The organism is Caulobacter sp. CCG-8 (assembly GCF_037402475.1).
Taxonomy (GTDB): Bacteria; Pseudomonadota; Alphaproteobacteria; order Caulobacterales; family Caulobacteraceae; genus Caulobacter.
Genome location: NZ_JBBEUD010000005.1, coordinates 170,732 through 228,402 on the forward strand (window position 1 = coordinate 170,732; position 57,671 = coordinate 228,402).

At 70.7% G+C, this 57,671-nt stretch carries 43 protein-coding genes and 2 tRNA genes (2 of these 45 running past the window's edge); 24 read left to right on the plus strand and 21 right to left on the minus strand.

The annotated features are described in order from the left end of the window. The 4 genes from WAE60_RS06445 to WAE60_RS06460 all read right to left on the minus strand — a co-directional run. A protein-coding gene (locus WAE60_RS06445; RefSeq protein ID WP_337685469.1) for a hypothetical protein crosses the window boundary here: on the minus strand, positions 1 to 1,825 show its 5' portion. It extends 425 nt beyond the left edge of the window; only the first 1,825 of its 2,250 coding nucleotides appear in the window; it begins with the start codon at positions 1,823 to 1,825; its stop codon lies beyond the left edge, outside the window. Next, positions 1,822 to 3,468 carry a glycoside hydrolase 43 family protein gene (locus WAE60_RS06450; protein WP_337685470.1) on the minus strand — a complete coding sequence of 549 codons (1,647 nt, stop codon included), beginning with the start codon at positions 3,466 to 3,468 and terminating at the stop codon, positions 1,822 to 1,824. The genes WAE60_RS06445 and WAE60_RS06450 overlap by 4 nt, the downstream gene beginning before the upstream one ends. Positions 3,469 to 3,631: 163 nt before the next feature. Next, positions 3,632 to 6,706 (minus strand): TonB-dependent receptor, encoded by a 3,075-nt coding sequence (locus tag WAE60_RS06455; protein WP_337685471.1) that lies wholly within the window; start codon positions 6,704 to 6,706, stop codon positions 3,632 to 3,634. A 53-nt stretch (positions 6,707 to 6,759) separates the two neighbouring features. After that, on the minus strand, positions 6,760 to 8,325 hold the full coding sequence (locus WAE60_RS06460) for a glycoside hydrolase family 28 protein (protein ID WP_337685472.1): 1,566 nt from the start codon (positions 8,323 to 8,325) through the stop codon (positions 6,760 to 6,762). Between the two features lie 217 nt (positions 8,326 to 8,542). On the opposite strand from WAE60_RS06460, the gene WAE60_RS06465 reads away from it, so the two are divergent. Then, positions 8,543 to 9,577, plus strand: a complete 1,035-nt coding sequence (locus tag WAE60_RS06465) for a LacI family DNA-binding transcriptional regulator (protein WP_337685473.1) — start codon at positions 8,543 to 8,545, stop codon at positions 9,575 to 9,577. A gap of 1 nt (position 9,578) precedes the next feature. Here WAE60_RS06465 and WAE60_RS06470 read toward each other — a convergent pair whose 3' ends face one another. From WAE60_RS06470 to WAE60_RS06480, 3 genes are read right to left on the minus strand one after another with little or no spacing between them, the layout of a single operon-like run. After that, complete coding sequence (locus WAE60_RS06470; protein ID WP_337685474.1) at positions 9,579 to 12,698, minus strand: TonB-dependent receptor; 3,120 nt, start codon at positions 12,696 to 12,698, stop codon at positions 9,579 to 9,581. Continuing rightward, the gene (locus WAE60_RS06475) at positions 12,688 to 13,674 is read right to left on the minus strand and encodes a FecR domain-containing protein (protein ID WP_337685475.1); all 987 of its coding nucleotides are present in this window, start codon (positions 13,672 to 13,674) and stop codon (positions 12,688 to 12,690) included. The genes WAE60_RS06470 and WAE60_RS06475 overlap by 11 nt, the downstream gene beginning before the upstream one ends. Beyond that, the gene (locus tag WAE60_RS06480) at positions 13,652 to 14,296 is read right to left on the minus strand and encodes a sigma-70 family RNA polymerase sigma factor (RefSeq protein ID WP_029915318.1); all 645 of its coding nucleotides are present in this window, start codon (positions 14,294 to 14,296) and stop codon (positions 13,652 to 13,654) included. Before WAE60_RS06480 ends, WAE60_RS06475 begins: the two co-directional genes overlap by 23 nt. 309 nt (positions 14,297 to 14,605) lie before the next feature. Between WAE60_RS06480 and WAE60_RS06485 the strand changes: the two genes are divergently transcribed. The 6 genes from WAE60_RS06485 to WAE60_RS06510 all read left to right on the plus strand — a co-directional run bounded on the left by WAE60_RS06485 (position 14,606) and on the right by WAE60_RS06510 (position 26,819). Further along, the gene (locus WAE60_RS06485) at positions 14,606 to 18,082 is read left to right on the plus strand and encodes a TonB-dependent receptor (protein ID WP_337685476.1); all 3,477 of its coding nucleotides are present in this window, start codon (positions 14,606 to 14,608) and stop codon (positions 18,080 to 18,082) included. A 142-nt stretch (positions 18,083 to 18,224) separates the two neighbouring features. Next, positions 18,225 to 19,109: a rhamnogalacturonan acetylesterase gene (locus WAE60_RS06490; RefSeq protein ID WP_337685477.1), complete on the plus strand. Its 885-nt coding sequence runs from the start codon at positions 18,225 to 18,227 to the stop codon at positions 19,107 to 19,109. Between the two features lie 24 nt (positions 19,110 to 19,133). Continuing rightward, on the plus strand, positions 19,134 to 21,482 hold the full coding sequence (locus WAE60_RS06495; RefSeq protein WP_337685478.1) for a glycoside hydrolase family 95 protein: 2,349 nt from the start codon (positions 19,134 to 19,136) through the stop codon (positions 21,480 to 21,482). 2 nt (positions 21,483 to 21,484) lie between these two features. Next, positions 21,485 to 22,456, plus strand: a complete 972-nt coding sequence (locus tag WAE60_RS06500; RefSeq protein WP_337685479.1) for a pectinesterase family protein — start codon at positions 21,485 to 21,487, stop codon at positions 22,454 to 22,456. Next, a complete protein-coding gene (locus WAE60_RS06505; RefSeq protein ID WP_337685480.1) occupies positions 22,453 to 25,569 on the plus strand; it encodes a sugar-binding domain-containing protein in 3,117 nt (1,038 codons plus the stop codon). Before WAE60_RS06500 ends, WAE60_RS06505 begins: the two co-directional genes overlap by 4 nt. Positions 25,570 to 25,580: 11 nt before the next feature. Beyond that, complete coding sequence (locus WAE60_RS06510; RefSeq protein WP_337685481.1) at positions 25,581 to 26,819, plus strand: pectate lyase; 1,239 nt, start codon at positions 25,581 to 25,583, stop codon at positions 26,817 to 26,819. Here the strand turns inward: WAE60_RS06510 and WAE60_RS06515 are convergent. Continuing rightward, positions 26,816 to 28,747: a PAS domain S-box protein gene (locus WAE60_RS06515; protein WP_337685482.1), complete on the minus strand. Its 1,932-nt coding sequence runs from the start codon at positions 28,745 to 28,747 to the stop codon at positions 26,816 to 26,818. The genes WAE60_RS06510 and WAE60_RS06515 overlap by 4 nt on opposite strands. 304 nt (positions 28,748 to 29,051) lie before the next feature. Between WAE60_RS06515 and WAE60_RS06520 the strand changes: the two genes are divergently transcribed. Beyond that, on the plus strand, positions 29,052 to 29,864 hold the full coding sequence (locus tag WAE60_RS06520) for an OmpA family protein (protein WP_081916923.1): 813 nt from the start codon (positions 29,052 to 29,054) through the stop codon (positions 29,862 to 29,864). A 16-nt stretch (positions 29,865 to 29,880) separates the two neighbouring features. Here the strand turns inward: WAE60_RS06520 and galA are convergent, their stop codons facing one another. Together galA and WAE60_RS06530 are read right to left on the minus strand one after the other, a co-directional pair. Further along, positions 29,881 to 32,322, minus strand: coding sequence for a beta-galactosidase GalA (gene galA, locus WAE60_RS06525; protein ID WP_337685483.1), 2,442 nt, complete (start codon positions 32,320 to 32,322; stop codon positions 29,881 to 29,883). Between the two features lie 73 nt (positions 32,323 to 32,395). Then, on the minus strand, positions 32,396 to 32,983 hold the full coding sequence (locus WAE60_RS06530) for a helix-turn-helix domain-containing protein (protein ID WP_337685484.1): 588 nt from the start codon (positions 32,981 to 32,983) through the stop codon (positions 32,396 to 32,398). Positions 32,984 to 33,112: 129 nt separating this feature from the next. Here WAE60_RS06530 and WAE60_RS06535 point away from each other — a divergent pair, with 129 nt between their 5' ends. Beyond that, complete coding sequence (locus WAE60_RS06535; protein WP_337685485.1) at positions 33,113 to 34,132, plus strand: saccharopine dehydrogenase NADP-binding domain-containing protein; 1,020 nt, start codon at positions 33,113 to 33,115, stop codon at positions 34,130 to 34,132. Between the two features lie 3 nt (positions 34,133 to 34,135). Here the strand turns inward: WAE60_RS06535 and WAE60_RS06540 are convergent, their stop codons facing one another. Further along, a complete protein-coding gene (locus tag WAE60_RS06540) occupies positions 34,136 to 34,753 on the minus strand; it encodes a hypothetical protein (RefSeq protein WP_029915342.1) in 618 nt (205 codons plus the stop codon). A gap of 218 nt (positions 34,754 to 34,971) precedes the next feature. Here WAE60_RS06540 and WAE60_RS06545 point away from each other — a divergent pair, with 218 nt between their 5' ends. Beyond that, on the plus strand, positions 34,972 to 35,301 hold the full coding sequence (locus tag WAE60_RS06545) for a hypothetical protein (protein ID WP_337685486.1): 330 nt from the start codon (positions 34,972 to 34,974) through the stop codon (positions 35,299 to 35,301). A gap of 64 nt (positions 35,302 to 35,365) precedes the next feature. Here WAE60_RS06545 and WAE60_RS06550 read toward each other — a convergent pair. Both WAE60_RS06550 and gph read right to left on the minus strand, forming a co-directional pair. Further along, positions 35,366 to 35,440 (minus strand) — tRNA-Val (locus WAE60_RS06550). Between the two features lie 46 nt (positions 35,441 to 35,486). Further along, the gene (gene gph, locus WAE60_RS06555) at positions 35,487 to 36,218 is read right to left on the minus strand and encodes a phosphoglycolate phosphatase (protein ID WP_337685487.1); all 732 of its coding nucleotides are present in this window, start codon (positions 36,216 to 36,218) and stop codon (positions 35,487 to 35,489) included. A gap of 69 nt (positions 36,219 to 36,287) precedes the next feature. Here gph and glmU point away from each other — a divergent pair, with 69 nt between their 5' ends. The 9 genes from glmU to WAE60_RS06600 all read left to right on the plus strand — a co-directional run bounded on the left by glmU (position 36,288) and on the right by WAE60_RS06600 (position 46,689). Then, positions 36,288 to 37,682, plus strand: coding sequence for a bifunctional UDP-N-acetylglucosamine diphosphorylase/glucosamine-1-phosphate N-acetyltransferase GlmU (glmU, locus tag WAE60_RS06560; RefSeq protein WP_337685488.1), 1,395 nt, complete (start codon positions 36,288 to 36,290; stop codon positions 37,680 to 37,682). Next, a complete protein-coding gene (rpiA, locus tag WAE60_RS06565) occupies positions 37,679 to 38,359 on the plus strand; it encodes a ribose-5-phosphate isomerase RpiA (protein WP_029915349.1) in 681 nt (226 codons plus the stop codon). The genes glmU and rpiA overlap by 4 nt, the downstream gene beginning before the upstream one ends. Positions 38,360 to 38,428: 69 nt before the next feature. Beyond that, a complete protein-coding gene (gene gor, locus WAE60_RS06570; protein ID WP_337685489.1) occupies positions 38,429 to 39,823 on the plus strand; it encodes a glutathione-disulfide reductase in 1,395 nt (464 codons plus the stop codon). Then, entirely contained in the window at positions 39,820 to 41,103 is a 1,284-nt protein-coding gene (locus tag WAE60_RS06575) for an O-antigen ligase family protein (protein ID WP_337685490.1), read from the plus strand. The genes gor and WAE60_RS06575 overlap by 4 nt, the downstream gene beginning before the upstream one ends. Before the next feature lie 84 nt (positions 41,104 to 41,187). Continuing rightward, the gene (locus WAE60_RS06580) at positions 41,188 to 42,567 is read left to right on the plus strand and encodes a 3-deoxy-7-phosphoheptulonate synthase class II (RefSeq protein WP_029915355.1); all 1,380 of its coding nucleotides are present in this window, start codon (positions 41,188 to 41,190) and stop codon (positions 42,565 to 42,567) included. Between the two features lie 73 nt (positions 42,568 to 42,640). Next, positions 42,641 to 43,546, plus strand: coding sequence for an aspartyl protease family protein (locus WAE60_RS06585; RefSeq protein WP_029915357.1), 906 nt, complete (start codon positions 42,641 to 42,643; stop codon positions 43,544 to 43,546). An 85-nt stretch (positions 43,547 to 43,631) separates the two neighbouring features. Further along, on the plus strand, positions 43,632 to 45,422 hold the full coding sequence (locus tag WAE60_RS06590) for a long-chain-acyl-CoA synthetase (RefSeq protein ID WP_337685491.1): 1,791 nt from the start codon (positions 43,632 to 43,634) through the stop codon (positions 45,420 to 45,422). A 20-nt stretch (positions 45,423 to 45,442) separates the two neighbouring features. Beyond that, a complete protein-coding gene (locus WAE60_RS06595) occupies positions 45,443 to 46,309 on the plus strand; it encodes an alpha/beta hydrolase (RefSeq protein ID WP_337685493.1) in 867 nt (288 codons plus the stop codon). Then, the gene (locus WAE60_RS06600; protein ID WP_337685494.1) at positions 46,306 to 46,689 is read left to right on the plus strand and encodes a VOC family protein; all 384 of its coding nucleotides are present in this window, start codon (positions 46,306 to 46,308) and stop codon (positions 46,687 to 46,689) included. The genes WAE60_RS06595 and WAE60_RS06600 overlap by 4 nt, the downstream gene beginning before the upstream one ends. On the opposite strand, the gene WAE60_RS06605 is transcribed toward WAE60_RS06600, so the two are convergent. Together WAE60_RS06605 and WAE60_RS06610 are read right to left on the minus strand one after the other, a co-directional pair. Further along, positions 46,686 to 47,603: a M23 family metallopeptidase gene (locus WAE60_RS06605; RefSeq protein ID WP_337685496.1), complete on the minus strand. Its 918-nt coding sequence runs from the start codon at positions 47,601 to 47,603 to the stop codon at positions 46,686 to 46,688. The genes WAE60_RS06600 and WAE60_RS06605 overlap by 4 nt on opposite strands. Positions 47,604 to 47,608: 5 nt before the next feature. Then, positions 47,609 to 48,274 carry a hypothetical protein gene (locus WAE60_RS06610; RefSeq protein ID WP_337685497.1) on the minus strand — a complete coding sequence of 222 codons (666 nt, stop codon included), beginning with the start codon at positions 48,272 to 48,274 and terminating at the stop codon, positions 47,609 to 47,611. A gap of 212 nt (positions 48,275 to 48,486) precedes the next feature. On the opposite strand from WAE60_RS06610, the gene panD reads away from it, so the two are divergent. Together panD and WAE60_RS06620 are read left to right on the plus strand one after the other, a co-directional pair. Further along, the gene (panD, locus tag WAE60_RS06615) at positions 48,487 to 48,843 is read left to right on the plus strand and encodes an aspartate 1-decarboxylase (protein ID WP_337685498.1); all 357 of its coding nucleotides are present in this window, start codon (positions 48,487 to 48,489) and stop codon (positions 48,841 to 48,843) included. A gap of 2 nt (positions 48,844 to 48,845) precedes the next feature. After that, positions 48,846 to 49,316: a hypothetical protein gene (locus WAE60_RS06620; protein WP_337685499.1), complete on the plus strand. Its 471-nt coding sequence runs from the start codon at positions 48,846 to 48,848 to the stop codon at positions 49,314 to 49,316. Between the two features lie 150 nt (positions 49,317 to 49,466). Here WAE60_RS06620 and WAE60_RS06625 read toward each other — a convergent pair whose 3' ends face one another. Continuing rightward, entirely contained in the window at positions 49,467 to 50,222 is a 756-nt protein-coding gene (locus tag WAE60_RS06625) for an SIMPL domain-containing protein (protein WP_029915371.1), read from the minus strand. A gap of 194 nt (positions 50,223 to 50,416) precedes the next feature. On the opposite strand from WAE60_RS06625, the gene WAE60_RS06630 reads away from it, so the two are divergent. Next, positions 50,417 to 50,492 (plus strand) — tRNA-Ile (locus tag WAE60_RS06630). 673 nt (positions 50,493 to 51,165) lie between these two features. Here the strand turns inward: WAE60_RS06630 and WAE60_RS06635 are convergent. Genes WAE60_RS06635 through WAE60_RS06650 form a run of 4 tightly spaced genes read right to left on the minus strand, consistent with a single transcriptional unit; the run spans position 51,166 to position 54,873 of the window. Beyond that, a complete protein-coding gene (locus tag WAE60_RS06635; RefSeq protein ID WP_337685500.1) occupies positions 51,166 to 52,143 on the minus strand; it encodes a methyltransferase domain-containing protein in 978 nt (325 codons plus the stop codon). A gap of 2 nt (positions 52,144 to 52,145) precedes the next feature. Next, positions 52,146 to 52,358 (minus strand): DUF5989 family protein, encoded by a 213-nt coding sequence (locus WAE60_RS06640; protein ID WP_029915373.1) that lies wholly within the window; start codon positions 52,356 to 52,358, stop codon positions 52,146 to 52,148. Beyond that, a complete protein-coding gene (locus WAE60_RS06645) occupies positions 52,355 to 54,142 on the minus strand; it encodes a carbamoyltransferase N-terminal domain-containing protein (RefSeq protein ID WP_337685501.1) in 1,788 nt (595 codons plus the stop codon). The genes WAE60_RS06640 and WAE60_RS06645 overlap by 4 nt, the downstream gene beginning before the upstream one ends. After that, entirely contained in the window at positions 54,142 to 54,873 is a 732-nt protein-coding gene (locus tag WAE60_RS06650; RefSeq protein ID WP_337685502.1) for a ferritin-like domain-containing protein, read from the minus strand. Before WAE60_RS06650 ends, WAE60_RS06645 begins: the two co-directional genes overlap by 1 nt. Before the next feature lie 56 nt (positions 54,874 to 54,929). On the opposite strand from WAE60_RS06650, the gene WAE60_RS06655 reads away from it, so the two are divergent. Together WAE60_RS06655 and WAE60_RS06660 are read left to right on the plus strand one after the other, a co-directional pair. Continuing rightward, positions 54,930 to 56,150 carry a hypothetical protein gene (locus WAE60_RS06655; RefSeq protein WP_337685503.1) on the plus strand — a complete coding sequence of 407 codons (1,221 nt, stop codon included), beginning with the start codon at positions 54,930 to 54,932 and terminating at the stop codon, positions 56,148 to 56,150. 78 nt (positions 56,151 to 56,228) lie between these two features. Beyond that, entirely contained in the window at positions 56,229 to 56,876 is a 648-nt protein-coding gene (locus WAE60_RS06660) for a DUF202 domain-containing protein (RefSeq protein ID WP_197026733.1), read from the plus strand. Between the two features lie 35 nt (positions 56,877 to 56,911). On the opposite strand, the gene WAE60_RS06665 is transcribed toward WAE60_RS06660, so the two are convergent. Beyond that, positions 56,912 to 57,671 carry the 3' portion of a DUF1080 domain-containing protein gene (locus tag WAE60_RS06665; protein ID WP_337685505.1) on the minus strand. 104 nt of this gene lie beyond the right edge of the window, so the window shows 760 of its 864 coding nt (coding positions 105-864); the start codon falls outside the window, past its right edge; its stop codon occupies positions 56,912 to 56,914.

Below are 57,671 nucleotides of genomic sequence, written 5' to 3' on the forward strand. Positions count from 1 at the left end.
GGTCGCCGCCGATCAGGCCGTAGGCCATCAGGAACGAGGGGTGGTCGCGGTTCTCGCACGCGCCCGTCGCGTGGCCGTCGCAGGCGGGCGAGGCGGCCCGGGTCCAGAGGTCGGGCGAGCTTTCGGTCGCCAGGTAGAGGCCGTCGCGCTGGGGGGCTTTCGACATCCTGTCGATCACGTCGTCCCAACGCGGCTCGCGCGGCAGGCCCCGGCGCACCCGCCAGGTCTGGGCGATCTGCAGGCCGCGCCGGAAGTATTCGACCTCGAAGGTCGGGTTCACGGTGGTCAGGGGATCGTAGTTCTCCTGCACCGGGATGATCGGCGGGCCCAGCACGTAGCGCCCCGCGGCGGCGTCCCAGCGCGGCCAGGCGGCCAGCAGGCGGGCGGTCTGGTCGACCAGTTCGCCGTAGCGCGCCAGGGTCGCCGGGTCGGGATGGGCCCGGAAGGCCAGCTCGGCCATCAGGATCGGGTGCGGCTGCTGCCACATGATGAAGGGCGAGATCGAGCTGGGGCTGTTGCGGCCCTCGGGCCCGGCCATCTTCGGCCACCAGGCGCCCTCGATCCCGTGCCGCCGCGCCTCGGCCCGCGCCTTGGGCAGGTCGGCCAGGTACCAGGCCAGGCCGCGCTCCAGTTCAGCGGGCCGGCCCCAGGGGGCGAACCAAGCCGAATGCCAGGGATGCATTTCCAGGTGGAACTTGCCGTTCCAGCTGTTGGAGAACAGGCCCTCCTCCTGGGGCGGGGTGTCGCCCGCGCCGTTCAGGGCCGACAGGTATTGCGACAGCACCACCCGGCGTTCCAGCTCGGCGGCGCGGGGATCGGTGCTGCCGGTGAAGTCGACGACCCCGCCCTGGGTCCAGTAGCCGCGCCAGCGGGCGGTGACGGCGTCGCGGGCCTGGGCGTAGGCGAGGGGCGGCGGGGTCTTGGCCGTACGGCTGAAGCCGACCATCACCACCAGCCGGTCGCCGGCCCCCGGGCAGACCGTGAAGGCATGCGGGCCGCTGGCCGCGATCGTCGCGCCCGGCGCGTCGATGCTGGAGCCATAGACCGTGCCGTCCAGGCGGCGCGACAGGACCAGGCGGCCCGGCGCGCGGCCGGTGACGGTGGTCGTGTGGCGCTCGGGATGGGTCCAGTCCGACGGGTCGGGATTGAGGTTCGACGACACGCCGGGATAGCGCACCGAAACGCCCAGCCGGCCGGCCGCCACCAGGGGCGAGACGATCTCGACCAGGACCACGTCGCGGTCGGGCTGGACCCTCGTCTCCACGCGCACCGGCTGGCCGTCATAGACGAAGGTGCTGGTCAGGACGCCGCTCCACAGGTCCAGGGTCTGGCGGGTCTGGGACAGGTCGGCGAAGGCGGCGGGGCGGCCCTGGGCGTCGCGCAGGTCCAGGGCGACGCGGCCCAGCGAGAAGTGGTGCGGGTTCTCGCGCAGCCAGGCGTCGGCCGGATCGGGTTTCTCCAGCCCGCCTTTCATCCAGGCGTAGGGCTGCTTGCCGCGCCCCGGGACGTCCACCGGGGTCAGGCCGTCGGCCTCGGTGTAGCCCTTGGGGTTGGGGAAGCTGTGCCACGACCACTGGGCCATGGTCAGCAGCGGGGCCAGGGGCGAGTACTGCTCGGGGAAGGTCTGCAGGCCGGTGATGTCGGCGGTGAAACCCAGCCGGCCGTTGCCGACCATCATCGGCGCGTGCGGATCGACGGCGGTCAGGCTGGGGTCGTGGCGCGAGACCAGGGCGTGGCGGTCGATCGGCTGGGCGAGGGCGGGACCCGCGACGGCCAGGGCGAGGCCAATGGCGAGCGGGGCGGCCAGCGAAGCAAGGCGGATCACGGCGTCACCGCCTTGACCGTCACCCAATCGAAGTCGGCGACGCCCGGCTTCGCCTGGCCCGGGTCGCTGTAGGTGAACAGGGCCGGCCGCGCGCCTTTCCACCAGCTGAAGCGCAGCGGGGCGGGGCCGCCCAAGGCGACGAAGGTCTTGCCGCCGTCCAGGCTGTAGCTGTAGCGCGCGGTCTGGTCGGCGACCTCGACCCGCAGGTCCAGGACCTTGGCGGCCAGGGCGGGACCGGAGCCTTCGACGCCCGCCGACGAGAAGGCCACGCGCGCGGCGCCGTCCTTCCGGACCACGCCGATCCAGCTGATCCCCTGGCCGAACATCGCCAGGCCCGCGCGCTGGCCGTCGACCAGGCCGCCGGCGTCGAGGCGCGCGGTGATCACCGAATGCTCGGCCTGCAGCACCTGGGTCAGGGTGTTGCGGGCCGAGACCAGGTTCGGCGCCGGGGCCGAGGTCAGGCGCAGGAAGCCGGAGCGCTTCGTCAGGCTCCAGCGGCGGTCGTCGGGATTGTGGTTCCACTCCCACTGCGGCCCCAACCGGGACGCGGCGAAGGTGTCGGAGGTCTGGGGCTGGACCGGCGGGAAGCGCCCCCCGACATCGGGCATGGCGTGCTCGGCCACCGGCTGGCCGGCGGTCTCGTCGGGCCCGGCCCCCGGGATCGGCTCGCCCATGACCGGCCAGTCGTCCTTCCAGGACACCGGCTGCAGGTGGACGATGCGGCCATAGGCGCCGGCGCTGTTGAAGTGGACGAACCAGCCCTGGCCGGACGGGGTCTCGACCCAGCCGCCCTGGTGCGGGCCCTTCCAGGCGGTCCGGCCCGGCGCCAGCACCGCGCGGTGCTCGTAGGGACCCCAGATGTTCCGCGAGCGGAGCACCGCCTGCGGGCCGGTCTCGACCCCGCCGATCGGCGCGAAGATGTAGTACCAGCCGTTGCGCTTGTAGAGCTTGGGTCCCTCCAGCACGGGCAGGGTCTTGGGGTCCTCGACGATGACCTTGCCGGCGTCGAGCACCGACTTGCCGTCAGGCGCCATGCGATGCAGCACCAGCGGCCCGGCCCCGACCTTGCCGTGGATCAGATAGGCCTGGCCGTCGTCGTCCCAGAAGGGGCAGGGATCTTCCAGGCCCGCCTGGGCGATCACCGCGACCGGCGCGCTCCACGGCCCCTCGGGCCGCTTGGCGGTGGAGACGAAGATCCCCTCGTTGGGCGTGGGGAAGTAGACGTAGAACAGCCCGTCGTGATGGCGGATCGACGGGGCCCAGACGCCGCCGGCGTAGCGCTGGCCCACCGTCCGCTGGTCGCGCGGCATCCGCGCGCCCGTGTCGTCGGTGGGGACGGGGCCGGGCAGGTCGTATTCCGGCGCGAAGGTCAGCTTCGGCAGCACGTGGCCCAGGATCGTCCAGTGGACCAGGTCCCGGGACTCCAGCACCGGCAGGCCCGGCGAGAAATGGAAGGTCGAGGCGACCATGTAGTAGCGGTCGCCGACCCGGATCACGTCCGGGTCCGAATAGTCGGCGTGCAGGATCGGGTTGCGGTAGGTCGCCGCCGGCTGCGCGGCCAAGACGGGCGCGGCGGCCATCGCCAGCGCTCCACCGAACGCCAGGGCCGAAAGTCCCGCCAGTCCAAGCTGCTTCACGCGCATCGCACAGGTCCCATCACGACGATCAGAGGGCGGTCGGGCGCGCGCAGGGCGGGGAAGGACCGCCGAACGGACGCGCGCCCGGGTCAGGAGGAAGCGTCGAGCGGTCCGGGGTGATCAGGCCCGGTCCCGCTCGAACAGAAACACACGTCTCCTCCGGACGTCTCTAGAACTTCAGCTTGCCGCCCAGGAAGAAGGTGGTTCCCAGGACGTCGTAGGTGGCCGCGTAGGTGTTGGCCGACGGCGACGAGCTGCCCAGGACCGGCGGGTCCCGGTCGGCGATGTTGTTGACGCCGCCGTACACCTGGACGTTCTCGACGATGTCGTAGGTGAACGAGGCGTCGAAGTAGTTCTGGGCCGGCAGCTTGGGGTTGGTCAGGGTGTCCAGGCTCGGAACGGTCCCGCCCGCGCGCTTGGGCAGGATGTACTTGTCGGTCATGACCTCGCCGACATAGCGGTGGCGCAGGTTCAGGGTCAGCGGGCCGGTGCGCCAGATCACCTGCGTGCCGCCCTTCCATTCGGGGATCGGCTGGCCGCAGGTCGGGCCGTAGGCGCCCACGCAGTAGTTCTTGATGTTCGGGAAGGCCTGGACGGGGGTCGAGGTGAACTCGTCCAGCCAGGTCCACTGGGTGGAGATCTCGAACCGGCTGTCCTGGCTGAGGCCCGGGATGCCGAAGTCGGCGCTGAACCGGTAGTTGGCCACGAAGTCGACGCCGGCGGTCTTCAGGCCCCCGGTGTTGGCGTTGGTGATCGTCGCGTAATAGGGCGGGGCGATCTCGCCGGTGACCGGGTTGCGCTTGATCGCCTGGCAGAACTCGCTCGAGGCGTTCTGGACGATGTTGTAGCAGAGGTTGAGGGTGTTGTTCAGGCCGCCGCCCAGGGCCGAGATCGCGCCGTCCAGGTTGATGTTGAAGTAGTCGATGCTGACGGCCAGGCCGGGCAGGGCGCGCGGGGTGATGACGGCGCCGAACGTGTAGGTGTCGGACTTCTCGATGCCGACGTTCGGATTGCCGCCCTGCAGGTTGCCGATGATCGTGTTGGACTGCACGCCGGGCGTGAAGACCGCCGCGGCGGGGACGCCGGTGGCCACGCAGACGGCGCGGACGGCGGCGGTCTGCTGGGCGACGGGGGCGCGGCTCGAGCACGGGTCGGTGGCCGCGTCGAAGCTCTGGGCCAGGCCGCCGTACAGCTCGCCGACGTTCGGGGCGCGGATGGCGTGCTGGAACTGGCCGCGGAAGTTGACGTCGGACGTCACCTGCCAGGCGCCGCCGACCGAGTAGGTCCAGACCCCGCCGACGCCCTTCAGGTTATAGTCGGAGTAGCGGAAGGCGCCGTTGGCGCTGAGGTTCTTGACGAACGGCAGGTCGGCCAGGATCGGCACGCGGGCCTCGCCGTAGACTTCCTTGACGATCGTGCTGCCGCCGGTCGGCAGGCCGGGGTTGAAGCCGACCACGTCGCCCGAGCGCAGGAACTCGTCGGGGGTGTAGCGGGCCGAGTTGTAGCGCCACTCGAAGCCGGTGGAGAAGTCGACCGGGCCGGCCGGCAGGCTGAAGGCCTCGCCCGACAGGTTGGCCGCCGCGACCTGCTGCTCGGCCTCGGTGATGTTGGTGGCCGCGATCGAGATCGCCTGGACCCCGGCCGTCGAGATGTTGGCCCCGAAGATGTTCAGCACCGGCGGGGCGCCGCCCACCGACAGCAGGTTGGCCTGGAAGCGGCTGCGCGAGGCGTTGCCCTCCTGGTGGTCGGTCTCGGAGGTGCGGGCGTAGGTGTAGTAGGCGTCGTAGCTGAGGTTGCGCAGGAAGCTGTCCGAGACGCTGCCCAGGTCGCCGCGCAGGCCGGTCGCGAAGCGCCAGACGTTGCGCTCGGCGTTGTTGCGGCGCAGGCCGATCTCGCGCAGGCGACGGCCCACATTGATCACCGCCAGGCCGTCGCCGGCCACGGTGGTGCGGGTGGCGGTGCCGGTGGTCACCGTCGTGGTCCCCACCTCCTTCAGGTCCATCTGCCGGAGCACCTCCTGCATCTGGGGCGAGAGGTAGGGGTTGTTGGTGTTGAACAGGAACGGGCCGTTGATGTTCGTCGGCGCCAGCTGCATGTCGACGACGTTGTTGCTGAAGTGGCCCTCCACGTAGCCCGTCATCCGGCTGTTGAAGTCGTAGTGGCTGAAGGCGTTCAGCATCCAGCGCTTCTGCGGGATGATCAGGTAGTTGTCGGGACCCAGGTTGAAGTCGTCCTGCGGGGTCAGGGCGGGGCGGGCCGTCGTGCCGGCGGTGTCGAAGGTGAAGCCGCGCGAGCCCATGCCGCTCAGGCCGGCGGCGATCAGGGCCGCGTCCAGGCCCGGGGTCGAGCCCGCGCCGCCGACGGTCGGCACGCCGGTGAAGCGGCCGTTGGGGATGTCGCCGCTGCCGCCGGCGATCAGGCCCATGCGGCCGCCGGCCTGGGCGCAGGTCTGGCCGGCCGGGATGGCCAGCGGCACGCCGGCCTTGCTCTTGCTGAACGAGCCGGCGGTGACGCAGCCGTCCGACAGGGAGTCATAGGTCCAGTGCCCGCGCATGCCGCGCGAGATGGCGCCGCGATCCAGGTAGTTGACCGAGACGACGGCGTTGCCGCGGCCCTCGGCGAAGTTGCCGCCCACCGTCAGGTCGAGGTTGTAGGTCGGGGTGGTGGTGTGGCTGTCCCAGCTGGTCTGGCCGTTGATCTCCACGCCCTCGAAGTCGTCGCGCATGATGAAGTTGACGACGCCGGTGATGGCGTCCGAGCCGTAGACCGCCGACGAGCCGCCGGTCACCACCTCGGTCTGCTTGATCAGCGAGACGGGGATCGTGTTGATGTCGGTGGTCTGGTCGGCGCCGGCGATGGCGAAGCGCCGGCCGTTGACCAGCACCAGGTTCCGCTGCGCCCCGAAGCCGCGCAGGTTCAGCGTGGCGGTGCCGCCGGGCACGGTGTTGGCGGTCTGGCCGTTGTTCTGCGAGCCCACGAACTGCGGGTTGGTGCCCAGCAGCTGTTCGGCGTTCACGGTGCCGGACAGCTTGAACTCCTCGGCCCCCACGACCGACACCGGCGTCGGCGCGCTGAAGCCCCGCGAGGCCAGGCGCGAGCCGGTGACCACCACGGTCTCGACCGTCGACGCGTCGTCGTTGGCGGTCGCCGGCGGCGTGGCCTGGGCTTGTGCCAGCGCTGGCACAAGCAGCAGAGCCGCGGCCAGGACGGCGGGCGAAGCCGCGCCGAAGTAGTGCTTGTTCATTGTCGTTCCCTCCTGAGGCGGCTCTTGGGGCCGCTCGTTGCGCATAAGGTCGGTTAGAAGGTCTGGCTGACGGTCCCGTCGAAACGGTGATCCTCGAGCCAGCGGCCGCCGAAGCTCCGGAAGCCCGTGACCTGGTCCAGCGCGAAGTTGGCCGGAGCCTTGGGCAGGCGGAGTCGGAAGAGGTCGATGTCCTGGACGTCCCGCATCCAGAAGGCGGGGCGGGCGTCGGGCGCCTCGACCGCGATCTCGACGTTGCTCATCTCGATGTTGCGGGCGTGGCGGATGAAGAAGCCGGTGGCGGGCAGGTCGCCGAACATGTCCGGGTCCGGATAGGCCTTGTCGGCCTCGGGCGGCTGGCGGCGGGCCAGCTCGGCCGAGCCGCCGCCCTGTGAATGGAAGTAGACGTCGCTGATCTTGACGTCCTCGACCGGATGGCCGGCCACGCCGGCGATGATCGAGGGCTGGAACGTGGCCCCGTGGCTGACGATGTTCTGGATCGTGATCCGCCGCAGCTTACCCACCTCGACGCCGGCCGGGCCGCGCATGCGGCTGCCCAGGCGCAGGAACAGGGGCGGGAAGCCCAGGCCGCGCATAGTGATGTTGCTGATGGCGATGTCTTCGGTCAGCGCCCCGTCCATCGTCTCCAGGGCGATGCCGTAGCAGTGGTCGAACACGCAGTTGGTGATCGTCACGTTCTTGAAGCCGCCGTTCGACTCCGTGCCCAGCTTGATCCGGCCGTAGCCGTGGAAGCCGGGCGGCATGGTCTTCCAGGTGCCGTCGATCACCGAGCCCATCTCGTAATTGCCGGTCAGCAGGCAGTCGGAGATCGTCAGGTTCTCGGTGGGGCGGGCGTAGCCCAGGGCGAACGAGCTCTTGGGGCAGATGCCGTCGTCCCACGGCGAGTTGATCGTGCAGTTGGTGACCCGCACGTTGCGGCAGCAGTCGATGTCCAGGCCGTCGCGGTTGGTGTCGACGATCAGATTGTCGATCGTCATGTTGTCGACGCCCGTGGCCAGCAGGGCGAACCAGCCGCCTTGCAGGATCTTGAAGTCGCGCAGCAGCACGTTGCGGCAGTTCTTCAGGGCGATCGCCTTGTCGCCGACGCCGGGGCCGGAAACGTCCGGCGGATCGTCGGGGAAGCGGTGGCCGCGGGTCAGGCCCTTGCCCCAGATCAGGCCGGTCCCGACGATGGCGACGTCGTGCAGGCCCTCGCCGAAGATCAGGCTGTTGGTCCAGTGGCTGTGACCGTAGTCCTGATAGGCGTTGCCGGCGCCGGGGCCGGGATCGTCATAGCCGTTGGGCGCGACGCCGGTCGGGGCGGCGGCCAGCAGCACGGCGCCTTCGCCCAGGTGCAGGGTGACCTTGCTCTTCAGGCGCAGGGTGTAGCAGGCATAAGTCCCGGGCGGGAAATGCACGACCCCGCCGCCCTGGGCCGCGGCGGCGTCGATGGCCTTGTTGACGGCGGGGGAGTCGACGGCCGCGCCGTCGCCCACGGCGCCGAAGTCGCGGATGTTGAACCAGTGGGCGGCCGGGTCGGTGCGCTTGGCCCGAAGGTCTTGGGGTTGGGCGGAAGCAGGGGCGGCGGAGAGCGCCGAAGCGCCGGCCAGGCCCGCGAGCACGAGCCCTCTTCGATCCAGTCTCATCCTGCGCGTCCCCTCGTTGAAAACCTGTCTTCCGCAGGCTCGTTGCAGGCAGGAAACAGTCGGATACCACCGGTGTCAAATGATTTTGGTACCGGTAGCATTGAAAATGCCAGCGCTGGCACATGAGCTGCTAGCGCTGGCAACGCTGTCAAAGGCGCGCTATGCCATATGGTGGGAAAACGGGAGGGCTTCGGTGGCTCAAGGCGAATTCGGCGCGACACTGTCGGTGACGATCGACGACGTGGCCGAGGCGGCGGGCGTCTCGATTCGCACGGTCTCGCGGGTGCTCAACAAGGCGCCCAATGTCGGCGACGAGACCCGCAAGACGGTCCTGGAGACCATCGCGCGGCTCGGCTACAGCCCCAGCATCCGCGCCCGGGCCCTGGCCTCGGGGCGCTCGTTCCTGATCGCGGTGGTGCAGGACGACCCCAACGCCCACGTGATCAGCGCCCTGCAGCGGGGCATCGTCGAGACCTGCTCGCGGCACGGCTACGAGCTGGTCGTCCACCCGGTGCGGTTCGGCGATCCCGAGGTGGCCGCCGACGTCGAGAGTTTCGTGCGCCGCTCGCGGGTGGACGGGCTGATCGTCCTGCCGCCCACCTCCGAGATCGCCGCGATCCCGGCGCGCCTGACCCAGCTGGGCGTGCCTTCGGTGGGCATCGCCTCGGTGTCGCTGCCGGAATATCCCTGCATGCTGGTCAGCGACGAGCGGGGGGCGACGTTCGAGCTGGGCCGGCGACTGGTCGAGCTGGGCCATCGCCGGATCGCCATGATCGAAGGCCCGCCGCACTTCCGCTCTGCCCAGCAGCGCAAGGCCGGCTTCCTGGCGGCGCTGCCCGGGCCGATGCCGGACGCCTATCTCCAGAAGGGCGACTACGGCTTCGACAGCGGCCTGGCCGCGGCCGATGCGCTGCTCTCGCTCGACCAGCCGCCCACGGCCATCTTCGCCTGCAACGACATCATGGCGGCGGCGGTGATCAAGGCCGCCCGCGAGCGCGGCGTCGACGTCCCCGGCCAGCTGTCGGTGGCCGGGTTCGACGGCAGCGACCTGGCCGCGATGATCACGCCGGCCCTGACCACGATCCGCCGCCCCCTGACCGAGATGGCCCGGCTGGCGACGGAGAGCCTGCTGGCCATGATCGAGGACCCGAAGAGCGCATCGTCGCACGAGCCGATCGCTCTCAGCCTGATCCAGCGCCAGTCGATGGCCGCCCCGGGGGAGGTCTAGGCTAGAACCGCGCTTCCAGCCCCAGGCGGACCTCGCGTCCGGTGTGGTGCTGGTAGTTGGCCAGGTCGCTGCTGTCGGTGAACTGGCGCTGGGCCCGGTCCAGCAGGTTGCCGCCCGCGGCGGTCAGCCACCAGCCGCGCGCGATCCGGTAGCGGGCCGATAGGTCCAGGCTGGTGTAGGCGTTGACCCCGTCCATGTCGCCGCCGGTCGGGGCGGGGACGGCGGTCAGGTAGCGGCCGCGATGCGACAGGGTCGCGCGCAGGTCCAGGCCGTTGCGGCGATAGGCGGTGGTGATCGTGCCCACGACGCGCGGCGAGCCCAGGCTGTCGTGGGCGATGAACGGCGTGCCGTCCAGGGCCCAGAACCGCATGCGCGAGCGGGTGTAGGTCACCCCGCCCCGGACGCTCCAGCCACGCAGGGACGGCCTGACCCGGTCCAGCGGCGCCTGGAAGGCCAGCTCGATCCCGTCCAGATGGCCGCCGCCCTGGTCGGTCCGCGTCAGGAACTGCCAGATCGGCAGGTCCGGCGCGCAGCCGGGCAGGCGGCCGCACGCCGTGGTCGCGATGCTGTCGGGCAGGCCGAACGGATTGTCGGAGAACACCGTCGGCGCGGTGGAGGTGACCTGGACGCTGGAATGGATGGTCTTGTGGAACACCGCCGCCGAGAGGATCGCGCCGGGGGCGAAGTACCATTCCAGGGCGGTGTCCAGGGTGTCGGCGCGGGCCGGGCGCAGGAACGGGTCGCCGGACGAGACCGATCGAAGGCCTCCGGTCGAGACGTTGATGCCGGGGCGCAGGCTGCGCAGGTCCGGCCGGGCCATCACCCGAGCGGCGGCGAAGCGCAGCAGCAGGTCGTGGCGCGGCTCGACGGCCAGGTTGAGCGACGGCAGCAGGTCGTCATAGTCCCGCGTCGCCGACACCGGGGCCACGAAGCCGGGCGCGGCGGGATCGGTGGTGAAGCCCTGCGACGCCTGGCGGGTGTGGGCGTAGCGCAGCCCCAGGTCGCCGTGCAGCGACAGCATCGCGGGAACCGCGAAGGCCGCCTGCAAATAGGCGGAGGTGTCGTGCTCCTCGACCGCGTAGTTGAGGCCCAGCAGCGGCTCGGGGCCCAGGTCCAGCGCGCCGCAGGCGCCGGACGCGCAGGCCGTCTGGAACAGGGCGAAGGCCTTGGCGACGTCCGGCGCCAGCCAGGCGTCGGGCGTGCCCGCCGCGGTCGCGAAGCGGTCCGACCAGGCCTGGCGCAGGTAGGCGGACGGCGGGATCGCCGCCAGGGTCGGCGGGATGTCGGCGTTGAGGTTGGCGATGCTGCCGTCCGACCGCGCCTTGGCGATGGCGTCGGTGCGATAGACCTTGTGCTGCACCCCGCCCCGAACGGTCAGGACGCTCGACGGCGTCCATTCCAGGTCGAGGCCGACGGTCTTGAAGCTGTTGTCCACCCAGTTGGGTTCCGAGCGGACCTCGGCCAGGGTCAGGCCGGCGCCGCTCGTCAGGTCTGCCGAGCCGAAGTCGATCAGCGGCCGCCGGCGGTCGCGGAAGTCGTAGCGGAACCCCTGGACGTCGTACTGGTCCAGCTGGACCGTGGCCTGCAGCGGATTGCCGAAATCGGACCGGCTGTAGCCGGCCAGGGCCTTCAGGGTCAGTTGGTCGGAAAGCCGCTGGCTGACCGACAGGGTGGTTTGGCGGAAGATGGTCTTCAGCCGGTCCAGCCGCGACTCGGCGCGGACGTCGACATTGTCGAACGTGCCGGCGACCAGGGCCGACAGGCCCGGCCGCGGGGTGACGATCGTGGCGTCGCGCACCCGCACCGCGGCCAGGCCGCAGTCGGGGTTGAGCGGCGCGCGGCAGGCGCCCGACGTGCGGAAGGTGAAGCTCTCCAGCAGGTCCTCGCGCCGCTCCGAGGACAGTTCAGAATAGAGGAGGTCCAGGGACAGGTCGGTGCGGTCGGTCGGCCGCCACTGCAGGCTGCCGGTCAGGCCCAGGCGCTCCTGCTCGACGCTGAAGGCCTCCAGCCGGGGGATGCGGGGATGGAGGGCGGCGTTCAGGGCGGCCAGGTCGGGCGCGCCGGGCGCGGCCTCGCCGAACCCGGGATAGACCGTGTCGCCGGCCTGCCATTGCCCGGCGTTGGTGCCGACATCGGCGACCGCCCGCTTGGCGTAGGCGCCCGAGACCAGGACCCCGAACCGGTCGTCCTGGCTGCGGCGCGACAGGATCGCCGAGACGCGCGGGACGGCCTTGTCGCTGCCGAAGTTGTACGCCGCCTCGACGGTCAGCTGGGCCCGGGAGCGGGGGCCTTCCAGCGGCGAGCGGGTCTGCAGGTCGACGGTCGCGCCCAGCGAGCCCTCGTCGACATCGGCCGACGGGGTCTTCTGCACGCGGATCTGGTTGAAGAGGTCGCTGGCGAAGACGTTGAAGTCGAAGGCCCGGCCGCGATTGGTGCCGCCGCCGGCGTTCGAGCCGCCGAAGGTCGCCAGGGTCTCCATGCCGTTGATGCGCACCCGGGTGAACTCGCTGCCCACCCCGCGCACGCTGACCTGCCGGCCTTCGCCGCCGTCGTTGGTGACCGCCACGCCGGGCAGCATCTGCATGGCGTTTCCCAGGCTGGGCTCGGCCAGGCCGCGCAGGTCGTCGCCCAGGAGGATGTCGCTGCTCTCGGCGGACAGCCGCTTGCGCCACAGCGCCTCGCTGACGGCGTCGCGGGCGATCACCTGGACGGCGCCCAGGGCGGCGGGCTCGCTGTCCTCGGGCGGCAGCAGCCGGGGCCGCGAGGGGGTGACGGCGGGCGGCGGCGCGGCGGGGCGGATGCTGATCACCCCGTCGGCGCTGACCGACAGCTCCAGGTCGGACCCGCGCAGCAGCCGCCGCGCCGCCTCGGCCGGCTCCAGACGTCCGCGCACCGCCGGCGCCGACCGGCCCCGGACCAGGGCGGCGGGCGCGATGATGATGGCGCCCGTCTGGCGCGACAAGGCGAGCAGGGCGGTCGATAGCGGCTGGGCGGGAAGGTCGACGGGCCTGGCCGGCGCGGCCTGGACCGTCGCCGGCGCCAGGCTCAGGCCGAGGGCCAGCGCCGCCGAGAGGCCGGCCAGTCGGAAGCCGAGACCGGCGACGCGGGTGTCACCGGGCATGAGGCTCCGGCGCGCGTTTCGGATCGGCGGCCACCAGGACCCGTCCGCCCTGGCCGTCGGGGACCAGGCGCACGGGCAGCACGCGCGGCAGTTCGGCGACGAAGCGGTCGGCCTGGGCGATGTCGAAGGCGGCGGTGACCTTCAGCCGGCCCGTCGAGGCCGAACCGATGGCCAGCGGGCTCCGGCCATAGCGGTTGAGGTCGGCGACCACCTCGGCCAGGGGCGCGTCCTCGTAGGCCAGGCGGCCCTGGCGCCAGCCGCCCGCCAGGTCCGGCCGGGCCAGCGCGCCGACGCTGACGCCGCGTGCGTCGGCCAGCGCGGTCTGGCCGGCGCGCAGGGTGACCGCGCGATCCTCGTCGCCGTCCGAGACCTGGACCACGCCCTGCTCGACCTCGACCCGCACGTCGCGGTCGGCGCCGTGGTGGACGTTGAACCGCGTGCCGACCACGCGCACCAGGGCGTCTCCGGCCTGGACCGTGAACGGATGGCCGTCCTGGTGGGCGACGACGAAGAAGGCTTCGCCGCGCTCCAGCGACAGGGCGCGCGGCCGCCAGCGCGAGGCGGCCCGCAGGCGCGAGGCCGGGGCCAGGGTGATCTGGCTGCCGTCGTTCAGGGCGATCTGGCGGGTCTCGCCCGGTCGCGTGTCGTAGGCGGGGCCGGGAAGGGCGAAGACGACGAGGGCCAGGCAGGCCGCCAGCAGACCGCCGGCGGCGGCCAGCGCCGGAACCCGCCAGGGGGAGGGGCGGCGCGCGGCGGGGCGCGCCGCGGCCGGGGCGACGCCCAGGCTCCGCAGGTCGCCCAGCATCAGGACCACGCCTTCGGCCTCCTCATAGGCGCGACGGTGCAGCGGGTCGGCGTCCAGCCACGCGCCGAACAGCCGCGACCGCTCGGGCGGGAAGTCCTCGCCCGCCACCGCCAGGGCCCAGGCGCGGGCGGTCCGGCCGATCGGCGAGTCAGGATCGACGGCTTCGTTCACGCGACAGTCCTCGGTAATCGGCGGTTCCATGGATCAGGGCGCGCTGGCAGACGGCCAGGGCCTCCTCGACGGTCTTGCGGACCAGCGACTGCGAGACGCCGAAGCGCTCGGCGATCGCCACGAAGCTCTGGCCGTCCAGACGGTTGGCCAGCAGGTATTGGCGGTGCCGGTCGGGCAGGCCCTGCACGACCTTCTCCAGCAGGCCCATCTGCTGCTTGGCGATCAGGCTGCGCTCCAGGTCCGGGGCCTCCTCGCTGTCCATCGCCAGCAGCGGCGCCGAGGAGTCCAGGGTCCGGGTGGCCCGCGCCAGGCTGCGGCGTTCGTCCAGCATCAGGTTGATCGCCACGCGGAACACGAAGGCCCGTGGGCTTTCCAGCCGCTCGGCGCCCTGCAGCTCGCCCAGCTTGAAGAAGGCCTGCTGGGCCACGTCCTCCGGATCGGGAGGGCCGGGGCCGAACCGGGCGCGCAGGAAGGCGCAGACGTCGCGCCATTCGCGGGCGTAGGTCGCCGAATAGGACGGACGGTCGCGCCATCGGCCTTCGACGCGATCCGGCCCGACGCCGGTTGGCTCGACGCGGCTTGGCCTGACGATTCGAAGCTTGGGCGTCTTCGCCTCGAACACCGGTGCTCCCCAGTCACGTCGGTCTTTTTCTTGAGGCCGCGACGATGAGGGGGAAGGGCCCCGCGATCAACCGGAAGCGAAAAAAATCGGAGCGACACGAACTTTTTTGTGCGGATCGACATGGCGAAATCGTCGTTTCCTTCCGCTCTGAAAAGGGGAAAAATATTCAGCAATTTTAGTATGATACCGCTAACTTTTCCTCTTTTCTCCGCGTTCTCGCCATGTCTATCCTAATGACACCGGTGACAAAAGGCCGGACGAAAAATGGCGGCTCGCGAACCGCCAGGACGATCTGGGGAGGAAGAGTCCATGACCAAGTCCATGCATCCGCACACCTGCGCCCTGCTGCGCAACTCATCGCGCCTGGCGCTGACGGCCGCTCTGACGGCGGGCCTTTCGATGGGTCTGGCGACCACCGCCGCCCAGGCCCAGACCGCTTCAGGGGCCGCCGTCGAGAACACCGTCGACGAGGTGGTCGTCACCGGCTACCGCGCCTCGCTGCGCAGCGCGATGGAGACCAAGAAGACCTCGGACGTCATGCTCGACGCCATCAACGCCGAGGACATCGCCGACTTCCCGGATTCGAACCTGGCCGAATCCCTGCAGCGCCTGCCCGGCATCTCGATCGACCGCGACAACGGCGAGGGGCGCACGATCAGCGTCCGCGGCCTGAGCGGCGACTTCAGCCGCGTGCGGATCAACAACATGGAGGCGCTGTCGACGGGCGCCGCCAACGACTCCGGCTCCAGCCCCAACCGCTCGCGGGCCTTCGACTTCAACGCCTTCGCCTCGGAGCTGTTCAGCTCGGTGCGGGTGACCAAGTCGTCGTCGGCCTCGGCGGACGAAGGTTCGCTGGGCGCGACGGTCGACCTGATCACCGGCAAGCCCTTCGACTACAAGGGCGCCGCCTTCGCGGCCTCGGCCGAGGATTCCTATTACGAGAACGGCAAGACCCACAGCCCGCGCCTGACCGCCCTGGCCTCCGACCGGTGGTTCGACGGCAAGGTCGGCATGCTGGTCTCGGGCGCCTACGCCAAGCGCAAGTCGGTGGACGACAGCTATGCGCGCGGCGGCGGCTCGTCGGACTACACCTATCGCGGCTCGACCTGGACCGGCGACGAGCTGCCCGGCCGCGCCGGCTTCGCCGCCCCGACCGGCACGGTGTTCCGCGCCCTGATCCCGACCACCCTGACGGGCGCGGCGCTGGACGCCTACAAGGCCAACCCGGCCAACTACTACAACCCGCTGGCCAACCCGGCCGCCTACGCCGAGATGACCGGCTCGGACCCGGCGGCCTACGCCAAGCTCTATCCGAACTGCGCGGCCGCCACGGCGGCGCCCGTCGCGGGCGTGACCCCGACCAGCCCGGGCTGCAACGACTCGCTGATCCGCTTCCCGGCCCTGCCGTCGCTGACCGAGAAGGACGTCGACACCGAGCGTCTGGGCCTGACCGCCGCGTTCCAGATCGAGATCAGCGAGCGCACCAAGCTGACGGTCGACGCCCTGTATTCGCGCTTCAAGAGCGAGACCACCAACTACGGCCTCTCGCCCGTCGGCCTGAACCGCAACAACACCAACGCCAGCTACCAGTACGGCGCGAACGTCCCCACGGCGACCGCGCGGGCCGGAACGGCCATGACGGCGGCCCAGCGCCGCGCGCTGTATCCCGGCACCTGCACCTACGCCGACGAGACCGATCTGAACCCCGGCCAGGACTGCGGCCAGTCGCTGTACGGCACGACCCCGCTGCCGGGCTACAGCTTCAGCTACACGCCCTACAACCTCGATCCGTACGAGTACTATACGAACCCGCTGTCGCCCGGTTACGCCGGACCCGAAGCCTCGCTGCCGTTCCGCGGCGACCTGATCGGCCGTCCGTCGGTCAAGCTGCTCGACGCCGAGGTCGTGGGCCAGAACGCCGAATATCTGAAGCTGGGCAACGTCGACTGGCGCTCGTACGCCGACCGCGGCGCCTACACGACCGACTTCAAGCAGGTGTCGCTCGACCTGACCCACGAGTTCAGCGACAAGTTCCGCGGCCAGTTCAGCGCGGGCATGTCGGAGTCCAAGAACGACAACCAGGGCACCCTGGTCGAGTTCAACTACATGGACGCCCAGGAGGCCTTCATCTTCGACGAGCGGGGTGCCACCGGCATGCCGCGGTTCGACGCCGGCTTCAACGCCGCCGATCCCAAGAAGTGGGGGATCATCAAGGGCTTCTCGGCCATGCGCAACTACAAGCGCGAGACCGACAACACCTACAAGGGCGTGAAGGCCGACTTCACTTACGAGGTGGACGACAACTGGTCGCTGAAGTTCGGCGCCACCGGGCGCAAGTACGAGTTCAGCACCAACCAGTTCGAGCGCAACAGCGACCTGCTGAACCCGACCGAGAAGGAAGCCGGCGTCAGCATCGCCTCGCTGGGCCAGGTGATCGAGTTCGGCCAGGGCCTGGACGTGCCGGAGGGTACGACGACCAGCTTCTTCGCGCCCAGCCTGGAGGCCTTCGACAAGGTCTTCGGCTTCACCTGCAACTGCATCAACAAGTACGGCGACTACCGCATCACGCGGAAGCGCAACCGCTCGGCCTCGTTCGCGGTGAGCGAGAAGAACTACGCCTACTACGCCGAGTTCGACTTCAACTACGACGTCCTGGACGGGCGGCGCCTGTCGGGCAATGTCGGCATCCGCCAGACCCACACCGCCGTGGACGCCCAGGGCGAAACCACCGCCGGCCGGCCGATCTACGGCGGCAACAGCTATGACGACACCCTGCCGTCGGGCAACGTGACGTTCGAGGCCTTCCACAACTTCTACATCCGCGCCGCCGCGGCCAAGGTCATGGCCCGTCCGCTGCTGGGCAACCTGTCGCCGGCCGTGACCGGCATCAGCGTCCCGGGCGACGGCTCGACGACGGGCGGCACGCTGACGGTGGGCAATCCCAAGCTGTCGCCGTTCCGCGGCGAGGCCTACGACCTGGCGGCCGAGTGGTACTTCCGTCCGGGCGGCCTGATCAGTCTGGCCTACTTCCGCAAGGACATCTCGTCGTACCCGCAGACGATCTTCTACGAAGCGCCGCTGACCGAGTTCCTCGACGCCGACGCGATCACCGCGCTGAAGGCCCAGTTCCCGGGCGCGACCGGCGCCGACGTCCTGCGCCGGGCCTATATCGACGCCAACTATCCGTTCCTGGCCCGCCAGGTCCGCGACGCGCCCGGCGGGGTCCTCCAGGGCTGGGAGTTCAACTTCCAGCAGGACCTGACCTTCCTGCCCTGGTACTTCAAGAACCTGGGCATCCAGTTCAACGCCACCAAGCTGGACACCGAGCTGACCTACATCCTGGATCCGGGGTCGGTGAACGCCACGACCGGCGTGGTCACCAAGGCGCCGACCTACGGCAAGGCGCCGTGGCTGGGCTCGTCGCCCAAGGGCGTCAACTTCACGGTCTACTACGAGACCGACAAGTTCAACGCCCGCATCTCCACGGCCTATCGCGACCAGTACTACACCGCCTATCCGCTGGCGGCGGGCAACTGCGATCCGGGCCTGCAATCCACCGGCGCGGCGTGCGACAGCCCGCTGATCAACGAGTTCAACGGCGCCAAGTCGACCATGAACGTCGACTTCTCCATGCGCTACTCGCCGATCGAGCAGGTCAGCATCACCTTCGAGGCGCTGAACATCACCAACGAGATGTCCGAACGGTTCAGCTACAACGACCCGGTCATCCAGTCCTACGGCGGCGCCGGCCCGAACTACCGGATCGGCATCCGCTACAAGTACTGACCCCATCCGGCGCGGTCGCCCGGCTCGACGCCGGCGCGATCGCGGCCGATCGCCAAGCCGCCTCCCGCGGTGACTTCGGCGGATGGCCGTCCTTTCCGGCCGTCCGTCACCTTTTTTCCAGTACAGAGTCCGGAGTCGACGGATGCGTTTCACGGCCCTTGTCCTCGCCGCCGGCCTGGCGGTCGGTTCCGCCTCCGCCGCCCGGGCCCAGACGCCGGTCCCCAACCCGCCGCCGCACTTCAACGCGATCAAGATCGTGCTGGTCGGCGACTCCACGACGGCCGTCCAGGGCGGCTGGGGACCCAGCTTCTGCGCCAAGCACGTGACGTCGTTCGCCGCCTGCATCAATCTGGCCCGGGGCGGCCGCAGCAGCGGCAACTACCGGACGGAAGGATCGTGGGCCTTGGCGTTGAACGAGATCAAATCAGGCGGCTTCAACGACACCTACGTGCTGGTCCAGTTCGGCCATAACGACCAGCCCGGCAAGCCGGGGCGCTCGACCGACCTGGCCACGGAATTCCCGGCCAATCTGAAGGCCTATGTCGACGAGATCCGCGCGGCCGGTGGCAAGCCGGTGCTGGTGACCCCGCTGACCCGCCGCCAGTTCAAGGGCGGCCAACTGGTCGACGACCTGGGCCCCTGGGCCGAGGCGGTCCGCAAGGTCTCGGCGGAGACCGGCACGCCCCTGGTCGACCTGCACGCCGACAGCCACGCGGCCGTCCAGGCGATGGGCGCGGCCGAGGCGACGCGCTTCGCCCAGCGCCCGCCGGCGCCCCACGTGCTGGAGGCGGCCCGGACGGGCACGACGATCGCCGCCGACACGCCGGCGCCGGGCGCGGCCGCGCCGGCTCCCGCCGCGTCGCCGCCGCCCGCTCAGAACAACGCCGCCGTCGAGCCGATGGGCCAGGCCAAGCTGTCGTTCGACTACACCCACCTGGGCGAGACCGGCGCGGACTATTTCGCGACGATCGTCACCGCCGACCTGGCCAAGGCCGTGCCGGCCCTGCGCCGCTTCCTGATCCCCTAGTTCCGCGTCTCGAAGGACCTCGCCGTGCGCCTGACCCGTAGAACCACCCTGGCGCTGGCCGCCGGCGCCGCCGCGACCGGCGGCCTGAGCTCGGCGCGCGCCGCCGCGCCGGCCTCGCCCCTGCGCCTCTGGTACCGCCAGCCGGCCCAGGAGTGGGTCGAGGCCCTGCCGATCGGCTCGGGCCGCATGGGCGCGATGGTGTTCGGCGGGGTGGCGGCCGAGCGGCTGCAGCTGAACGAGGACACCCTGTGGGCGGGCGGGCCCTACGACCCGGCCAATCCCGAGGCGCTGAAGGCCCTGCCGGAGATCCGCGCCCTGATCGACGCCGGCGACTACGCCAAGGCGACCGAGGTGGCCGACGCCCGCTTCATGGCCACGCCCAAGCGGCAGATGTCGTACCAGACCATCGGCGACCTGAAGCTGGCCTTCCCCGGCCTGGACGGCCAGCCGACCGGCTATGTCCGCGACCTGGACCTGGACGGCGCGATCGCCACGACCCGCTTCGCGGTCGGCGGGACGACCTACACCCGCCAGGTGATCGGCAGCTATCCGGACCGGGTCATCGCCGTGCGGCTCAGCGCCGACAAGGGCAGGGCGATCTCGGTCGATCTGTCGTTCGACAGCCCGCTGAAGTCCAAGCCGGTCTCCAGCGTCGAGGGCCGCGACACCTTGGTCCTGGCCGGCGCCAACGACAGCCAGCAGGACATCCCGGCGAAGCTGACGTTCGAATGCCGCGTCCAGGTGCTGAACAAGGGCGGGACGCTGAGCGCCAAGGACGGCGTGCTGTCGGTGGCGGACGCCGACGAGGTGCTGCTGCTGATCGCCGCCGCCACCAGCTATCGCCGCTTCGACGACGTGGGCGGCGACCCGGTCGCGATCAACAAGGCGGTGCTGGCCAAGGCCTCGGCCAAGGGCTGGCGGACCCTGCTGGCCGCCCACCAGACCGACCACCGGGCGCTGTTCCGCCGCGTGGGCGTCGATTTCGGGACCACCACGGCGGCCCTGAACCCGACCGACGAGCGCATCAAGGTCTCGCAGACCACCGACGACCCGGCCCTGGCGGCGCTGTACTACCAGTACGGCCGCTATCTGCTGATCGCCTGCTCGCGACCCGGCGGTCAGGCCGCCAACCTGCAGGGCGTGTGGAACGACAAGACCTTCCCGCCGTGGGGCGGCAAGTACACCATCAACATCAACACCGAGATGAACTACTGGCCGGCCGAGCCGACGGGCCTGGCCGAGTGCGTGACCCCGCTGATCGAGATGGTCCGCGACCTGTCCGTCACCGGCGCCCGCACGGCCAAGGTGATGTACGACGCCCGCGGCTGGGTCGCCCACCACAACACCGACCTGTGGCGGGCCAGCGGGCCGATCGACGGCGCCAAGTTCGGGGTGTGGCCGACCGGCGGGGCCTGGCTCTGCAAGCACCTGTGGGACCACTACGACTACAGCCGCGACCGCGCCTACCTGGCCGACGTCTATCCGCTGATGCGCGGCTCGGCCCTGTTCTTCCTGGACGCCCTGGTGGTCGATCCCAAGTCCGGCAAGCTGGTCACCAACCCGTCGATCTCGCCGGAGAACAGCCACGGCCACGGCTCGTCCCTGGTCGCGGGGCCGACCATGGACCAGGCGATCATCCGCGACCTGTTCACCGCCTGCATCAAGTCGGTCGCCATCCTGGGGACCGACGCCGACTTCGCCGCCCAGCTGACGGCCGCCCGCGAGAAGCTGGCGCCCTACAAGATCGGCAAGGACGGCCAGCTGCAGGAGTGGCAGGAGGACTGGGACGCCGACGCCGACGACATCCATCACCGCCACGTCTCGCACCTGTACGGCGTGTTCCCCAGCGACCAGATCGCGGTCGACACCACGCCCAAGCTGGCCGACGCGGCCAAGGTGTCGCTGAACACCCGGGGCGACATCTCGACCGGCTGGGCCATCGCCTGGCGGCTGAACCTGTGGTCGCGTCTGGGCGACGGCGACCGGGCGCACAGGATCCTGTCGCTGCTGCTGGGTCCCGAGCGGACCTATCCCAACATGTTCGACGCTCACCCGCCGTTCCAGATCGACGGCAATTTCGGCGGGACCTCGGGCATGACCGAGATGATCCTGCAGAGCCGCAACGATCAGATCCTGCTGCTGCCGGCCCTGCCGTCGACCTGGCCGACCGGACATCTGACGGGCCTGCGCGCCCGGGGGGCGGTGGGGGTGGACGTGATCTGGTCCCGCGGCAAGCTGGAGACGGCGGTGCTGACCGCCGCCGCCGATGGCCGCCACCACGTGCGCTACGGCGCCGCCGCGATCGACCTCGACCTCAAGAAGGGCCAGCGCGTCCGCCTGACGGTGCGCGACGGCGTGCTGCGGAGAGCCTGAGCGTGACCACCCTCCTGAACCGGCGTCTCGCCCTGGTCTGCGGCGTCGCGGCGCTGTGCGTCGGCGGCGACGCCCGGGCCGCCACCCTGAAGGTCGGCAAGGGCGGGGCCTACGCCAGCGTCCAGGCCGCCGTGAACGCCCTGCCGGCCGATGGCGGGACCCTGGAGCTGGCGCCCGGCGAATATCGCGAGAAGCTGGAGATCTCGAAGCCGAACGTTCGCCTGGTCGGCAAGGGCAAGCGCCCGCAGGACGTGGTGCTGGTCTGGAGCGACGGGGCGATCACCGCCGGCGGCACCTTCAAGTCGGCCTCGGTCAACGTGTCGGGCGACGGCTTCCGGGCCCGCAACCTGACCATCCAGAACGACTATCACCTCAAGGACAGCCGCCCGTCCCAGGCCGTGGCCCTGGCCATCACCGCCGACCGCGCGGTGCTGGAAAAGGTCCGCCTGCTGGGCGCCCAGGACACCCTCTACGCCGCCAGCAAGAAGACCGCCCCCAGCCGCCAGTACTTCAAGGACTGCTACATCGAGGGCCATGTCGACTTCATCTTCGGCGACGCCAAGGCCTTCTTCGACCGCTGCCACATCCACGGCATCGCCCACGAGACGGTGATGATCACCGCCCAGAGCAAGGTCCGTCCCGACCAGGACAGCGCCTATGTCTTCGACCGCTGCCGGATCACCGCCGACCCGAAGGTGGGCGAGCTCTGGTTCGGCCGCGCCTGGCGGCCCTACGCCACGGTGATCTTCATGCGCACCCGGATCGACGCCGAGCTGGAGCCGGCGGGCTGGCGCGAGTGGACGCCGGGTAAGACCGACACGTTCAGCACCGCGACCTACCGCGAGTTCGCCTCGACGGGGCAGGGGGCCAGTCCCTCGACCCGCGCGCCGCAGAGCCGCCAGTTGACCGCCGACGAGGCCAAGGCCTGGTCGCGCGACGTCTTCCTGGCCGGCGCCGACGGGTGGCGTCCGTGAGCCTGGATCGCCGCGACTTCCTGGCCCTGGCGGGCGTCAGCGCCGCCGCCGGCCTGGCCCCGAACGCCGCCCTGGCCGCGACCGACGGCCTGTCGATCCCGGACGAGGGCTGGCGTCTTTGGATCGACCAGGCCGCATCCTGGAAGGACGACGACATCCACCTGCCGGGCCGGTTCGACCTGGCGACCCTGCCGGTCAACCCGCCGACCGGCGGCTGGGGCGCCCTGGCCTCGCCGGACGCGATCGCCGTGACCCTGCCGACCACGGTCGAGCAGCACGTCTGGGGCCAGTTCGGCACGCGGCCCTACGGTCCGGACGAATACCGCTACGCCGAGGACGACGACGTGCCGCGCTACGGCGCCTACAAGGGCGTGTCGTGGTGGAGTCGGACGATCGACATCCCGGCCGGCGCCAAGGGGCGGCGGGTGATGCTGAACATCCGCGGCGCGCGGCTGCGGGCCGAGGTGTTCCTGAACGAGCAGCTGGTCGGCTATTCGATCATGTCGGAGCTGCCGATCGCCTGCGACCTGACGCGGGCCATGCGGCCCGGCCAGCCCAACCGCCTGGCGATCCGCATCACCAATCCGGGCGGCCGGTTCGATTGGCGCGACAGCACCACCATGACCTGGGGCAAGGCCAAGCTGTTCGCCTCGCACGGCTTCGGCGGGCTGGACCGGGGCCTGACCCTGAGCGTCCATCCCCTGGCCGCTCGGATCGACGAGGCCTGGGTGCTGAACACGCCCGACCCGCGCTGCGTCACCGCCTTCATGGAGATCGCGCTGGAGAAGCCTCTGGCCGCGAGCGGGCTGGACCGCCTGAAGGCCAAGGCCTCGGCGGCGGTGGTCGACGACCAGGGCCGACCGGTCGCCGCCGAGGTCAGGCTGGAGGCTCTGGAGCGGCTGGACGACCGTCGCCTGCGGGCCCGGTTCGCGGTCCATGCGCCTGACGCCAAGCTGTGGGACCTGGACACGCCCGTCCTCCATCGCCTGCGACTGCGGTGGACGGAAGGGAAGGGCGCCGTCGACGCCCGCGAGGTCCGCTTCGGCTTCCGCTGGTTCGCGCCCGAGGGCCTGGGCAGCGACGCCCTGCTGCGCCTGAACGGCCGGCGGGTGCGGCTGTATTCGGCGATCTCGTGGGGCTATTGGGGCTTCAACGGCCTGTGGCCGACGCCCGAGCTGGCGCGCCGCGAGGTGACCTCGGCCAAGACCCTGGGCCTCAACACGCTCCACTTCCACCGCAACGTCGGCAAGCCCGAGGTCTTCACGGCGATGGACGAGATGGGCCTGCTGCGGGTGATGGAGCCCGGCGGCGGCCGCCACGCCATCGGCCGCGACCTCAAGCCCGGCGAGGCCCTGTCGCCGGCCGACGCCTTCAGCCGCGACTTCCTGGTCGAGAAATGCCGGGCCATGGCGCGGGCCTTCCGCTCGCACCCGTCGCTGGTCCAGTACACCCTGCAGAACGAGATCGGCGCCAACCTGGAGAACCCCGACGTCCAGGCGGTGCTGAAGGCGATCCACGACATCGATCCCAGCCGGACGGTCATCCTCAACGACGGCTTCGTGGCGCGCGGCGCGGCCCAGGCGATGTACCTGCCCTATGACGACCGCTACTGGCGCTCGGACAAGGACACGTGGGGCGGCTGGTGGGTGAACCACCAGGGCGCCGGCGACCAGTGGTACGACAAGTTCTACCAGGGCAAGGACGACTACATCCACCGCCAGACCGGCAAGCCGTTCATCGTCGAGTTCGGCGAGATGCAGGGCTGCGCCGTGGCCGACAACCACCCGGCCATGCTGGTCGAGATCCTGGCCAAGGGCGGCAAGAGCTACGACCTGGAGGACCACCGGGCCATCGTCGCGGCGACCAACGGCTATCTCGAGCGCTGGGGCTTCCAGAAGGCGTTCCCGACCAGCGAGGCCCTGTTCCTGTCGGTGGGCCGCAAGGCCTACGAGGCGTGGCGCGAGTACCTGGAGAACATCCGGATCGGCGAGACGGTCGACGTCGCCGCCATCTCGGGATGGGAGTCGACCGCGATCGAGAACCATTCGGGCATCGTCGACGTGCTGCGCGGCTTCAAGGCCGATCCGGCCCTGCTGAGCCAGAGCCTGCGGCCGGTGCTGGCCATCGCCAAGCCGAGGGCCCTGGCCTATGCGGTCGGCGACCGCGCCGAGCTGGACCTCTACCTGCTGAACGACACCGGTAAGCCCGCGTCGGGCGAGATGGTGCTGAGCCTGGTCGGGCCCGACGGCGCGGTCGAGGCCCTGGGCCGCTGGCCGGTCCCAGCCCAGACGGCCGACCGCTTCAGCTATCTGGTCGCCGAGAGCGTCAAGACGCCGGCCCTGACCCGGCCGGGCCTGAACCGCATCCGCATCGCCCTGGGGGAGGTCGTCTCCGACCGCGAGATCTGGGTGACAGCCCCGGCGGCCAAACCCGCCAAGCCGATCCGCATCGGCGTCTCGGGGATCGCCAAGAGCCTGCGCGACCAGCTGGCGGGCGTCGCCGGCCTGGTGGTCGAGGACTTCAAGCCGGGCGTCCGCTACGACGGGATCATCGCCTCGGGCCTGAAGAGCGACGAGATCGTCCGCCGGCAGGTGGGCGAACAGACCGGCCTGGAGGCCCAGCCCAAGAAGGGCGACAAGCCCGTCGTCGTCCTGGGCGATCTGCCGGCCGAGGTGCTGGCGGCGGTCAAGGCCGGCGCGCCGCTGCTGGCCATGGTCCAGGAGGACGGCCTGGCCGAGGGCGTCGCCCGGCAGCTCTCGGGCCTGGGCCTGTTCGACCACGCCGGCGCGGTCGGCGGCCTGCGCGCGCCGTGGATGGGCAACTGGAACTATGTTCGGGCCCACGCCACCTTCGCCGGCCTGCCGGTCGACATGGGGATGAGCGTGCTGCACCAGGTCGAGGGGCAACCCTCGAACGGCCTGCTGGTCGAAGGCGCGGGCGTCGAGGTGATCGCCGCCTACAGCCGCGACCACGACCGCAAGAACGGCGCGGCCAGTTTCATCGCCCGCAAGGACGGCATGCGGGTGCTGGTGCACCGGCTGCCCGACATGGCCGGTCCGCTGCAGCGGCGCTGGCTGGCCAACGCCGTCGACTGGCTGGCGCGCGGCGCTTGAGGGAGATCGAGATGACCCACGCCCTGTCCCGTCGCGCCCTGCTGCTGGGCGGCGCCCTCGTGCTGCCGGCGTCCGGCGTCCTGGCGGCGGCGCTCCCGCCGCGGATGTTCGAGCGCCTGGGCTGGGCGGCCGGCACGCCCGGCGGCGACGGCGGGACCGTGATCCGGGTCACCACCCTGGCCGCCGACGGTCCTGGCTCGTTCCGCGCGGCGGTCGCCGCCAAGGGCCCGCGCACCGTGGTCTTCGAGGTGGCCGGAGTGATCGACCTGGGCCGCAGGAACGTCCGGATCGTCGAGCCCTTCCTGACCATCGCCGGCGAAACCGCGCCGTCGCCGGGCGTGACCCTGATCAAGGGCGACCTGGCCATCGAGACCCACGACGTCATCGTCCGCCACCTCCGCGTGCGGGCCGGCCGCGACGGCGCGGCGGCGCGCAGCGGCTGGGAGGTGGACGGCATCACCTGCTGGAAGGCCCATGACGTGATCGTGGACCACTGCTCGATCAGCTGGGCCACCGACGAGAACCTGTCGGCCTCGGGCCCGCGCTTCACCGGCGGCGAGGACCCGAAGGGCTGGCAGGAGGGGACCTCGCACCGGATCACCTTCAGCAACAACATCGTCGCCGAGGGCCTGTCGAACGCCAGCCACGCCAAGGGCGAGCATTCCAAGGGCAGCCTGATCCACGACAACGCCACCCAGGTGCTGATCGTCGGCAACCTCTACGCCCACAACCGCGAGCGCAACCAGCTGTTCAAGGGTGGGGTCGAGGCGGTGTCGGCCAACAACCTGATCTACGACCCCGGCACGCGGGCCATGCACTACGCGCTGAACGCCGAGGAGTGGAAGGGCCACGCCTGGCGGAACGGACGGCTGACCCTGGTGGGCAACGTGGTCAAGGGCGGCGCCTCGACCGACCTTCGCCTGCCGTTCCTGATCGTGGAGGGGCAGGGCGACCTGGACCTCTACGCCCACGACAACCTGGCCGCCTACGCCGACGGCCGGCCGATGCCGGCCAACCGCGTGATCCCCGCCGAGCCGCTGGCGAAGATCCGGTCGCTGGACAAGCCGCCGGTGTGGCCGGAGGGCTTCCAGGCCATCGACGCCCGCAAGGTCGAGGCCAAGGTCCTGGCCAATGCCGGCGCCCGGCCGTGGGACCGCGACGCCGTCGACCGCCGCATCGTCGCGGAGGTGCGCGCGGGGACCGGCCGGGTGATCGACGACGAGAAGGACGTGGGCGGCTATCCGCCCTAGGTCGACCGCGACCCCAGGATCGCCAGCAGGCCGTCGATCGAATACGGCTTGCGCACCAGGGGGAAGCCCTGCGAGCCCTGCTCGGCGATGACGTGGCTGTAGCCGCTGGTCAGCACCACCTGCAGGTCGGGCCAGCGCTGCTGGATGTGCTGGGCCAGCTCGATCCCGCTCATGCCGGGCATGACCACGTCGGAGAACACCAGGTCGAAGGCGTCTCGGCTGTTGTTCAGCTGCTTGAGCGCGGCCTGACCGTCGCCCACCCAGGTGACCGCCTGGCCCAGCTCCTTCAGCAGGCCGGCGGCGAACCGGCCGACGCCCTCGTTGTCCTCGACCAGCAGGATGCGGCGACGGGCGACCGTCGCCAGATCGACCAGGGCCGGATCGGACGCGGGGCCGCTCAGGGCCCGGCCGTCCGCGCTGGGCAGGTAGAGGGTGAAGGTCGTGCCCACGTCCAGCCGGCTCTCGACGTCGATCTCGCCCCGCGACTGCTTGGCGAAGCCGTAGACCTGGCTGAGACCCAGGCCCGTCCCCTTGTCGACGGGCTTGGTGGTGAAGAACGGCTCGAAGATCTTCTTCAGCGTCTCGGGCGACATGCCCGTGCCGTCGTCGGCGATGTCGACCGCCACGAAGGCGCCGAGGGCCGGGGCGTGGCCGCGCACCGCGGGGACCCCGTCGACGGTCCGCGCGGCGATCCTGATCGTCCCGCCGCGCGGCATGGCGTCCCGGGCGTTGATGACCATGTTGAGGACCGCGGTGTCGAACTGGCTGGGGTCGGCCTCGACCACGTGCTCGGTCTCGGGCAGGTCGATCTCGATGGTCACCGACGAGCCGATCGTGCTGCCGATGATCCGGAGCAGACCCTGCAGGCGCGCGCAGACGTCGAAGACCTCGGGCTGCAGGGGCTGGCGGCGGGCGAAGGCCAGCAGTTGGCCGGTCAGGGTGGCGGCGCGCTCGGCGGTCTCGGCGATCGCCTCGACATAGCGGGCGCGCTTGTCCTCGGCCAGGCCGGGCCGGCGCAGGAAGTCGGCCGAGGCGCGGATCACCGTCAGCAGGTTGTTGAAGTCGTGGGCGACGCCGCCGGTCAGCCGGCCGATGGCTTCCATCTTCTGGGCCTGGACCAGGGCTTCGCGCGACTGCTCCAGCTCTTCCTCGGCCCGGCGGCGTTCGGTGATGTCGCGGGTCACCTTGGCGAAGCCTAGAAGCTGGCCGGACTCGTCGCGGATCGGGTCGATCACCACGCTGGCCCAGAACCGCTCGCCGTCCTTGCGCACGCGCTGGGCCTCGCCCGAGAACTTGCCCTCGCTAAGAGCCGTGGCCAGGGCCCGGGCCGGGGCGCCCGCCTCGCGGTCCTCGGGGGTGTAGAACAGCGAGAAGTGGCGGCCGACGATCTCGTCGGCGGCATAGCCCTTGATCGCCTGCGCGCCGGCGTTCCAGTTGGTGACCACGCCCTCCGGGTCGAGCATGTAGATGGCGTAGTCGTGGACGCCCTGGACCAGGATCTGGAAGCGCCGTTCGCTGTCCCTCAGCGCCTGGTCGGCGGCGCGCCGGTCGGAGACGTCGCGGGTGATCTTGGCGTAGCCGATCAGCTCGCCGTCCTCGACGACCGGGTCGATCACCACGTGCGCCCAGAAGCCCGTGCCGTCCTTGCGCACCCGCCAGCCCTCGGCCTCGAAGCGACCCTGCTCCGCGGCGATCCGCAGGGCGCGTTCGGGCAGGCCCGCGGCGCGGTCCTCCTCGGTGTAGAAGGTCGAGAAGTGCCGGCCTATGATCTCGTCGGCGGTGTAGCCCTTGAACAGCTGGGCTCCGGTGTTCCAGGTGGCGACGTGGCCCTCGGCGTCGAGCAGATAGATCGCGTAGTCCTTCACCGCCCCGAGCAGCAGCTGGAAGCGCTCGGCCTGGGCGAGGTCCGTCAGACGACGAGAGAGCATTAAATCAGACATACCTGGGGCGCTGTGCTGAGGTGGAACCCGACTGTTCCGACGAGGTTCCGCAAGGCGACGGTATCATCGAGGGGGCAGCATCGCGCGCTTGGCGGGCGCACGCAACCGGCGCGCGCGACCCGGCCAAATCGACGGTCGGACCCACGGCGCACTCGGGGGATGTCTGAGGCCGAGCTCAGGTGTTGAACGGATGTCGCGCGAGTTTGGGCCGCGCTACCACCTGAGCGAGCCTGCGCCGCTACGACGCCGCCGCACCGGGAGGCCGGAGCGCGGGTGATGGAGAACGCGCAACATGGATATCCGCAAAGCGGTGGTCGCTATGTTCGGGGCGGTGCTGATGGCCCTGCCTGGACTCTCATTCGCCCAGGAGGCCACGGTCTACAAGGGCATCATCACGTCGCATACCGACAACACCCTGGGGGTGAAGATCGGCACGGAACAGCAGACCCTCACCCTGACGCCGGACACCAAGATCACGGCCACCGCCGGCGCGGGCGTGCTGCAGCGTGAGAGCGGTTCGCCCGAGGACCTGATCCGCGGCCTGGCCATCGAGTTCAGGGGCATACCGACCGACACCGGCCTGGTCGCCCAATCGGTCACCTTCAAGAAGTCCGATCTGAAGACCGCCCGGCAGATCGCGGCCGGGATCAACCAGACCGAAGAGGGCGTCGCGGCCAACAAGCAGGCGATCGCCGAGCAGGAAGAACGGCTGAACAACATCGGCAACCTCGTTGCCGCCGGCCGCACCAAGGTGTTCTTCGCGGTCGGCAGCGCGACGCTCACCGACCAGGGCAAGCAGGACCTGCAGGACATCGCGGCCAAGGCCAAGACGATCAAGGCGGGCTACCGCCTGGCCGTGGTCGGCCGCGCCGACCCGACCGGCAACGCCGCCGCCAACAAGCGCCTCAGCGCCCGCCGCGCGGTCGCCGTGAAGGAGTACCTGATCGAGAGCGCGGGCGTCCTGCCGGTCTATTTCGTCCCGCCGGCCGCCCTGGGCGAGAGCACCGTCGCCCAGGACCCCGATCCGCCCAAGAACGACGGCGAAGCCCGTCGGGTGACCGTGACGATCCTGGTCAGCAAGGCCAGCGTGCCGGCCGGGAACTGATCGAGCCTCGAACCGATCAGGTCACCGCGATCCGAGCCGTCGCCGGCTTCAGGCCCTGCGCCTGGGCGGTGACGGCGAGGACGTTTCCGGACCCGCCCTTCCGGGTCTGGACGATCACCTGCGCCAGGCCGTTGTAGAGGCTGCGGCGGTCGCCCTGTTCCGGCTCGTGGCTGTTGGCGTCGCCGTTGCCCAGGCCGATGATCCGCCCGCCCTCGATCGCGAACCGCACCGCGTGCTGCGCCGTCGGCACGGGCCGACCCTTGGCGTCGACGGCCTCGACCCGGATCGGCGCGGCGTCCCGGCCGTCGCCGGCCAGGCTCGCGCGGTCCGGCGTCAGGCGCAGGGCCACGGGCGCGCCGGTGGTCTCGACGACGGCGCGGGCCACGACCTTGCCGCCGGTCACCCCGATCGCCTCCAGCCGGCCCGGCGCGTAAGGGACCTGCCAGGTCACGCCCTCGTAGAGGTCGTTGGCCTGCCTGGAGACCAGCTTGCCGTTCAGGCGCAGCTCCACCGTGTCGCAGTTGGTGAAGGCCATCACCTTGATCGGCTGGCCCTCGCGCCCGGCCCAGTTCCAGTGCGGGACCAGGTGCAGCACCGGGCGGTCATGCACCCATTGCGACTGGTGGATGTAGAAGGCGGTCTTCTCGAAGCCGCACAGGTCCATGATCCCAAACGACGAGCTGGCCGTCGGCCAGGTGAAGGGCTGGGGCTCGCCGCGATAGTCGAAGCCCGTCCAGACGAAGGCGCCCGCCAGGAACGGCCGCTCGGCGATGGCCTTCCACGCCGCGCGGTGGGTGGCGCCCCAGGGGCGGAACTCGCCGTCATAGGCGGCCAGCAGGTTGCGCTTCATGTCGGTGGCCCACTCGCCGCGCGTCATGATCGCCGAGGTGTCCTCCGAGCTGGTCAGCGGCAGGGTGGGGTGGGCCGCGTGGAAGCGGTCGTAGTCCTTGATCTGATAGTTGAAGCCGACCACGTCGACGGCCTGGGTGACGTTGACCGGGTTGAACATGCCGCCGCTGATCGCCGCCGTGACCGGGCGCGTGTCGTCCAGGTCCTTGACGATCTTGGCCATGCGCCGGACCAGCTGGTAGCCGGCCTCGGTCCCCTGCAGCGGCTCCTCGTTGAACACCGACCACAGGATCACGCTGGGATGGTTGCGGTCGCGCCGCACCAGCCATGACAGCAGCCGGGCGTAGTCGGGGCTGGCGTTGAAGATCCGGTTCTCGTCCATCACGAGGAAGCCCATCCGGTCGGCGGCGTCGAGCAGGGCCTTGGTCGGGGCGTTGTGCGAGCTGCGGATGGCGTTGCAGCCCAGCGCCTTCAGCCGCCGCAGCCGGAACTCGATGATCGAGTCGGGTAGGGCTACGCCCAGGCCGGCGTGGTCCTGGTGGATGCAGACGCCCTGGATCTTCAGCGGCCTGTCGTTGAGGAAGAAGCCCTTGTCGGGATCGAAGCGCTGGGTGCGGAAGCCGGCGGGCGTGACCAGTTCGTCGGCGGGCTGGCCGTCGACCAGCACCCGGGTGCGCACGCTGTAGAGCGCGGGATCGTCGACCGACCACAGGCGCGGCGCGGCCACCGCCAGCTCCGCCCGCAGGACGGCGGTGTCCAGCGGCGCGACCGATCCCGACGCCTGGCCGTGGACGACCACGCGGCCTTGCGGATCGAGCAGGGCGACGTCGAGCGTCGCCGCCTTGGCCGTGTCGGCGATGCTGCCGATCGTGGCCTCGACGGGCACGACCCAGCGACCGTCGTCGCGCTTACGCGGGTGGGCGTAGACCCCGTCGGCGACCAGGTGGACGGGCGGGCGCTTGACCAGCCAGACGTGGCGATAGAGGCCGCCGCCCTCGTACCACCAGCCCTCGATCGGATCGGCGTCCACCCGCACGGCGATGACGTTGGGCGTGTCGCCGTAGTGGGCGATGGCGGTCAGGTCGACGGTGATGGCGCTGTAGGCGCTGTAGCTGTGGGCCACGACGTCGCCGTTGACCCAGACCGTGGCGTTCACCGCCACGCCCTCGAACACCAGCTCCAGGTGCTTGCCGCGGTCGGCCGGGTCCAGGGTCAGGGTCCGGCGGTACCAGGCCACGCCCTTGGGGCGGTAGCCCTGGGCCGGGTTTTCGTCGGGATCGAAGGGCCCCTCGACGACGAAGTCGTGCGGCAGATCCAGCCCGCGCCAGGCGCTGTCGTCGTACTTGATCGCCGCCGCGCCGCGCGCCGCCCCGGCCTTGGTGCTCTCATAGGTCGGGCTGTCGCCGCGCACCTTGGGGAAGGGGATGTCGCCGCGATGGAAGCGCCAGTCGGCGTCCAGCAGGATCGTCTCGCGGCCGCTGGGCCCGGCCGGGGCCGCGGTCGACGGCGGGGACGCGGGTTGGGCCTCGCCCCGGGCGGGATTCGATTGGGCCAGGGCGGGCGAGGCCATCGCCATCGCGCCGAGCGTCAGCAGGTCCCGTCGGCGCATTCCCGTCTCCCTGTCGTTGTCGCCCTATTTGTACGACAATAGGGGCGGACGAAAAGGGAGAAAAGCCGCGCCTTCAGCGCGCCGCCGCGACCAGGGCCCGGGCGGCCCCCTGCAGCAAGGCCAGGGCCTCTTCCGCCGACAGGATCGGTCCGCTGACGAAGGCTCCGTTGATCAGGACCGCCAGTTGCCCGGCCAGGGTCTCGGCGCGGGCGACGCCCAGCCGCTGGGCGATCCCCAGCAGGCGGTCGCGCAGCTCGGTCTTGTGCGCTGTGGCCACCAGTCGGGCCGGGTGGTCGGCCTGGGGGAATTCGGCGGCGACGTTCAGCTGCGGGCAGCCGCGATAGTGGGGCCGGGCGACCCGCTCGGCGATCCACGCCATGTGGGCGTCCAGCTCGACCGCCGGATCGGCGCGATGCTTGTCCGCGACCTCGCCCCAGACGCGCCAGAAGTCCTCGTCCTCGCGCTTGAGGAAGGCGGCGATCAGGTCGTCCTTGGTCCGGAAGTGGCGATAGAGGCTGGTCTTGGCCACGCCGGCCGCGGCGACCACCAGGTCGACCCCGACCGCCCGGACGCCTTCCCGATAGAACAGGCCGGAGGCCGTATCGAGGATGCGCTCGCGCACGTCGACCGTGTCGGGCTTGCCCGCGTTCGTCTTGTCCATGGACGCCGCGCGTCCGGTTTCCTGCGTCATCACAACACCTCTTCGCCGGTCCATAGCACGGGGTGGGTTGACGCGCTACAGACCTGTATGTAGCTGTTGCAAACAGACAGGTCTGTAGCGAGGTTCACGATGTCGAGAGTCGAGGGTTCCAAGGGGCGCGTGGCCGTGTTCGGCGCCGCCGGCCACACGGGGCGGTTCGTGGTCGACGAACTGCTGCGGCGGGGTCTGCCGCCCGTGGCCGTGGGCCGCCGCGCCGAGGCGCTGGAGGCGGCCTTCGCGGGCGGGACGGTCGAGATCCACGCGGCGAGCGTCGACGACCCCGCCGCCCTGGACCGGGCCTTCGCGGGCGTGGCCGCGGTGATCAACTGCGCGGGGCCGTTCCTCGACACCGCCGAGCCGGTGGCGTCGGCGGCGCTGCGGGCGGGCGCGCACTATCTGGACGTCTCGGCCGAGCAGCCCAGCGCCCAGGCGGTGTTCGACCGGTTCGACGCGCCGTTCCGCGCCGCCGGCCTGGTCGCCCTGCCGGCCATGGCCTTCTACGGCGGGTTCGCCGACCTGCTGGTCACGGCGGCCCTGGGCGACTGGTCGCAGGCCGACACGGTCCGGATCGGCATCGGCATCGACCGCTGGTGGCCGACCGAGGGCACGCGGGTCACTGGCGCGCGCAACACCGCGCCACGCCAGGTGATCGCCGACGGCCGGCTGGCGCCGCTGGCCAATCCCGCGCCGCGCGCGGACTGGACCTTCCCCGAGCCGCTCGGGCGGCAGGCGATGGTCGCGGTCCCGTTCTCCGAGGTGGTGGTCGTCGCCCGGCACCTGAAGGTCGCCCGGCTGGACACCTTCCTCAGCGAGACGGCCCTGAAGGACGTGCGGGACTCATCGACGCCGCCGCCGGCCGCCGTCGATGACCGCGGGCTGTCGGCCCAGAGGTTCGCGGTCGAGGCGATCGTGACGCGCACCGGCCAGACGCGGCGGGCCACGGCGGTCGGCCGCGACATCTACGGCTTCACCGCGCCCCTGGTCTGCGAGGCGGTCGAGCGTCTGCTGGCGGGCGGCGTCGAGGCGGCCGGGGCCGTGGCGCCCGGCCAGGTCTTCGACGCCGCCGACTATCTGCGGGCGCTGCCGCTGGACGCGTTCGTCGCGGCCTGAGGCCTAGCCCTTCTCGGACTTGGGGCAGGTCAACGCGCCCGTCTCCGGGAACTGCAGGGACGAATGGTGCACGATGATCCGCACCACGTTCTTCCCGTCCTTCTTGAAGACCCAGGTCTTGTCGACCGTGATGAAGCAGCCCTTGTTGTCGGTGAAGGTGACCTTGCCCATGGTGTTGGCGACGCTGCCGTTGATTTGCAGGCCGACGTCTTCGACCTTCACGTCGCGCCAGTGCTTGAGCGCGAAGCCGCTGTCCTTCGGGAAGTTGGGATCGTCGCCGACGAAATAGGCCAGGGCGCCTTCCTTGGTCAGGCGGAAGGTCTGGGGTTCCTGGGTCAGGGTCGGCTTGAACAGCACCGGGCCCAGATCGTAGCCGTAGGCCGTGTCGATCACCGTGCGGGCCAGCGGCTTGGCCTTTTCGATGCCGCCGGTGTCATAGGCGAGCGAGATGTCCACCAGGGCCTTGCCCCAGGCCTTCTCGGCGGCCGCCACCTCTTCCTTGGTGATGTCTTGGCTGGGCGCCGGCGCGGGCTTGCTGGGGGTGCAGGCCGTCGCGGTCAGGAGGGCGGCGGCGGCGAAGGCCGAAGCGGTCAGGACGCGGCGGGTCGGAAAGATCGTCATGTCTTACCTCTGTTGTGGCCCCTGTTGTGGGACGGCGGTCCGGCATGGGCTCGAGAGTCGTGACGTCTCGGCCCCCAAGCTTGGGCGCTAGAGAACGCTCGAAATCGGTGATTCACAAGACTAAAGGGCGAGCAGTCACCAGTATATCCTCAAGGGTTGAATGGATCGCGCGTCGCCGTGGGCTGGATGAAGCGGGCCGGGCGGGCTAACACCTTCCGATGTCGCGAACCAAACAGACCCCTGAATTCGAGATCGTGGTCGGCGGAGAGCCCTATGTCTGGCGTCTCCATCGTCAGCCCGGCTGGTCCAGCGAGGCCGCCGAGCGGCACGGCATGGCCATCGTCGTGCGCCACCAGGAGGGCAAGCGCGAAGCCCTGGTCGAGTTCCCGCCCGGCCCTCAGCCGCGCTACGGCGCCCCGCTGCTGAAACCGTCGCGGATCGCCCCGACGCTCATCGCCAACGCCATCGCCTCGGCCATCGCGGCGGGCTGGGATCCGCTGTCGCGCGGCAAGACGGTCGCCATCGTCGTGGACGAGACCGGCGCCTGACGGGCGCGGGCGCGACGACGGCGCGACCCCGCCGGGGACGTCGATCTGGCTGGGATGGGGGAAATGGTGGATGCGACAGGGATTGAACCTGTGACCCCCTCGGTGTGAACGAGGTGCTCTCCCGCTGAGCTACGCATCCGCCGTGTGGGGAGGTCGGTGAAGACCCCGCCGCGAGAGGAGGGGGCCTATAGCCCGGCGTTTTCGGGGGCGCAAGGGGCCAAAAGCGCGATGCAGGCCGAAGAGACGTCGGAGAAGGCGTCTATCAACAGATCTCCGCCCAGGGTCTCGACCGGCGCCTCGGTGTAGCCGAACGTCACGAGCAGGGCGGGGACCTTGGCGGCCTTGGCGGCCAGGGCGTCGTTGATGCTGTCGCCGACCATCACGGCGCGGGTCGGATCGCCGCCGACCGCCGCGATCGTCGCCAGCACGTGGCGCGGGTCGGGCTTGGCGGCCGGGGCGCTGTCGGCGCCGACCACGGCGTCGAAATACTGGGTCAGGTCCAGGGCGTCGAGCAGGGCCACCGACAGGTGGGTCAGCTTGTTGGTGCAGACCGCCAGCTTGGCGCCGGCCGCGCGCAGGGCGACCAGGGTGTCGACCACGCCGGGGAAGGGCGTGCTCTCGTGGGCGATGCGACCCAGATAGAGGGCGATGAAGCGCTCGACCAGCTTGGGGGCTTGGTCGGCGTCGAGCGGCGCGCCGGCGGCGGCGAAGCCGCGCTCCAGCAGGGCCTTGGCCCCGCGGCCGACCATCTTGCGCACGTCGTCGAACGGCAGGGGCGGCAGGCCCTCCTCGCCGAGGATGATGTTCAGCGAGGCCACCAGGTCCGGCGCGGTGTCGACCAGGGTGCCGTCGAGGTCGAAGGCGATGGTCGCGCCGTTCAGGAGGTCGGTCGTCAGAATGTCGTTCTGGGCATGCATGGCTCTGGCCTTTCGGCTAAACGCGCGGCTAATGCAACTTTGGTCCGTGCTTCGGGAGTCGCTTCGCCCATGACCAACCCCGCTTCTTCACCGGCGCGTCCCCGCGCCGCCGTCATCCTGGCCGCCGGCCAGGGCACGCGGATGAAGTCGCCCACGCCCAAGGTCCTGCACCGGATCGGCGGGCGGACCCTGCTGGACCACGCCATCGACACCGCCCAGGCCCTGAACTGCGAGCGCATCGTCGTGGTGGTCGGGGCCCACAGCCCGCAGGTCGGCGAGCACGCCAGGAAGCGCCTGGGCGAGGCCGCCACGGTCCTGCAGGACCCGCCGCAAGGCACCGGCCACGCCGTGCTGGCCGCCCGCGAGGCCCTGGCCGACTTCGACGGCGACGTGGTGGTGACCTTCGCCGACTGCCCCCTGCTGAGCGCCCCCGTCATCCAGCCCCTGTTCGATCTGCGCGCGAAGGGCGCGGACGTGGCGGTGCTGGGCTTCGAGGCCGCCCATCCCGGCGCCTACGGCCGGCTGATCCTGGCCCCCGGCCACGTGCTGCTGCGCATCGTCGAGGCCAAGGACGCCGACGACACCGTCAAGCAGGTCAAGCACTGCAATTCCGGCGTCCTGGCCGCCGACCGGGCCGTGCTGTTCGACCTGCTGGCCAATGTCGGCAACGACAACGCCAACAAGGAATACTACCTGACCGACGTGGTCGGCCTGGCCCACGACCGCGCGCTGTCGACCCGCGCCGCCTTCGCGCCGGAGGCCTCGGTGCAGGGGGTCAATTCCCAGGCCGAGCTGGCCGCCGCCGAGGCCGTCTGGCAGGCCGCCCGCCGCAACGCCTTCCTGGTCGAGGGCGTGACCATGCCCGCGCCGGAGACGGTCCATCTGTCGTGGGACACCAAGCTGGCGGCCGGCGTCACGGTGGAGCAGTTCGTGGTTTTCGGCCCCGGCGTCAGCGTCGCCTCGGGCGCGGTGATCAAGGCCTTCAGCCACCTGGAGGGCGCGGCCGTCGGCGAGGGGGCCCTGATCGGTCCCTACGCCCGCCTGCGTCCGGGGGCCGAGATCGGTCCGGACGCCCACATCGGCAACTTCGTCGAGGTCAAGAAGGTCAAGGTCGGGGCCGGCGCCAAGGCCAACCACCTGTCCTATCTGGGCGACGGCTCGATTGGCCCAAAAGCCAATATCGGGGCCGGCACGATCTTCTGTAACTACGACGGCTTCGACAAGTTCGAGACCCATGTCGGGGCCGGCGCCTTCATCGGCTCAAACAGCGCCCTGGTGGCGCCGGTGCGGGTGGGCGACGGGGCGATGACCGGCTCGGGCTCGGTCATCACCAGGGACGTCGAGGACGGGGCGCTGGCCCTGAGCCGCGCGCCGCAAAGCGACAAGCCGGGCTGGGCGACCAAGTTCCGGGACATGAAGGCCGCCCAAAAAGCCAAGAAGCAGGCGAAGAAGGACAGCAAATGAGCGCCGACGATCAGAAGCGGATTTCGGGCGAGGCCGCGGCCCAGCTGGTCGAACCTGGCATGGTGGTGGGCCTGGGCACCGGCTCGACGGCCGCCTGGTTCGTCAAGGCCCTGGCCGCGCGCAAGCTGGACATCCGGGGCGTGCCGACCTCCGAGGCCACCGCCAACCTGGCCCGCGACCTGGGCATCCCGCTGACGGCCCTGGACGACGTGAAGTCCATCGACCTGACCGTGGACGGCGCCGACGAGGTCGGGCCCGGCCTGTCGCTGATCAAGGGCGGCGGCGCGGCCCTGCTGCGCGAGAAGCTGGTCTGGGAGGCGTCCAAGCGCTGCGTGGTCATCGCCGACGCCGCCAAGAAGGTCGACCACCTGGGCAAGTTCCCGCTGCCGATCGAGGTGGTGCGCTTCGGACACGTCCACACCGGCCATCGCCTGGCCGACATCGCCGCCGAGTTCGACCTCCTGCCGCCGCGCCTGCGCATGGCCGAGCGGGGCGTGGTGGTCACCGACGGCGGCAACGTGATCTACGACCTGCCGTCCGGCGTGATCGCCGAACCGGCCGCCCTGGCCGCCGCCCTGAAGACCGTGACCGGCGTCGTCGACCACGGCCTGTTCCTGGACCTGGCCGACGAAGCGCTGCTGGGAACCGACCAGGGGGTGGTCAAGCTGGTCCCCTAGACCCATATCCGCCCTCTTTCGGGCTCATGGCCGAGCCGAGCCCGCCTCAAGTGATTCCGGAGCGCCGCGATGGCTGAGTACGACTTCGACCTCTTCGTCATCGGCGCCGGCTCCGGCGGCGTGCGCGCCGCGCGCCTGGCCGCCATGAGCGGCGCCAAGGTGGCCGTGGCCGAGGAATACCGCGTGGGCGGCACCTGCGTGATCCGCGGCTGCGTGCCCAAGAAGTTCATGGTCTACGCCAGCGAGGTGAAGGCCCAGCTGAAGACGGCTAAGGGCTACGGCTGGACGATCGGCGAGGCCAGCTTCGACTGGAAGGGCTTCCTGCACGACAAGGACGTCGAGATCGCCCGCCTGTCGGGCATCTACGTCACCAACCTGCAGAAGGCCGGGGCCCACCTGCTGCACGGCCGCGCCCAGATCGTCGACAAGCACACGGTCGAGGTCCTGCCCAAGCAGGGCAGCAAGGACGCCGGCCGCTACACCGCCCGCAAGATCCTGATCGCCACCGGCGGCCGGCCGTGGAAGCCGGACTTCCCGGGCGCGGAGCTGGGCATCACCTCGGACGAGGCCTTCCACCTGCCGGAACTGCCCAAGCGGGTGATGGTGGTGGGCGGCGGCTATATCGCCGTCGAGTTCGCCAGCATCTTCAGCGGCCTGGGCGTGGAGACCACGCTCTGCTACCGCGGCGCCAACATCCTGCGCGGCTTCGACGACGACGTGCGCTCGCACCTGGCCGAGGAACTCGAGAAGCGCGGGATCAAGGTGGTGCTGGGCTGCTCGCACGAGAAGCTGGAGAAGACCGACGCCGGTCTGGTCAGCACCTTCAACAACGAGCTGACCTTCGAGACCGACCTGGTGATGTTCGCGACCGGCCGCGATCCCTATGTGGCGGGCCTGGGCCTGGAGAACGTCGGGGTCCAGCTCAACGAACGGGGCGCGATCGTCGTCGACGAACAGTCCCGCACGACCGCCGACAACATCTGGGCGGTGGGCGACGTCACCGACCGCATCAACCTGACGCCGGTGGCCATCCGCGAGGGCGCGGCCTTCGCCCAGACCGAATTCTACGACAACCCCACCAGCTTCGACCACGAGATGGTGGCCTCGGCGGTGTTCTCGCAGCCGCCGGTCGGCGCCGTGGGGATGAGCGAGGCCGAGGCCCGCCAGGCCTTCGGCAAGGTCGACATCTACCGCGCCGTGTTCCGTCCGATGAAGGTCACCTTCTACGGCGGCCAGGACCGCTGCCTGATGAAGCTGGTGGTCAGGCAGGACGACCAGCGCGTCGTCGGGGTGCACGTGGTCGGCCCGGACTCGCCCGAGATCATCCAGATGGCCGCCATCGCCGTGAAGATGGGCGTGACCAAGCAGCAGTGGGATTCCACCTGCGCGGTGCACCCGACCCTGGCCGAGGAACTGGTGACGATGCGCGAGAAGTACATGCCGTCCGAGATGGGGACCGTATGATCGCGATCCCCTCGCTCGCGTCGAACCGCCTTGGGGACGCTCCGTCGGACGGCTCGGACCGGCGCACGCCCTGGCTGAGCGGCGTGGCGGTGTTCGTGGCGGTGATGACGCCGCTGCTGGCCTATATCGCGCCGCTGGGGTTCGCGCCGCTGCTGGCCCTGACCGGCCTGCTGGTCCTGCCGGGCCTTCGCCTGACCCGGGCCGCCGCGCCGCCGCTGCTGATCCTGGTGGCCATGGCCGTGTGGGCGGCGATCAGCCTGAGCTGGAGCCCGGCGGCGATCGACGTGTCGAAACTCAAGGGCTACGACGACCTCGAGACCCTGACGGCCATGAAGCTGTTCCTGCAGGTCGCGACCTACGGCGCGGCCGTGGTGGGACTGCGCGGCCTCTCGGACGCCGGCGCGCGGCGGGCGGCGACGGTGCTGGCCTACGGCGTGGTGGCGCTGTCCGTCGTGGCGGCGCTGGATTCGCTGAGCGGCGCGACGATCTACCAGAAACTGCACCTGGCGACCGGCGAGGCGATCCGGCCGGACCTGGCGATGGTCAAGGTCTCGCTGTCGACCTACATCCTGGCGCTGCTGTTCTGGCCGGCGGCGCTGATCCTGTCGCGCCTGTCGCGTCGCGGCCTGATCGGGCTGCTGGTGCTGGCGACCGTCGTCACCTCCAAGGTCTGCAGTTCGGACGCCTGCCTCGTGGCCCTGGCCGCGGGCGGGGCGATCTGGGCGATGGTCTACCTGGCCGGACGGAACGGGGCCAAGGTGCTGGTGGGACTGGTCGCGGCCCCCTTCGTGCTGGCCCCCCTGGCGGTGCTGATCGCGGTCGAGACGGGCTTCGTCGCCTGGCTGCACAGGATGGTGCCGGCCTCGTGGGACATGCGCCTGAACATCTGGACCTTCGCGGCCGACCACATCCAGAGCCACCCCTTCCGGGGCTGGGGGCTGGACGCGAGCCGGACCTTCGGGCCGGGCATCCCGTTGCACACCCACAACGCCCAGCTCCAGCTGTGGCTGGAACTGGGGGCGATCGGGGCGGCGCTGGCGGGCGTGTTCTTCTGCTGGCTGGCCTACGGCGTCGTGCGGCTCAGCGAGCGGTCGCGGGCCGAGGCCGCGATGGCCGCCGGCGCCCTGGTCAGCTACCTGGTGATCGGCGGCCTGAGCTTCGGGGTCTGGCAGGAGTGGTGGCTGGCCCTGGGCGCCTTGACGCTGATCGCCTGCCGCCTGGCCCGCGCGGTGCCCCGGTCCGAATGGACGGATTTGGATGAAATTGCCCAGCAAGGGTGATTTTCCATCCCGCATCGCAACGATTTTGCCTTTCAGCGGCGCCTAAGGTAAAAGCCGCTCCCTTTTGAGAAGTTCGAGACCGTTATGACCAGCCGCTGGACCCCGTCGTCGTGGAGAGGCATGCCCGCGAAACACGTCCCGACCGACTACCCCGACGCGGGTGCGGTCGAGCGCGTCGAGCAGACCCTTCGCCAGATGCCGCCGCTGGTCTTCGCCGGCGAGGCGCGCCGCCTGAAGACCCTGCTGGGCGACGTGGCCGAGGGCCGCGCCTTCCTGCTGCAGGGCGGCGACTGCGCCGAGAGCTTCAAGGAATTCCACGCGGACAACATCCGCGACACCTTCCGCCTGATCCTGCAGATGGCGGTGGTGCTGACCTTCGCCGGCGGCAAGCCGGTGGTGAAGGTGGGCCGCATCGCCGGCCAGTTCGCCAAGCCGCGCTCGGAGCCGATCGAGACGATCGGTGACGTCACCCTGCCGTCCTACCGGGGCGACAACATCAACGGCATGGAGTTCACGGCCCAGGATCGCGTGCCCGATCCGGATCGCTTGCTGCGCGCCTACGGCCAGTCGGCCGCGACCCTGAACCTGTTGCGGGCCTTCGCCAGCGGCGGTTACGCCGACCTCTACAACATCCACCGCTGGACCCTGGGCTTCGTGGGCGACAGCCCGCAGGGCGCGCGCTACCGCGAGCTGTCGGAGAAGATCTCCGAGGCGCTGACCTTCATGTCGGCGGTCGGCGTCACGCCCGAGACCCAGCCGGACCTGCGCCGGGTGGAGTTCTTCACCAGCCACGAGGCCCTGCTGCTGGGCTTCGAGGAAGCCATGACCCGCGTCGATAGCACTTCGGGCGACTGGTACGACACCAGCGCCCACCTGCTGTGGATCGGCGAGCGCACCCGCCAGCTGGACGGCGCCCACATCGAGTTCATGCGCGGCGTGAAGAACCCGATCGGCCTGAAGTGCGGCCCCACGATGGAAGGCGACGACCTGCTGCGCCTGATCGACGTGCTGAACCCGAACAACGAGCCGGGCCGCCTGACCCTGTACGGCCGTTTCGGCTCGGACAAGATCGCCGACCGCCTGCCGCGCCTGATGAAGGCCACCAAGAGCGCCGGCCGTTCGGTGGTCTGGGCCACCGACCCGATGCACGGCAACACGCTGAAGGCCTCGACCGGCTACAAGACCCGGCCGTTCGACCGCATCCTCTCGGAGGTGAAGTCGTTCGTCGAGATCGCCAACGCCGAGGGCGTCCACCCCGGCGGCGTGCACTTGGAGATGACCGGCCAGAACGTCACCGAATGCCTGGGCGGCGCGCGGGCGGTGTCGGAAGGCGATCTCGCCGACCGCTACCACACCCACTGCGACCCGCGGCTGAACGGCGAGCAGGCCCTGGAGCTGGCGTTCCTTGTGGCCGAGAAGCTGAAGTCCGCCCGCGACGACCAGCGCCGCCTCGCCGCGGGATAACGGCGGTTTTCGAAACGCTGGTGGAGACCTCGCCACGGGTATAGCCTCCTTCTCCTGGAAGGAGGCTGGTCCCGTGGACAGTCCCATCATTCGCCGGCGCGCCTTGGCCGGCCTGCTCGCCCTGACCGCGTCGCCGGTCCTGGCGCGTTCGCTTCCCGATCCTCCGCAGGCGGACAAGACCACGCCGCTGGGCTATGTACGTCGCCTGACGGTGCAGGTCCGGATCAACGACCTGGGTCCCTATCCCTTCCTGATCGACACCGGGGCCAACGCTTCGGTGATCTCCGGAGAGCTGGCGGCCATGCTGGGCCTGCCGGCCGGCGAGCCCGTCAATCTGCACGGCATAGCGGGGACCGAGCGCGTATCGACCGTGACCGCGGCTTCCATCGCCGTGGGGCGCCGGGTCCGCAAGGGGCTGACCCTTTCGGTGCTGCCGGGCCGCTTCATCCAGGCGCCGGGCATATTGGGGCTGGACTGGCTGGGCGCCCAGGGGCTGGTGCTGGACTTCGCCCGCGAGGAGATGCGGCTGGGTCCCGTCGCGCCGCGCACCGACGAATCGACGGTGTCGGTGCCGATCCGGGCCACGCGCAGCGGCCTGCACCTGATCGAGGCCTCGGTGTCCGGCGCCCTGACCCTGGCCTTCCTCGACACCGGCTCGACGACCACGGTCGGCAACATGGCGCTGATGCGCCAGGCGGTGCGCCGGCGGGCGGTCAGCAGCGAGTGGGCGGACATCGAGCTGCAGAGCCTGACCGGCCAGACCATGGCCGGCCGGCTGGCCGCCCTGAAGACCGTCAGCCTGGGCAAGGTCAATCTGCGCAACCTGCCGGTGGTGTTCGGCCCGGTGCATACGTTCGACTATTGGGGCCTCTCGGACCGGCCGGCGATCCTGATCGGAATCGACGTGCTCAACGCCTTCGACTCGGTGGCCCTGGATTTCATGCGCGGCCAGGTGCACTTCAGCCTGCCGTCGGCCTAGACGCGCCAACCGGCGTTCTTGGACGCCGCCATGTCTTGACCCGCCGCTCAGCGCTCTCCAATGGTTGTTTGAACGGAGTGCGTCGATGAGTTTGCCGGCCAGGTTGAAACGCGAGTTGAAGTTCCTGAAGGGACTCTCGCGCACGCTCAAACGCGTGAAATCCATCGCGCCGGAAAGCCCGAACCTGATCTGCGACGATCTGGAGGCGGCGGTCGACAAGTGGCGCGACAGCCAGGCCATCGTCTTCGAGGGCAAGTCGGTCACCTACGCCGAGCTGGACGCCATCGCCAACCGCTACGCCCACTGGGCCAAGGGGCAGGGGATCACGCGCGGCCAGACCGTGGCGCTGTTCATGCCCAACCGCCTGGAATACCTGGCGATCTGGTACGGACTGTCGAAGGTCGGGGTGGCCACCGCCCTGATCAACAACCAGCTGACCGGCCCGGCCCTGGCCCACTGCCTGAACATCTCCCAGGCCCTGCACTGCATCGTCGATCCCGAGACCTCGCCCTGCTTCGAGCAGGTGAAGGCCTCGCTGGGCCGCCACGTCCAGCAATGGGTGCTGGGCCCGGCCACCGGCGACCAGCGCGACCTGGCCAACGCCCTGAAGAGCTGCAGCCAGCTGCGGCCCGACCGCCTGACCGCCCGCAACGGCCTGACCGCCAAGGACACCGCGCTCTACATCTTCACCAGCGGCACGACCGGCATGCCCAAGGCCGCGCGCATCACCCACATGCGGGCGCAGCTCTACATGCGGGGCTTCGCCGGCTCGACCGACGCGCGCGCCACCGACCGCATCTACATCACCCTGCCGCTGTACCACGCCACCGGCGGCCTCTGCGCCATGGGCGCGGCCCTGCTGAACGGCGGGGCGGTGGTGCTGCGCAAGAAGTTCTCGGCCACCGCCTTCTGGGACGACGTGGTCGCCAACAACTGCACCATGTTCGTCTATATCGGCGAACTGTGCCGCTATCTGGCCAACCATCCCGAGACGCCCAACGAGCACGCCCACAAGATCCGGCTGATCTTCGGCAACGGCCTGCGTCCGGACGTCTGGGACGTGATGCTGGACCGCTTCAAGGTCGGCGGCGTGCTGGAGTTCTACGGCGCGACCGAAGGCAACGTCTCGCTGTTCAACTTCGATGGCCGGCGCGGGGCCATCGGCCGCATCCCGGGCTATCTGCGCAAGAAGTTCAACATCCGCATCGTCAAGTTCGACGTCGAGACCGAGACCCCGGTGCGCGGACCCAACGGCTGCTGCATCGAGGCCGCGCCGGGCGAGATCGGCGAGTGCATCGGCCACATCGCCAGCGACGCCCGCAGCAACTTCACCGGTTACGCCGACAAGGCCGCCACCGAGAAGAAGATCCTGCACGACGTCTTCGACAGGGGCGACGCCTGGTTCCGCACCGGCGACCTGATGCGCAGCGACAGCGACGGCTACCTCTATTTCGTCGACCGCATCGGCGACACCTTCCGCTGGAAGGGCGAGAACGTCGCCACCAGCGAGGTGTCCGAGCGCCTGTCGGCCGTGGCCGGCGTCAAGGAGGTCAATGTCTACGGCGTGCCGGTGGGCGACCTGGACGGCAAGGCGGGCATGGCGGCCCTGGTCGTGGGCCCCGAGTTCGAGATCGCGGCCCTGGCCGAATATGTCGACCGCGAGCTGCCCGTCTACGCCCGGCCGATCTTCGTGCGCCTGCAGCCCGAGATCGAGACGACCGGCACCTTCAAGTACCGCAAGATCGACCTGGTCAAGGACGGCTTCGACCCGGCCAACACCAAGGATCCGCTGTACTTCCGCGATCCCAGCAAGGGCTACATCAAGCTGACCAAGGCGGTGCACGCCAAGATCCTGGCCGGCGGGTACAAGCTGTAGGCCACCCCGGGAGGGCGCGGATGGTCGGATCGATGGGACGTCAGGCCGCCCTGGCCGCCTGGGCCCGCAAGAACCTCGCGCCGGTCGCCCTGTTCGGCGCGGTGATCCCGAAGGACCCGGCCCGGCGCGTCGCCGCCGACGCCGCCTTCGGCCCGCTTCCGCGCCTGAAGCTGGACGCCTACGCCCCGGCGCGGGGCGACGGGCCGTGGCCGGTGCTGGTGTTCTTCTACGGCGGCTCGTGGGACGCGGGGAACCGGCGGGACTACGGCTGGGCTGGGCGGGCCCTGGCGGCCCAGGGCTTCCTGACCCTGGTCCCGGACTACCGCCTGCATCCGGAGGCGACCTATCCGGGCTTCCTGGAGGACGGCGCCCTGGCCGTGCGCTGGGCCGTCGACCACGCCCGCGCCCTGGGCGGCGACCCCGACCGCATCGTGCTGGCCGGTCACTCGGCCGGGGCTTACAACGCCGCCATGCTGGCCCTGGACGACCGCTACCTGACGGCGGCGGGCGTCGAGCCCAAGGCGGTGCGGGCCTTCGCGGGCCTGTCGGGGCCCTACGCCTTCCTGCCGCTGGACAAGCCCGTCACCCAGCGGACCTTCGGCGGCGCCGGGGACCTGGCGGCCACCCAGCCCGGCTCCCACGTCCGTCCCGACAGTCCGCCGGCCTTCCTGGCGACCGGCGAGGACGACACCCTGGTCCGCCCGCGCAACACCCGCCGCCTGGCCGCCGCCCTGCGCGAGGCCGGGGTGGCCGTCGAGGAGCGCTGCTACGCCGGACTGGCCCACGCCGGCCCGATGCTGGCCCTGTCGCGGCCGTTCAGGCGCAAGGCGCCGGTGCTGGCCGAGATGATAGGGTTCCTGAAGGCGTGGACAGGAGAGAGGCCATGACCGTGATCACCGCCGCCGAGCCCCAATTGTTCGTCGCCGATCTGGACGCGGCCTGCCGGTTCTATGTCGAGGTCCTGGGGTTCGACCTGGCCTTCTCGCACGGCGATCCGCCGTTCTACGCCCAGGTCGTCCGGGGCGGGGCCCGGCTGAACCTGCGCGGGGTCGAGGGGCCGGTGTTCGACGCCGGCTTCCGCGAACGCGAGCCCGACGCCCTGGCGGCCACCCTGACGCTGGACGACCCCGAGCCGCTGTTCCGCGCCTTCCAGGCGGCGGGCGCGCCGTTCCACCAGACCTTGCGGACCGAGCCCTGGGGCGCGCGCACCTTCATCGTGCGCGACCCGGACGGCAACCTGATCCTGTTCGCCGGAATTGCCGGCTAGGAGCAACTCCCCCCGTTCAGCTTGCGCTGATAGGCCTCGGCCAGGCTCATGTACGGCGGCAGGAAGGTGTGCAGCACCACGGCCTTGCCGTCGGTGGTCGTGCCCGCCACCCCGGCCCGCAGCTCGAAGTGCAGGTGGATGGTGGTGGGCGTGCCGCCGAAGTCGTTGCTGACCTTGCCCAGCTTCTGGCCGGCCACCACCGTGTCGCCCTCGTGCACAGCCAGGGCCGCCATCTGCATGTGCAGGTAGCGATAGACCCGGTGCGGGGCGGCCGACGAGGTCAGGGTGACCGTGTAGCTGCCGATGTCGGTGATCACGCCCTTCTCGGCCGCCACCGCCCAGTACTGGTTCTTCTTGCAGGCGGCCGGGCGGATGTCCTGGCCCTGGTGGCCCGTGCCGCCGCCGGCGCACAGTGGATTGTCGCGCGCGCGGGCCTCGCAGAAGGTGTCATGCCAGGGCAGGCTGTAGTTGACCGCGTCGCACTGGCTGGTGCCGGCCGGACCCATGCCGCCGCCATGGCCGTAGACCTGGGAATTGGCGAAGGCGTCGTCCTGCAGCGGCCAGCACATGTTGGGCGACCACACCGTGCGGTCCAGATAGCCGTGACCCTGGCCGGTCGGGATCACGCCCGGGGCGTCGTGGTTGAAGGTCGCGGGCGAGGGGGCCGGCGGTGTCGGCGGCTGGGCCGGGGGACCGGGCGCGGGCGGGATCGGCTCGCTGGACGGCTGCTCGGCCCCGCCGTCGGACGGCTGGTCCTCGGGCGTGGGCGGGCCGGGCTCGGGCGAGGCGGGCGTCTTGACCTCGCCGCCGGTCGAGCCCGGCGCGGCGGGCTTGGTGTCGTCGCAGGCGCCCAAGGCCAGGGCCCCCAAGGAAAGGGCCAGGACCAGCGGGGACAGCAGGAGCAGCTTGCGCATGGTCTTCAGCCCCCCAGGCCGGCGGCGGCGCGGGCGGCCGCGCCCATCACCACGGCGGTGGTCTTGGCGGCCAGGCCGCGGGCGTAGTTGTCGTCGGCGCAGCGGGGGTCGGTGGGCGCGTCGCACCGCACCTCGACCGTGTAGAGCACGCCGTAGCGGACGAAGCTGATCAGCTGGCCGTCCACCGTGCGCTGCGAGATGGCGCCTTCCGGACCCATCGGCGTGACCTTCAGCGGCGTCGCGGCGGGCAGGGGGACCACGGCGGTCGTGCCGGTCAGCGAGACGCCCGCACCGGGGGCGTCGGCGGTGATCGTGTAGTAGTCGCCGAACGAATAGATCCGCGCCCCGGCCGTCAGGTCGCCGTCGGTGGGCAGCAGGATCGGCACGCGGGTCATGTCGACGGCGGCCTGGTTGAGGTTGGGCGCGGGATTGCCGCCGCCGCTCTGGCGCAGGCCGCCGATCGCGGCCTTCCAGTCGACCTGGCCACCGCGCGGCGGGGCGCGGTTCAGGACGGCGATGCCGGGCCGTGTCGCCGCCGGGGCCGCGGTCGGAGCCGCCGCGCCCGGAACCTGCGCCCCGGTCGCCGGGTCGATCCGCGTCTGGGACAGCGCCGCCCCCAACGCGCCGGCGGCCACGATCCCGCCCAGCACCAAGCCTGTCACCAGTCGCATGAGAGCCCCCTCGCATCACGCCGTTATCTCGACCATACGACGCCCAAGCGTCGCTGTTAACCTTTGTTCGGCGAAGGGCGCCGGCCCGCCTGACGCCGGGGAGCGATTGAATGCGGGCCGCTTCCTGTCTATATGGCCGGACTGATCACGGGTCATGTGTGTGGCGGCCCGGAAAATCCCATAATATATCAAATGGATAGGGTTATTCCGCCATGCTGCTGACGATGATGAAGGCCAAGCTTCACCGGGCCACCGTCACTCAGGCCGACCTCGACTACGAAGGCTCGATCGCCATCGATCGCGACCTGCTGGACGCCTCGGGCATCCTGCCCAACGAGCAGGTCGACGTGCTGAACATCACCACCGGCGCCCGCTTCACCACCTACGCCATCGAGGCGCCGCGCGGCTCCAAGGTCATCGGCGTCAACGGCGCGGCCGCCCGCCTGGTCCAGAAGAACGACACGGTGATCGTCGTCACCTACTGCCAGATGCCAGCGGAAGAAGCTCGAAATTACGCCCCCACCGTGGTGCTGCTGGAAGACGGCAACCGCATCAAGAAGGTCGCCTGAGCATGAAGACGCCCGCCAAGGCCTTTGGGGTCCTCATCGCGGCGGGGCTCCTGCTCGCCGCCTGCTCCCCGAAGCTGCCCGGCGGCGTCGACGAGCAGCGGCTGTCGGAAGCCATCGGCCGCGCCATCGGCGGTCCCAACACCTGCGTGCTGTTGGCGAACAAGGCCGGCAAGGTGGTCTGGACCGGCGGCGGCTACATCACCTGCGCCCGCAACCTGCCCACCTGCGGCGGGACCACCACCACGGCCCAGACCGTGCTGGAAGGCGCGGTCGGCAAGCCCGCCCGCTTCGCCAGCTGCCCCTCGGGCCCCGGCGTCAACACCGTCGGCTGGGCCATGGGCCCCGTGCCGGTCGGCGCGGGCAAGCCGGACCACGGCCTGTCGTACGTCGCCGTCATGGAAGGCGAACGCGCCCTGCCGGGCCGCGAGGTGCAGGAGCGGGTCGAAGAGGCCTTCGCCAAGGCGGGGCTGTAGCTCGAGCGGCTCACCCACTTGCCCCCACCTGACCGCTTCGCGGTCTGTCCGCCCCCATAGGGGGCGGAGCCTATCGCGCGAGGCTCTTCCCCCTATGGGGGAAGACGACCGCGAGCGGTCCGTAGGGGGCAAGTGTTCGCCCCCTAGGCCTTACTTCGCCAGTTCGTACGTCGCCGAGACGCTGACCTGCACCTTCAGCTCGCCGGCCGAGACCGGGCTGACCTCGGCCTTGTCCATGCGGGCCATGGCATACATCGGCATCGGGGGCGGGGCGGGCGTGTAGCCGCCGCCTTCGCCCAGGCTGACCAGGCGGACGATCTTGTAGCCGGTGGCCCGGGCGTAGAGGTCGGCCTTGGCCTGCAGGGCCTTGACCGCGTCCAGCCGCGCCGCGTCCTCGGCCGCCTGCGGGTTCTGCAGGCCGAAGCTGATCCCGCCCACATTGGTGGCCCCGGCGCCGACCGTGGCGTCGACGGTCTGGCCCAGCTTGGTCAGGTCGCGCACCTGGATGGTCACCTGGTTGCTGGCCTGATAGCCGCTGAGCTTCGGCGGATTGTTCTCCACATAGACGTACTGCGGATTGACGCTGAGATTGGAGGTCTGGATGTCGCGGTCGGCGATCCCGGCCTTCTTCAGGGCGGCGATCACCTTGTTCATCTGGACGGCGTTGGCGCTCATGGCCCCGGCGGCGGTCGCGCCGTCGGTCTGGACGCCCAGGGTGATGGTCGCCAGGTCGGGCGTGACCTTGGTCTCGCCCTGGGCCGACAGGTTCAGCGTCGTGGCGCGGAACGCCGCGTCGGCGCTGTCGGCGCCAAGACCTTGAGCAGAGGCGGGCAGGGCCGCGGCGGCGGAGGTCAGCAGGGCGCCGGCCAGGGCGATCGAGGCCGTGCGGGCGGTGAGGGCGGTCATAGTCGTCGTTCTCCATGCGGCTGCGGCGCCGCGACCCTAGCATCCCGTCCGCCGACCCCGGCAAGCGCGGCCGACGACGGACGCCCCACTCCTGACAGGCTCAACCTGAACCGGACCTTTAAGCCGCGTGCAGCCCATGCTAATCGACCCGTCCTCCCGAAGGGGCCGAGCGTCGCGCCGCCCGACGGTCTTGGGGGCCTGTAGCTCAATGGTTAGAGCCGACCGCTCATAACGGTCTGGTTGGGGGTTCGAGTCCCTCCAGGCCTACCAATTTTCCAGCGTGTGAAGATTCAAGGTCGGCGCGGCTGAGTCAGCAGGCCCCACCCGACCCACGAGGGGGAGGGAACGGCGTCTACGCTCGGCGGATAGCGAACAGACTTCAGCGTTTTCAACGCCCTGAACTTTTTCGACCGAACTTATCCTCACCCTTCCAGGCGCCCGTATCCTGATGTCACCTGAAGGCATGGGAAGGGCGTCCGGCCGGCGACCGAACGGTTTTCGGGGGTGGACGAGCGGGAAGGCTTTGTCCGTCGTGTCCCACAAGGACGCCTTGGGTTGGAGTTGGAGCAGGTTCGCCTTAGCCGCGACGAAGCTCCGGCGCTCGGGGAGACGGAGAAGCCGCCAGGCCTGGGCTGAAATCGCCCAGGCGGTCCGGGGTGCGGCCAGCACCTCGCCCGTCGGGGGCCTCTCTCGGAGCGGGTTAAAAATCCGCGATCCGAAGGCTTCCGGATAACGGCTCCACGCGAAGCGCTCAGACTTCGTCGAAACGGTACTCAAAACTGCAAATCATCCGGGCGAGGCCCGGGCGCTTCGCACCCTTCCCATCACCCGCCGGGTTTCCCGGCCGGGGACATGCGCTCGCGCGTGTCCCCATCAGCTCGCACTAAGCCAAGACCTGGGGACACGCCCAAGGGCATGTCCCCGGCTGCTGTACGCGGCACGCTCATGGCGTCCGCCGCCCGATCATCACGAACAACCCCCCCTCCGGCCCCAGCGTCTTCATCCAGCCCACCTGGCTGAGCCAGGCTTCGAACGTCCAGTTGTCGGCCGCCGGTTCGAAGAGGTCGTCGGGCTCGTCGCCGATCAGGGTGCTGGGATAGGCGCGGACGTAGTCGACGCCGGTCTCGGCGAACCACTTCAGCAGCTCGCCGTGGGTGTGCCGGTGCTCCTCCGGATGCTGGTACTGGTCGCGCAGCCAGGCGGCATGGCGGTCGGGTTCGGCTTCCCGGGACCGCAGCACGGGGTCGAAGGGAATCCAGCGGAAGCCGGTCAGGCGGGCGACGGCGCGCCTCAGCCGCAGGGGCAGCCTGGCGACGGCGTTGTAGAGGCCCAGCACGATCATGCCGCCGTCCGGCCGGGCCAGCCGCACCAGGCGGGCGAAGGCGGCCCTCGGGTCGGGGGTGTGATGCAGCACGCCCAGGCTCACCACCACGTCGAACGCCCCCTCGGCCAGGCCCGGGGCGTTGAGGTCGGTCTCGACGAACTGGACGTCGCGCGAGCCGAACCGCCGGGCGGCCGCCGCGCCCAGGTCCAGCGAGGCCCGGGTCAGGTCGGCGCCCACCACCAGACGGTCGGCGCGGGCCAGGTACAGGCTCATCTGGCCGGTGCCGCAGCCGACCTCGACGATCCTGGCGTCGCCGGGGATGGCGCGGTCCAGCAGGCGGGCGAACGGGCTGCGCTCGGCCCGGGCCCTCAGGCCGTCCAGGCTGTCGCGCGGCGGATAGCCGGGGAAGGGGGCGTGGCCGTAGAAGGCGCGGACGGCCTCGGTGCGGGCGTCGCCCGGCAGGCGCAGGTCGACGACGCCGTCCGCCGCGCCGTAGCGGGCGCCGCAGCCTCGGCAGGTCCAGTCGGCCGCCAGGACGCCGCCGCAGGCCGGGCAGGCCAGCAGGGCCCGTAGGTCGGCGCCGGTCGCGTCCGCCACGCTCAGAAGATCGCGTAGACGAACGGCGCCAGGGCCTCGACGGTGACGGCCAGGATCAGGATCGCGCCGGTCAGGCACAGGAAGACGGCCAGGGGCGCCAGCCAGCGGCGGCCCGACCGGTCACGCCAGAGGCCCTTGACGAGGTCGGCGGTCGAGCCGGCCATGCTGCCCAGCACGATCATCTGGCGATGGATGCGTCCACGACGGCGGATCATGCGAGTTCCTCCTGTGGTTCATTCGGTTCTTGGGGGGAAGCCTGGGCCAGGGCGCGCTTGACGATCCGGGCGCGGCCGGCGACCAGGACGTCGATCCCGCAGCGCCGGAACGTCGAATAGCCCTCGACCACCCGGTTGACGATCGGCTCGCCGGCCAGGTTGAACGAGGTGTTCAGCAGCACCGGCATGCCCGAACGGCGGCCATAGGCTTCGAGCAGGGCGTGCAGGCGAGGGGCCATGTCGCGCTCGACGGTCTGGACCCGGGCGGTGCCGTCCACATGGGTGACCGCCGCCAGCCGCTCGCGCCATTCGGGGCGGACGGGGAAGACGCCGGACATGAACCGCGCCAGCCGCGCCCCGCCCGGCGGCAGCTCGAAATAGCGGTCGGCCGCCTCGATCGGCACGACGGGGGCGAAGGGGCGGAACTCCTCGCGGTACTTGATGTCGCGGTTCAGCCGGTCACGCATGGCCACGTCGTGCGGCGCGGTCAGGATGCTGCGGTGGCCCAGGGCCCGGGGGCCGAATTCGAGCGCGCCCTCCATCCAGCCGACCACGCGGCCGGCGAAGAGGTCGTCGGCGGTCTGCTCGATCAGGGCCGCCTCGTCCAGGTCGGCGACCGGCAGGCCGTCCTCGCCGGCCAGGCGGGCCAGCTCGCCGTCGTCGATGGCGGGACCCCAGAACGGGTGGTCGGGCATGTCGCGGTCGGGATTGCCGAAGTGGATGCGGTCGGCGTAGAGCGCCGCGCCCAGGGCCGAGCCGGCGTCGCCGGGGGCGGGCGGCACGAACAGCCGCTCAAAGCCGCTCTCGGCCAGGATGCGGGCGTTGGCCACGCCGTTCAGCGCCACCCCGCCGCCCAGGCACAGGTCGGGCAGGCCGGTGTCGGCGTGGAGGCGGCGGGTCATGTCGACCAGGATCTCCTCCAGCACCGCCTGGACGCTGGCGGCGACGTCGGCGAAGCGGCGGCCCTCGGGCGTGGCCAGGTCGATGGGCTCGTAGGCCTGGCGGGGCGGGCCGAAGAGGTCGACGAAGCGCTTCGAATACGAGCGGGCGACCGTCGTGTGGAAGGCGAAATAGTCCAGGTCCAGGGCGAAGGCCCCGTCGCCGGTGCGGCGGATGACCTTGCGGACCTGGTCGGCCATGGTCGGCCGGCCGTAGGCGGCCAGGCCCATGACCTTGTACTCGCCCTCGTTGACCGCGAAGCCGAGATAGGCGGTGAAGGTCGAGTACAGCATGCCCAGCGAGTGGGGGAACCGCACCTCGCGGTCGAGGACGAGGCTGGTCGGGCCGCCCGGCGTCCGCTGGCCCCGCCCGACGGTCAGGGTGGCCCATTCGCCGACCCCGTCGGTGGTCATGATCGCCGCATGGCGGGTGGGGGCGGTCAGGAAGGCCGCGGCGGCGTGCGACTGGTGGTGCTCGGTGAACAGCACCTTGTCGCGGCCCACGCCCAGCTGGGCGGTGATCAGGCCGCGTACCCAGGCCTTCTCGCCCAGGCTGTTCTTCATGGCGTGGGCGAAGGCGCCCCGGCCGTGGGGGAAGGCGCGCAGGGCGCTGACCAGGATGCGGTCGAACTTCAGCATCGGCCGCTCGTAGAAGACCACGGCGTCCAGGTCCTCGGGCTCGAGGCCGGCGCTGTCCAGGCACCACTCGATGGCCTCCAGCGGGAAGGCCGCGTCGTTCTTGCGGCGCGACAGGCGCTCCTGCTGCACGGCGCCGACCGGCAGGCCGTCCACCACCAGGGCCGCGGCGGCGTCGTGATAGTGGGCCGAGACGCCGAGAATCTTCATCAGTATTGCCGCTTCAGGGCCGCGCCGTTGCGCTCGGCGGCGATCGGGCTCCAGCCCTCGGGCTCGCGGCGCTGGGCGCGGCGGGCCATCAGGGCGAAGGGCGGCAGCAGCACGAAGTACTGCAGGGTCAGCACCACCGTGCCGATCACCGAGGCCAGGGCGCCGGCGAACCGCAGGTACAGCGACCACAGGCGGCGCAGGCGGGCCATCCACAGCAGGCGTCCGTGGTCCTTCGGCGCGACGCGCAGCAGCTGGGCGTGGGTGTAATTCATGTGGAACGCCTCGTCGTGGCACACCTTCTCGAAGACCTCGCGGGTCGGCGGATCGCCGTCGAGCACGGCGATGTAGTGCGTGAAGTCGCGGGCGGCGGCCTTTTCGGACAGGTGCAGGAAGGCCAGCAGCGCGCCGTCGGCTTCCTGCTCGACCCGCAGGTCGTCCAGGCCGCGCTCGCCCGGGGCCAGCCAATCGGTGTTGGCGGGGCCGTCCGCCCCACGAGGAAGGCCGGACAGGAGCGCCAGGCCGCGCTGGCGGAACAGGCCGGCGTGGCGCTGCTCGTCCAGGGCGTGGACCAGGAACAGGCGGCGGAGGAGGGGGTCTTTCGTCTGCTCGGCGGCCCGGACCAGGTCGCGTCCCCCGTCCGCCTCCACCTCCGCGAAGCGCAGGAGATTGTTGGCGCGCCGCCGGGCGTCGCGCCAGACCCATCGGTGGACCGATGACAGCGGGGATTGCATGGGGCAGGGTCCCTTCTGTCGGTCATCCAATATCATCCGCGAGGGAGGATCAACACTTGGCTGAGCGGGCCGAAGGCCCCGTCGCGGCGCCGGCCAGGGCGCGCGGCCTGGTCGCCGAGCTGGTCGTGGTCGTGCTCGGCCTGGCCCTGCTGGGCTGGGCCGCGGCGGCCGACACGCACTGGCTGGACCGGCACGTGCTGCCGGACTTCTACACCCCCCGCGAACGGCAGGTCCTGATCCTGAACCTCCTGCGCGGGGCGGCGGCGGCCCTGGGTCTGGCGCTGGTCTTCGTCGTGCGGCCGTGGGCCGGCCGGAAGCTCACCGGCACGACCTCGGCCCGCCTGGCCTACGACGTCGCCCCCATGGCCCTGGCGGTGGCGCTGTCGCTGGCGGCCAGCGAGTTCCTGCTGTCGCGCCTGCCCTGGCTGGGGACCCAGGAGGTGCCGGCCCCGCGCGAGCCGCTGCGCCAACGCGATCCCCGCCTGGGCTGGGTGTTCGTCCCTTCGCGCGAAGGCGTCGGACGATTGGGCGGCCGCGACATCGCCTACGCCTTCGACGCCGAAGGCCATCGCGTCCGCCGTCTGGGCGACCAGGTGGACTACGCCCGGCCGACCATCCTGTTCACGGGCGAGTCCGTCATGGTCGGCCACGGCCTGACCTGGGAGGAGTCGCTGCCCGCCCAGGTCGAAGCCCTGACGGGCGTGCAGAGCGCCAACCTCGCGGTCGAGGGCTACGCCACCGACCAGTCCTATCTGCGGCTGCGCGACGAGCAGGCCGACTTCCGGCGCCCCGTGGCGGTGGTCGCCCTGTTCATGCCGTCGCTGCTGCGCCGGACCCTGGACCGCGACCGACCGCATCTCAGCCGCTCCCTGGCCGTCCGCCCGCCGACCCCTTCGCTGAAGCTGGCCGAGGTGGCGCGGCGGGCGATCCCCTATCGCTCCGAGCGCAGCATCGACCGGGGCGTGGCCATCAGCCGGGCCGCCCTGGCCGACACCGTCGCCCTGGCCCGGCAACGGGGCGCGGTTCCGTTGATCCTGGTCCCGCAGATACGGCCGGAGACGCCGGTCGAGGCCGACCTGCGCCGCCGCGTCCTCGACGGGGCGGACCTGCCCTACATGATCGTGCGGATCGATCCCGCCTGGCTGATCCCCCACAATCGCCATCCCGACGCCCGGGCCTCACGGGCCATGGCCAAGGCGGTGGCCGGTTATCTGGCGGCGCGGGGCGTATCGAGCGCCTCATCAAGCGCCTCAGGGAACCGCGTCACGTCGAACTAGGGGAAACCCGGATGGACCCTGGCCCTCGGCCCCGCGACTCTCGCGTCCGACCGCCAACCCGCCGGGATGCGTATGATCATGTCCACCAAGCCGGCCAAGGACGTCCCCAAGCGCCCCGCGCGCATCGAGCTGCCGCCCGTGCCGCCGTTGCCGCAGGTGAGCGACAAGCCCGAAGTCGCCTCGACCCAGTACTCCACTCACCGCACCAAGCTCTCGACCTTCCGGACCCAGCTGTCGGAGCACCGGACCGACCTGTCGGAATACCGCACCGACCTGTCGACCTTCCGGACCGACCTCTCCACCCACCGCACCGAGATGTCGATGCGGCGCACCGGCATGTCGTTCCAGCGCACGCGGATGAGCGACGACCGGACCCTGATGTCGGTGATCCGAACCTCGCTGTCGCTGATCGGCTTCGGCTTCACGATCTACCAGACGTTCCAGAAGCTCCATGACGCGGGCACGATCGCCAACCCCAACGCCCCGCGCAATTTCGGCGTCATCCTGGTGCTGCTGGGCATCGTCATGCTGATCGTCGGCATGGTCCACCACGTGCAGTTCATGCTGGAGCTGAAGAAGACCCGGCAGGACATGAAGCGGAACGGGCTGGTCCATGCGGACAGCCGGTTCCCGGTCTCGGTCACCTTCATGGTCTCGCTGGGCCTGCTGCTGCTGGGCTTCGCGGCGATCGCCAACATGGTCTTCAGCGTGGCGGTGTTCGGGTAGTCGAGCCAAAGGTCCTCCCCCTCAGGGGGAGGACCTTATTTCACCTTCGGCAGGCTGGTGATCGGCTCGATCACGATGTCGCGGAAGAAGGTCTCGGCGCCTTCCGACTGCAGCTGGATCGCGCCGTGGGTCAGGGGGCGGCCGTCGGCCTTCAGGTCGCGGACCTCGAGCACGGGCACGCCGTTGACAACGTGGACGGCGCGGTCGCCCAGCACGTAGAGGTCCAGGGTGTTCCATTCGCCGGCGGGATTCTCGGCGTCGCTGTAGGCCTCGACGTTCCAGTTGCCCGTGCCGCCCTGGACCGTCTGGACCCGGCCGCCGGGCGTGAACCGCAGCTTGGGCGGGATCAGGGCGGGATCGTCGACGGCGTCGGTCGTGGCGCTGATCGCCTCGCCGACGGGCACGACCATGCCGATCGAGCCGGTCATGATCTCGAACTCCACCGCCTGGCTCCAGGTGCCCCAGACCGCGCCGGGCGCGCCGTGGCTGTGATAGAGCAGGCCGTTGTTGGGCGCCTGGGTGTCGCGCGGCGCCCAGCGGCCCTTGCCCCACTTGTACTGGAGCCGCAGGTGGTAATCGTGGAAGTCGCCGCGACGGACCAGGCTGCCCCAGGTCCTGCCGTTGACATAGAGCGCCGGGCGGCCGTCCTCGACCACCACCTTGAAGATGTCGGCGCTCTGGGCGCCGACGCCGATCGGGGCGACGGGCGGACGCTTGTAGGTCAGGGCCGGGTCGGCGTAGCCGAGCCAGGCGTCCCAGTCCTTCAGGTCCTTGCCGTTGAACAGCGTGACGGCG

What these genes read in the sequence shown, in the direction of transcription:
- WAE60_RS06450 (WP_337685470.1), bottom strand. Translation starts at nt 3,468, where the DNA reads ATGCGCGTGAAGCAGCTTGGACTGGCGGGACTTTCGGCCCTGGCGTTC.
- WAE60_RS06455 (WP_337685471.1), bottom strand. Translation starts at nt 6,706, where the DNA reads ATGAACAAGCACTACTTCGGCGCGGCTTCGCCCGCCGTCCTGGCCGCG.
- WAE60_RS06470 (WP_337685474.1), bottom strand. Translation starts at nt 12,698, where the DNA reads ATGCCCGGTGACACCCGCGTCGCCGGTCTCGGCTTCCGACTGGCCGGC.
- WAE60_RS06485 (WP_337685476.1), top strand. Translation starts at nt 14,606, where the DNA reads ATGACCAAGTCCATGCATCCGCACACCTGCGCCCTGCTGCGCAACTCA.
- WAE60_RS06490 (WP_337685477.1), top strand. Translation starts at nt 18,225, where the DNA reads ATGCGTTTCACGGCCCTTGTCCTCGCCGCCGGCCTGGCGGTCGGTTCC.
- WAE60_RS06510 (WP_337685481.1), top strand. Translation starts at nt 25,581, where the DNA reads ATGACCCACGCCCTGTCCCGTCGCGCCCTGCTGCTGGGCGGCGCCCTC.
- WAE60_RS06515 (WP_337685482.1), bottom strand. Translation starts at nt 28,747, where the DNA reads ATGCTCTCTCGTCGTCTGACGGACCTCGCCCAGGCCGAGCGCTTCCAG.
- WAE60_RS06520 (WP_081916923.1), top strand. Translation starts at nt 29,052, where the DNA reads ATGGATATCCGCAAAGCGGTGGTCGCTATGTTCGGGGCGGTGCTGATG.
- galA (WP_337685483.1), bottom strand. Translation starts at nt 32,322, where the DNA reads ATGCGCCGACGGGACCTGCTGACGCTCGGCGCGATGGCGATGGCCTCG.
- WAE60_RS06530 (WP_337685484.1), bottom strand. Translation starts at nt 32,983, where the DNA reads ATGGACAAGACGAACGCGGGCAAGCCCGACACGGTCGACGTGCGCGAG.
- WAE60_RS06535 (WP_337685485.1), top strand. Translation starts at nt 33,113, where the DNA reads ATGTCGAGAGTCGAGGGTTCCAAGGGGCGCGTGGCCGTGTTCGGCGCC.
- WAE60_RS06540 (WP_029915342.1), bottom strand. Translation starts at nt 34,753, where the DNA reads ATGACGATCTTTCCGACCCGCCGCGTCCTGACCGCTTCGGCCTTCGCC.
- WAE60_RS06545 (WP_337685486.1), top strand. Translation starts at nt 34,972, where the DNA reads ATGTCGCGAACCAAACAGACCCCTGAATTCGAGATCGTGGTCGGCGGA.
- gph (WP_337685487.1), bottom strand. Translation starts at nt 36,218, where the DNA reads ATGCATGCCCAGAACGACATTCTGACGACCGACCTCCTGAACGGCGCG.
- glmU (WP_337685488.1), top strand. Translation starts at nt 36,288, where the DNA reads ATGACCAACCCCGCTTCTTCACCGGCGCGTCCCCGCGCCGCCGTCATC.
- rpiA (WP_029915349.1), top strand. Translation starts at nt 37,679, where the DNA reads ATGAGCGCCGACGATCAGAAGCGGATTTCGGGCGAGGCCGCGGCCCAG.
- gor (WP_337685489.1), top strand. Translation starts at nt 38,429, where the DNA reads ATGGCTGAGTACGACTTCGACCTCTTCGTCATCGGCGCCGGCTCCGGC.
- WAE60_RS06575 (WP_337685490.1), top strand. Translation starts at nt 39,820, where the DNA reads ATGATCGCGATCCCCTCGCTCGCGTCGAACCGCCTTGGGGACGCTCCG.
- WAE60_RS06580 (WP_029915355.1), top strand. Translation starts at nt 41,188, where the DNA reads ATGACCAGCCGCTGGACCCCGTCGTCGTGGAGAGGCATGCCCGCGAAA.
- WAE60_RS06590 (WP_337685491.1), top strand. Translation starts at nt 43,632, where the DNA reads ATGAGTTTGCCGGCCAGGTTGAAACGCGAGTTGAAGTTCCTGAAGGGA.
- WAE60_RS06595 (WP_337685493.1), top strand. Translation starts at nt 45,443, where the DNA reads ATGGTCGGATCGATGGGACGTCAGGCCGCCCTGGCCGCCTGGGCCCGC.
- WAE60_RS06600 (WP_337685494.1), top strand. Translation starts at nt 46,306, where the DNA reads ATGACCGTGATCACCGCCGCCGAGCCCCAATTGTTCGTCGCCGATCTG.
- WAE60_RS06605 (WP_337685496.1), bottom strand. Translation starts at nt 47,603, where the DNA reads ATGCGCAAGCTGCTCCTGCTGTCCCCGCTGGTCCTGGCCCTTTCCTTG.
- WAE60_RS06610 (WP_337685497.1), bottom strand. Translation starts at nt 48,274, where the DNA reads ATGCGACTGGTGACAGGCTTGGTGCTGGGCGGGATCGTGGCCGCCGGC.
- panD (WP_337685498.1), top strand. Translation starts at nt 48,487, where the DNA reads ATGCTGCTGACGATGATGAAGGCCAAGCTTCACCGGGCCACCGTCACT.
- WAE60_RS06620 (WP_337685499.1), top strand. Translation starts at nt 48,846, where the DNA reads ATGAAGACGCCCGCCAAGGCCTTTGGGGTCCTCATCGCGGCGGGGCTC.
- WAE60_RS06625 (WP_029915371.1), bottom strand. Translation starts at nt 50,222, where the DNA reads ATGACCGCCCTCACCGCCCGCACGGCCTCGATCGCCCTGGCCGGCGCC.
- WAE60_RS06640 (WP_029915373.1), bottom strand. Translation starts at nt 52,358, where the DNA reads ATGATCCGCCGTCGTGGACGCATCCATCGCCAGATGATCGTGCTGGGC.
- WAE60_RS06645 (WP_337685501.1), bottom strand. Translation starts at nt 54,142, where the DNA reads ATGAAGATTCTCGGCGTCTCGGCCCACTATCACGACGCCGCCGCGGCC.
- WAE60_RS06650 (WP_337685502.1), bottom strand. Translation starts at nt 54,873, where the DNA reads ATGCAATCCCCGCTGTCATCGGTCCACCGATGGGTCTGGCGCGACGCC.
- WAE60_RS06660 (WP_197026733.1), top strand. Translation starts at nt 56,229, where the DNA reads ATGTCCACCAAGCCGGCCAAGGACGTCCCCAAGCGCCCCGCGCGCATC.